The sequence below is a fragment of the Streptomyces sp. CA-210063 genome (assembly GCF_024612015.1).
Classification (GTDB): Bacteria; Actinomycetota; Actinomycetes; order Streptomycetales; family Streptomycetaceae; genus Streptomyces.
In genome coordinates this window covers 1,033,262-1,090,932 of the sequence record NZ_CP102512.1, presented here as the reverse complement: position 1 = coordinate 1,090,932, position 57,671 = coordinate 1,033,262, and the positions used below count along the sequence as shown (strand labels likewise).

Annotated in this window: 53 protein-coding genes, 1 pseudogene and 1 riboswitch (2 of these 55 running past the window's edge); of the genes and pseudogenes, 42 read left to right on the top strand and 12 right to left on the bottom strand. The window is 70.5% G+C overall.

The window, feature by feature from the left end:
* The 3 genes from JIX56_RS04770 to JIX56_RS04760 all read left to right on the top strand — a co-directional run.
* Nucleotides 1-389, top strand: partial view of a Xaa-Pro dipeptidyl-peptidase gene (locus tag JIX56_RS04770; RefSeq protein ID WP_257537503.1) — the final stretch only. The gene continues 1,576 nt to the left of window position 1, outside the view; the window shows 389 of its 1,965 coding nt (coding positions 1,577-1,965); its start codon lies off the left edge, out of view; it ends in the stop codon at nt 387-389.
* 41 nt (nt 390-430) lie between these two features.
* Nucleotides 431-1,702, top strand: coding sequence for a M14 family metallopeptidase (locus tag JIX56_RS04765; protein WP_257537502.1), 1,272 nt, complete (start codon nt 431-433; stop codon nt 1,700-1,702).
* A gap of 84 nt (nt 1,703-1,786) precedes the next feature.
* Nucleotides 1,787-3,511 carry a BCCT family transporter gene (locus tag JIX56_RS04760; protein ID WP_257537501.1) on the top strand — a complete coding sequence of 575 codons (1,725 nt, stop codon included), beginning with the start codon at nt 1,787-1,789 and terminating at the stop codon, nt 3,509-3,511.
* A 132-nt stretch (nt 3,512-3,643) separates the two neighbouring features.
* Here JIX56_RS04760 and JIX56_RS04755 read toward each other — a convergent pair whose 3' ends face one another.
* A complete protein-coding gene (locus JIX56_RS04755) occupies nt 3,644-4,594 on the bottom strand; it encodes an FAD-dependent oxidoreductase (protein WP_257537500.1) in 951 nt (316 codons plus the stop codon).
* A gap of 66 nt (nt 4,595-4,660) precedes the next feature.
* Here JIX56_RS04755 and JIX56_RS04750 point away from each other — a divergent pair, with 66 nt between their 5' ends.
* A complete protein-coding gene (locus tag JIX56_RS04750) occupies nt 4,661-5,689 on the top strand; it encodes an oxidoreductase (RefSeq protein ID WP_257537499.1) in 1,029 nt (342 codons plus the stop codon).
* 51 nt (nt 5,690-5,740) lie between these two features.
* On the top strand, nt 5,741-7,381 hold the full coding sequence (locus JIX56_RS04745) for an ABC-F family ATP-binding cassette domain-containing protein (RefSeq protein ID WP_257537498.1): 1,641 nt from the start codon (nt 5,741-5,743) through the stop codon (nt 7,379-7,381).
* Nucleotides 7,382-7,566: 185 nt separating this feature from the next.
* On the opposite strand, the gene JIX56_RS04740 is transcribed toward JIX56_RS04745, so the two are convergent.
* The 3 genes from JIX56_RS04740 to JIX56_RS04730 all read right to left on the bottom strand — a co-directional run bounded on the left by JIX56_RS04740 (nt 7,567) and on the right by JIX56_RS04730 (nt 11,221).
* Complete coding sequence (locus tag JIX56_RS04740; protein ID WP_257537497.1) at nt 7,567-9,966, bottom strand: Tex family protein; 2,400 nt, start codon at nt 9,964-9,966, stop codon at nt 7,567-7,569.
* A 159-nt stretch (nt 9,967-10,125) separates the two neighbouring features.
* Complete coding sequence (locus JIX56_RS04735; protein WP_257537496.1) at nt 10,126-10,269, bottom strand: LPFR motif small protein; 144 nt, start codon at nt 10,267-10,269, stop codon at nt 10,126-10,128.
* A gap of 85 nt (nt 10,270-10,354) precedes the next feature.
* Nucleotides 10,355-11,221, bottom strand: coding sequence for an SCO6745 family protein (locus JIX56_RS04730; protein WP_257537495.1), 867 nt, complete (start codon nt 11,219-11,221; stop codon nt 10,355-10,357).
* 159 nt (nt 11,222-11,380) lie between these two features.
* Between JIX56_RS04730 and JIX56_RS04725 the strand changes: the two genes are divergently transcribed.
* Nucleotides 11,381-12,340: a GlxA family transcriptional regulator gene (locus tag JIX56_RS04725; RefSeq protein ID WP_257537494.1), complete on the top strand. Its 960-nt coding sequence runs from the start codon at nt 11,381-11,383 to the stop codon at nt 12,338-12,340.
* Nucleotides 12,341-12,351: 11 nt separating this feature from the next.
* Complete coding sequence (locus JIX56_RS04720; protein WP_257537493.1) at nt 12,352-12,987, top strand: DJ-1/PfpI family protein; 636 nt, start codon at nt 12,352-12,354, stop codon at nt 12,985-12,987.
* Between the two features lie 18 nt (nt 12,988-13,005).
* Here the strand turns inward: JIX56_RS04720 and JIX56_RS04715 are convergent, their stop codons facing one another.
* A complete protein-coding gene (locus tag JIX56_RS04715) occupies nt 13,006-13,749 on the bottom strand; it encodes an enoyl-CoA hydratase/isomerase family protein (protein ID WP_257537492.1) in 744 nt (247 codons plus the stop codon).
* A 257-nt stretch (nt 13,750-14,006) separates the two neighbouring features.
* Here JIX56_RS04715 and JIX56_RS04710 point away from each other — a divergent pair, with 257 nt between their 5' ends.
* Nucleotides 14,007-14,522, top strand: coding sequence for an ATP-binding protein (locus JIX56_RS04710; RefSeq protein ID WP_257550735.1), 516 nt, complete (start codon nt 14,007-14,009; stop codon nt 14,520-14,522).
* A gap of 10 nt (nt 14,523-14,532) precedes the next feature.
* On the opposite strand, the gene idi is transcribed toward JIX56_RS04710, so the two are convergent.
* The 4 genes from idi to galE form a co-directional block, all read right to left on the bottom strand.
* A complete protein-coding gene (idi, locus tag JIX56_RS04705; protein ID WP_257537491.1) occupies nt 14,533-15,126 on the bottom strand; it encodes an isopentenyl-diphosphate Delta-isomerase in 594 nt (197 codons plus the stop codon).
* Between the two features lie 124 nt (nt 15,127-15,250).
* Nucleotides 15,251-15,763, bottom strand: a complete 513-nt coding sequence (locus JIX56_RS04700; RefSeq protein ID WP_443031773.1) for a GNAT family N-acetyltransferase — start codon at nt 15,761-15,763, stop codon at nt 15,251-15,253.
* Nucleotides 15,760-16,698: a cation diffusion facilitator family transporter gene (locus tag JIX56_RS04695; RefSeq protein WP_257537490.1), complete on the bottom strand. Its 939-nt coding sequence runs from the start codon at nt 16,696-16,698 to the stop codon at nt 15,760-15,762. Before JIX56_RS04695 ends, JIX56_RS04700 begins: the two co-directional genes overlap by 4 nt.
* Before the next feature lie 158 nt (nt 16,699-16,856).
* Complete coding sequence (galE, locus tag JIX56_RS04690; protein WP_257537489.1) at nt 16,857-17,828, bottom strand: UDP-glucose 4-epimerase GalE; 972 nt, start codon at nt 17,826-17,828, stop codon at nt 16,857-16,859.
* 403 nt (nt 17,829-18,231) lie between these two features.
* On the opposite strand from galE, the gene JIX56_RS04685 reads away from it, so the two are divergent.
* The 20 genes from JIX56_RS04685 to JIX56_RS04595 all read left to right on the top strand — a co-directional run bounded on the left by JIX56_RS04685 (nt 18,232) and on the right by JIX56_RS04595 (nt 39,451).
* Nucleotides 18,232-20,037, top strand: a complete 1,806-nt coding sequence (locus JIX56_RS04685) for a CDP-alcohol phosphatidyltransferase family protein (RefSeq protein WP_257550733.1) — start codon at nt 18,232-18,234, stop codon at nt 20,035-20,037.
* On the top strand, nt 20,034-20,786 hold the full coding sequence (locus tag JIX56_RS04680) for a phosphocholine cytidylyltransferase family protein (RefSeq protein WP_257537488.1): 753 nt from the start codon (nt 20,034-20,036) through the stop codon (nt 20,784-20,786). Before JIX56_RS04685 ends, JIX56_RS04680 begins: the two co-directional genes overlap by 4 nt.
* Nucleotides 20,774-21,838: an iron-containing alcohol dehydrogenase family protein gene (locus tag JIX56_RS04675; protein ID WP_257537487.1), complete on the top strand. Its 1,065-nt coding sequence runs from the start codon at nt 20,774-20,776 to the stop codon at nt 21,836-21,838. Before JIX56_RS04680 ends, JIX56_RS04675 begins: the two co-directional genes overlap by 13 nt.
* A 28-nt stretch (nt 21,839-21,866) precedes the next feature.
* On the top strand, nt 21,867-22,595 hold the full coding sequence (locus JIX56_RS04670; RefSeq protein WP_443031772.1) for a CDP-alcohol phosphatidyltransferase family protein: 729 nt from the start codon (nt 21,867-21,869) through the stop codon (nt 22,593-22,595).
* Nucleotides 22,596-22,603: 8 nt separating this feature from the next.
* Nucleotides 22,604-23,476: a glycosyltransferase family 2 protein gene (locus JIX56_RS04665; protein ID WP_443031770.1), complete on the top strand. Its 873-nt coding sequence runs from the start codon at nt 22,604-22,606 to the stop codon at nt 23,474-23,476.
* Between the two features lie 95 nt (nt 23,477-23,571).
* The gene (locus JIX56_RS04660; RefSeq protein ID WP_257537484.1) at nt 23,572-24,501 is read left to right on the top strand and encodes an ABC transporter permease; all 930 of its coding nucleotides are present in this window, start codon (nt 23,572-23,574) and stop codon (nt 24,499-24,501) included.
* Nucleotides 24,494-25,270 (top strand): ABC transporter ATP-binding protein, encoded by a 777-nt coding sequence (locus JIX56_RS04655; protein WP_257537483.1) that lies wholly within the window; start codon nt 24,494-24,496, stop codon nt 25,268-25,270. The genes JIX56_RS04660 and JIX56_RS04655 overlap by 8 nt, the downstream gene beginning before the upstream one ends.
* Nucleotides 25,271-25,701: 431 nt before the next feature.
* The gene (hpnC, locus tag JIX56_RS04650; protein ID WP_257537482.1) at nt 25,702-26,604 is read left to right on the top strand and encodes a squalene synthase HpnC; all 903 of its coding nucleotides are present in this window, start codon (nt 25,702-25,704) and stop codon (nt 26,602-26,604) included.
* Nucleotides 26,601-27,551, top strand: a complete 951-nt coding sequence (gene hpnD, locus JIX56_RS04645) for a presqualene diphosphate synthase HpnD (protein WP_257537481.1) — start codon at nt 26,601-26,603, stop codon at nt 27,549-27,551. Before hpnC ends, hpnD begins: the two co-directional genes overlap by 4 nt.
* Nucleotides 27,551-27,691 (top strand): DUF6380 family protein, encoded by a 141-nt coding sequence (locus tag JIX56_RS47920; RefSeq protein ID WP_443031768.1) that lies wholly within the window; start codon nt 27,551-27,553, stop codon nt 27,689-27,691. The genes hpnD and JIX56_RS47920 overlap by 1 nt, the downstream gene beginning before the upstream one ends.
* Nucleotides 27,688-29,115, top strand: coding sequence for a hydroxysqualene dehydroxylase HpnE (gene hpnE / locus JIX56_RS04640; protein ID WP_257537480.1), 1,428 nt, complete (start codon nt 27,688-27,690; stop codon nt 29,113-29,115). Before JIX56_RS47920 ends, hpnE begins: the two co-directional genes overlap by 4 nt.
* A 68-nt stretch (nt 29,116-29,183) precedes the next feature.
* Nucleotides 29,184-30,257, top strand: a complete 1,074-nt coding sequence (locus JIX56_RS04635) for a polyprenyl synthetase family protein (protein ID WP_443031767.1) — start codon at nt 29,184-29,186, stop codon at nt 30,255-30,257.
* 138 nt (nt 30,258-30,395) lie between these two features.
* Entirely contained in the window at nt 30,396-32,390 is a 1,995-nt protein-coding gene (shc, locus tag JIX56_RS04630; protein WP_257537479.1) for a squalene--hopene cyclase, read from the top strand.
* On the top strand, nt 32,390-33,034 hold the full coding sequence (locus tag JIX56_RS04625) for a phosphorylase family protein (protein WP_257537478.1): 645 nt from the start codon (nt 32,390-32,392) through the stop codon (nt 33,032-33,034). The genes shc and JIX56_RS04625 overlap by 1 nt, the downstream gene beginning before the upstream one ends.
* A gap of 5 nt (nt 33,035-33,039) precedes the next feature.
* Nucleotides 33,040-34,062 carry an adenosyl-hopene transferase HpnH gene (gene hpnH, locus JIX56_RS04620; protein ID WP_257537477.1) on the top strand — a complete coding sequence of 341 codons (1,023 nt, stop codon included), beginning with the start codon at nt 33,040-33,042 and terminating at the stop codon, nt 34,060-34,062.
* A 4-nt stretch (nt 34,063-34,066) separates the two neighbouring features.
* A complete protein-coding gene (gene ispG, locus JIX56_RS04615; protein WP_257537476.1) occupies nt 34,067-35,224 on the top strand; it encodes a flavodoxin-dependent (E)-4-hydroxy-3-methylbut-2-enyl-diphosphate synthase in 1,158 nt (385 codons plus the stop codon).
* Between the two features lie 42 nt (nt 35,225-35,266).
* Entirely contained in the window at nt 35,267-37,201 is a 1,935-nt protein-coding gene (dxs, locus tag JIX56_RS04610; RefSeq protein WP_257537475.1) for a 1-deoxy-D-xylulose-5-phosphate synthase, read from the top strand.
* On the top strand, nt 37,198-38,607 hold the full coding sequence (locus tag JIX56_RS04605; protein WP_257537474.1) for an aspartate aminotransferase family protein: 1,410 nt from the start codon (nt 37,198-37,200) through the stop codon (nt 38,605-38,607). The genes dxs and JIX56_RS04605 overlap by 4 nt, the downstream gene beginning before the upstream one ends.
* Before the next feature lie 92 nt (nt 38,608-38,699).
* Entirely contained in the window at nt 38,700-39,332 is a 633-nt protein-coding gene (locus tag JIX56_RS04600; RefSeq protein WP_257537473.1) for a helix-turn-helix domain-containing protein, read from the top strand.
* Complete coding sequence (locus JIX56_RS04595) at nt 39,329-39,451, top strand: DUF6126 family protein (protein ID WP_257537472.1); 123 nt, start codon at nt 39,329-39,331, stop codon at nt 39,449-39,451. The genes JIX56_RS04600 and JIX56_RS04595 overlap by 4 nt, the downstream gene beginning before the upstream one ends.
* A gap of 26 nt (nt 39,452-39,477) precedes the next feature.
* On the opposite strand, the gene JIX56_RS04590 is transcribed toward JIX56_RS04595, so the two are convergent.
* Entirely contained in the window at nt 39,478-40,275 is a 798-nt protein-coding gene (locus tag JIX56_RS04590) for a tyrosine-protein phosphatase (protein ID WP_257537471.1), read from the bottom strand.
* Nucleotides 40,276-40,531: 256 nt separating this feature from the next.
* Here JIX56_RS04590 and JIX56_RS04585 point away from each other — a divergent pair, with 256 nt between their 5' ends.
* The 5 genes and pseudogenes from JIX56_RS04585 (at nt 40,532) to JIX56_RS04565 (ending at nt 46,175) form a co-directional block, all read left to right on the top strand.
* On the top strand, nt 40,532-42,604 hold the full coding sequence (locus tag JIX56_RS04585) for an alpha-galactosidase (protein WP_257537470.1): 2,073 nt from the start codon (nt 40,532-40,534) through the stop codon (nt 42,602-42,604).
* A gap of 302 nt (nt 42,605-42,906) precedes the next feature.
* Nucleotides 42,907-43,065, top strand: a riboswitch (cyclic di-AMP (ydaO/yuaA leader).
* Between the two features lie 5 nt (nt 43,066-43,070).
* Nucleotides 43,071-44,078: a M23 family metallopeptidase gene (locus tag JIX56_RS04580; protein ID WP_257537469.1), complete on the top strand. Its 1,008-nt coding sequence runs from the start codon at nt 43,071-43,073 to the stop codon at nt 44,076-44,078.
* 90 nt (nt 44,079-44,168) lie between these two features.
* A pseudogene (locus tag JIX56_RS04575) lies at nt 44,169-44,372 on the top strand (dihydrofolate reductase family protein); the annotation flags it as partial.
* A 102-nt stretch (nt 44,373-44,474) separates the two neighbouring features.
* A complete protein-coding gene (locus JIX56_RS04570; protein WP_257537468.1) occupies nt 44,475-45,209 on the top strand; it encodes a DUF1080 domain-containing protein in 735 nt (244 codons plus the stop codon).
* A 180-nt stretch (nt 45,210-45,389) separates the two neighbouring features.
* Nucleotides 45,390-46,175: an SGNH/GDSL hydrolase family protein gene (locus JIX56_RS04565; RefSeq protein WP_257537467.1), complete on the top strand. Its 786-nt coding sequence runs from the start codon at nt 45,390-45,392 to the stop codon at nt 46,173-46,175.
* A gap of 226 nt (nt 46,176-46,401) precedes the next feature.
* Here JIX56_RS04565 and JIX56_RS04560 read toward each other — a convergent pair whose 3' ends face one another.
* Together JIX56_RS04560 and JIX56_RS04555 are read right to left on the bottom strand one after the other, a co-directional pair.
* Nucleotides 46,402-47,022 carry a TetR/AcrR family transcriptional regulator gene (locus tag JIX56_RS04560; protein WP_257537466.1) on the bottom strand — a complete coding sequence of 207 codons (621 nt, stop codon included), beginning with the start codon at nt 47,020-47,022 and terminating at the stop codon, nt 46,402-46,404.
* Between the two features lie 71 nt (nt 47,023-47,093).
* A complete protein-coding gene (locus JIX56_RS04555; protein ID WP_257537465.1) occupies nt 47,094-48,272 on the bottom strand; it encodes a Glu/Leu/Phe/Val dehydrogenase dimerization domain-containing protein in 1,179 nt (392 codons plus the stop codon).
* Between the two features lie 192 nt (nt 48,273-48,464).
* On the opposite strand from JIX56_RS04555, the gene JIX56_RS04550 reads away from it, so the two are divergent.
* The 9 genes from JIX56_RS04550 to JIX56_RS04510 all read left to right on the top strand — a co-directional run.
* The gene (locus tag JIX56_RS04550) at nt 48,465-49,643 is read left to right on the top strand and encodes an MBL fold metallo-hydrolase (protein ID WP_257537464.1); all 1,179 of its coding nucleotides are present in this window, start codon (nt 48,465-48,467) and stop codon (nt 49,641-49,643) included.
* A 459-nt stretch (nt 49,644-50,102) separates the two neighbouring features.
* The gene (locus tag JIX56_RS04545; protein WP_257537463.1) at nt 50,103-52,256 is read left to right on the top strand and encodes an ATP-binding protein; all 2,154 of its coding nucleotides are present in this window, start codon (nt 50,103-50,105) and stop codon (nt 52,254-52,256) included.
* Between the two features lie 80 nt (nt 52,257-52,336).
* Nucleotides 52,337-52,768, top strand: a complete 432-nt coding sequence (locus JIX56_RS04540; protein WP_257537462.1) for a roadblock/LC7 domain-containing protein — start codon at nt 52,337-52,339, stop codon at nt 52,766-52,768.
* A 2-nt stretch (nt 52,769-52,770) separates the two neighbouring features.
* Nucleotides 52,771-53,142 (top strand): DUF742 domain-containing protein, encoded by a 372-nt coding sequence (locus JIX56_RS04535; RefSeq protein ID WP_257537461.1) that lies wholly within the window; start codon nt 52,771-52,773, stop codon nt 53,140-53,142.
* Entirely contained in the window at nt 53,120-53,719 is a 600-nt protein-coding gene (locus JIX56_RS04530) for a GTP-binding protein (RefSeq protein ID WP_257537460.1), read from the top strand. Before JIX56_RS04535 ends, JIX56_RS04530 begins: the two co-directional genes overlap by 23 nt.
* Complete coding sequence (locus tag JIX56_RS04525; protein WP_257537459.1) at nt 53,716-54,273, top strand: GAF domain-containing protein; 558 nt, start codon at nt 53,716-53,718, stop codon at nt 54,271-54,273. Before JIX56_RS04530 ends, JIX56_RS04525 begins: the two co-directional genes overlap by 4 nt.
* A gap of 198 nt (nt 54,274-54,471) precedes the next feature.
* Complete coding sequence (tdh, locus tag JIX56_RS04520) at nt 54,472-55,500, top strand: L-threonine 3-dehydrogenase (protein WP_257537458.1); 1,029 nt, start codon at nt 54,472-54,474, stop codon at nt 55,498-55,500.
* 27 nt (nt 55,501-55,527) lie between these two features.
* Nucleotides 55,528-56,727, top strand: coding sequence for a glycine C-acetyltransferase (locus tag JIX56_RS04515; RefSeq protein WP_257537457.1), 1,200 nt, complete (start codon nt 55,528-55,530; stop codon nt 56,725-56,727).
* A 47-nt stretch (nt 56,728-56,774) separates the two neighbouring features.
* Nucleotides 56,775-57,671, top strand: the 5' portion of a protein-coding gene (locus JIX56_RS04510; RefSeq protein WP_257537456.1) for a LysR family transcriptional regulator. Its footprint extends 12 nt past the window's final position; only the first 897 of its 909 coding nucleotides appear in the window; its start codon is at nt 56,775-56,777; the stop codon falls past the right edge of the window.

The window sequence follows — 57,671 nt, the reverse complement described above, 5'->3', positions numbered from 1 at the left end:
CGGCCAAGACGGCCGACGTCGACTACACGATCTTCAGCCGCGGCTGGGCCGACCTCGGCAACCACTCCTCCGACACGGGAGCCCCGCTCACGCCCGGCACCCCGTACACGATCACCCTCGATCTGCACGCGAGCGACCACGTCGTCCCGGCGGGGCACCGGCTCGCACTGATCATCGCGGGCACCGACGAGGACCTCATCGACCCGCCGTCGGCCACGCCCACCCTGACCATCGACCTCAAGCGCACCTCCGCGAAGGTCCCGCTGGTCGGCGGTGTCGCCGCCTTCGAGAAGGCGACCTCGGGCGCCACCGGCACACCGGCGGCCTCCGTCCTCGACGGCGTACGCGACCCGAGCCGGGCCGCCCGCATTCCAGGGGGTGCCGCATGAGGGGCTCGTACCGCGACCGCCCGCATCCCGGGCGGCGGCGCATGAGGGCGCGTATCGCGACGCTGATCGCCGGCACGCTCGCCGCACCCCTGCTGTCGGCACCCGCGTACGCGGCGGACATCACCCCGCCGCGCACCGGATTCGAGCTGTCGGGCGGCGCCCGCTGGACCAGCCAGACCGAGGAGCGGGACTTCCTCGCCGCCGTCGACCGGGCGAGCGACCGTGTGTCGATCACCCGGATCGGCACTACCAAGCAGAACCGCCCGCTTCAACTCGTCCGCATCGGCACCCGCCCCACCACGCGCACGGTCCTCCTCATCTGCAGCCAGCACGGCGACGAGCCCTCCGGCCGCGATGCCTGCCTCACCACCATCCGCGACCTCGCCCACGCCAAGGACGAGCGGACCGAGCGGTTGCTGAAATCCACCACCCTGCTCGTCGTGCCCACCGCCAACCCCGACGGCCGGGCCGCCGACACCCGGGGCAACAGCGACGGCATCGACATCAACCGCGACCACCTCGCCCTGCGGACGGCCGAGGCCCGGGCGCTCGCCGCCGTCGTACGCGACCGCGAGCCCGACGTCGTCTACGACCTGCACGAGTACGGCGCCACACCCCAGTACTACGACAAGGACCTGTTCGACCTCTGGCCGCGCAACCTCAACACCGACGCGGCCGTCCACACCGAGGCGCGGAACCTGTCCCTGGACCACGTACGCCCGGCCGCGGGGGCCGCCGGCTTCTCGACCGGCACATACGGCATCTGGACCGACCCGGTCACCGGCGATCCCATCCGCCAGGTCGCGGGCGACGGGCAGGAACGCATCCTGCGGAACATGTCCGGAATCAAGCACTCCGTCGGGCTGCTGATCGAGAGCCGGGTGGAACCGCTGACGGCCGGCACCGAGGAGCCCGTCAACAACCTGCGCCGGGTGAACTCCCAGCTCGCCGCCCTGAAAGGCCTGTTCGCCTTCGCGGGCGAACGCGGCCGACAGGTCGACCGGGCGACCGGCGCGGCCCGTCTCTCCGGCCTTCGCGACACCGGCCCGGTCTACGTCGGCGGCGCCGACAACGACCCCGCCGAACCCGCCGAGGTGATCCAGGACCCGCCCTGCGGCTACCGGCTCACCGCACAGCAGTACGAGGAGTTCGCGGATGAACTGGCCCTGCACGGCGTCCGCGTACGGCCCGGGAGTGACGGCGAGGGCGTACTGGTACCGCTGCGCCAGCAATTGCGCGCCCTCGTCCCGTTGCTGCTCGACGAGCGTGCGCCGTACCGCCTGACGGTGGGGGAGCCGGATATCACCTGTTGAACAAGAAATGATCGGCGTCACATGTAGAGGGGCTTCCTGGGCAGGAGTAGCTCAGTTCCAGCCACTCGCGGAAAGGTTCCACCTGTGACGCACGATCATCGAACCACCCACCACGGGGGAGGCGCGCTTCCAGGCTCGGAGGCGGGTCTCTCCGGCGGCGGGCGGCCCCGGACGGACCGCGTCGTGTTCGGAGTGACGGCGGCGCTCACCCTGGCCTTCGTGCTCTGGGGTGCCCTCTGGACCGACTCGCTCGAAACCGCGTCCGGCAAGATGCTGAGCGCCCTGCTCCACAACGGTGGCTGGGCCTTCATGCTGGCCGCCTCCTGCTTCGTCGTCTTCGCCCTGTGGCTCGCGGTCAGCCGCTACGGCCGTATCCACCTCGGAGTGGAGGGCGAGAAGCCCGAGTTCCGCACGGTGTCCTGGGTCGCCATGATGTTCAGCGCCGGCATGGGCATCGGCCTGATGTTCTACGGTGTCAGCGAGCCGCTCGCCCACTACACCGCGCCCCCGCCGGGCACGAACCCCGAGGGGTCCGGCGAGCGCATGGAAACGGCGATGGCGACCACCCTCTTCCACTGGACGCTGCACCCCTGGGCGATCTACGCGGTGGTCGGCCTCGCCATCGCCTACAGCACGTTCCGTAAACGCCGCCGGCAGACCATCAGCGCCGTCTTCACCCCGCTGATCGGCGAGAAACACGCGAACGGCACCGGCGGCCGGGTCATCGACATCCTCGCGCTCGTCGCCACGATATTCGGCTCGGCGGCCTCCCTCGGCCTCGGTGCCCTCCAGATCGGCTCCGGTCTGACGGAACTGGACTGGATGAACAAGGTGAGCACCGGTCTGCTCGTCGCCATCATCGCCGTCCTGACCCTGGCCTTCGTCGCCTCCGCCGTGTCCGGTGTGGAGAAGGGCATCCAGTGGCTGTCCAACACCAACATGGTGCTGGCCCTGGTGCTGGCCGCCTTCGTCTTCATCGCCGGCCCGACCATTCTCGTCCTCGACCTCCTGCCCACCTCGGTCTTCGCCTATCTCGGCGACCTGCCCCAGCTCGGGGGCCGGACCGAGGCGTCCGGCGGCGAGGGCGTGGCCGACTGGCTCGGCAGCTGGACCGTCTTCTACTGGGCGTGGTGGATCTCCTGGACGCCCTTCGTCGGCATGTTCATCGCCCGCATCAGCCGCGGCCGCACCATCCGCCAGTTCGTCGGCGGCGTCATCCTCGTCCCCAGCTCGGTGAGCCTTGTCTGGTTCGCGGTCTTCGGCGGTACGGCGATGAAGCTCCAGCAGCAGGGACGGCTCGGTGAGGAGGCGACGCCGGAGGGCCAACTCTTCGCCGTTCTCCACGATTTCCCCATCGCCACGGTCTCCAGCCTGCTTGTGATGATCCTGGTCGGCATCTTCTTCGTCTCCGGGGCCGATGCCGCGTCCATCGTCATGGGCACGCTCTCCCAACGCGGCGCCCTCGAACCCGGGCGCTTCGTCGTCGTCTTCTGGGGCGTCGTCACCGGAGCCGTCGCCGCGATCATGCTCATGGTCGGCAGCGGCCAGGGCGACGCCCTGGCCGGTCTGCAGAACCTCACGATCCTCGCCGCCGCGCCCTTCGTCCTGGTGATGGTCGGCATGTGCGTCTCACTGATGCGCGACCTGCGCCGGGACCACGTGATCGTCCGCGAGGAGATGGCCTCCGAGGCGGTCGAGCTCGCCGTCATCGAGGGCCACAAACGCTACGACGGCGAGTTCGAGATCCGGGTCGGCCCGGGGGCGGGCACGGAGACCGAGGGCGACCCGATCGGCCATCGCGCCGAGTAACGATTCGAGGGGGGTGGAGTGCCCCGCGCCCTTAGGGGCGCGGGGCCGTATCGATGTGCGGCTCCGCCGCGTGGGCGCGACCACCCCCACAACCCGCAGCCGACCGACTACCCGTCCTTTCCGGAGCCGCGCTCAAACGGTGGCCAGCCGCGCAGCGACCTCCGCACAACCCCAGGCCACCGTGACCCCCGCCCCACCGTGCCCATAGTTGTGCACCAACACCCGCCCGCCCGGCAGGAGCTCCCGCTCCAGACGCACCGCCGGCCGGGCGGGCCGCAACCCCACGCGATGGTCGAGCACACGCGCCCCGGCGATCTCCGGCCGCACCGCCGCACACCGCTTCACGATCTCCTCCGCGATCACCGGATCCGGCGTCAAGGACCACGCGTCCTCCTCCGCCGTACCGCCGAGGATCAATCCACCCGGCTGCGGTATGAAGTACGTACTCTTGGACCCGGCGTGATCCACCGACGTGAGCCAGGTGCTGATCCCGGGGTTCTCCACGACGACCAGCTGCCCCCGCACCGGCCGGACGGAGGGATCCGGCACCAACTCCCGAGCACCCAGTCCCGTGCAGTTGACGACGACGGGCGCGTCGACCGCCGCGAGGTCCGTGACCGTCCGCTCCTCCACCGCCCCGCCCGCCGCGACGAACCGCTCGCGCAGCCACCGCAGATGGGTCGGCATGTCGATCAGCGGCAGCCGCGCCCACAGGCCGACGCCCTGGTACTCCTCGGCCGTCGCCACCCGGAGCCCCGCCACCCGCGAGGCCCACTCACCGAGCCCGTCCAGCGCCGTCTCGCCATGTACGCCCTCGACCATGCGTACGCCCGTCTCGCCGGGCCGGCCCGCCAACTCCTCGTAGACGGCCAAGGACACGAGCGACCACTCGCCGACGAGTTCCTCCGGTTCGATCCGGTAGGGCCACCACAATCCGCCCGCGACGGCGGACGTCGTCCGCTCCCCGGGCTCCCGTGCCCACACCCGGACCTGTCTGCCGCTCTCCGCCAGAACGACGGCCGTCGTGAGACCGACGACTCCGCCACCGACCACTATCACATCGCTGTTCGATTCATTGGTCACCCAGGGACGTTAGCGGAATATGTCATGCAGTGCTCACAAGTCTGTCTTTGTGGGGATACTCACAACATGTCTGCCGAGTACGCGACCTTCGGCCTGGCACCGGCGATGCGAGCCGGTGGCGTCCTCGCCAACGGTGACTACCAAGCGCACCGGGACTTCGTGGACTTCATCGTCGACGGACGCCCGCTGCTGTTCCAGCTCTCCGACCTCGACGCCGTCTCCCCACTCGCCTCCGACGTCCCGCCCTCGATCTTCACCGCCCAGGTGCGCAGCCTGCTCCTGGAGGCCGAGGCACCCCTGACGCGCGGCCGGTACGTCATCTACGGCTGCCCCGAATGCGCCGACCTCGCCTGCGGAGCCGTCACCGCGGTCATAGAGCGGGCCGGCGACGACTATGTGTGGCGGGACTTCGCCTGGCAGACGGAGGAGGAGGCCGACCTCAAGCTCAACGGCTACACGGGCATCGGTCCTTTCCGGTTCCACGGCCCCGAGTACCGCAGCGCACTGCAGTCCCTGCTGCGGGAGAACGCCGCCGAGCCGTCCGCCCGGCGCCGGGTCCTTCTCATCGGTGCCCGCGTCGCCGTGCTCGCCAAACTCGCCGCCGCGCTGCGCGCCATCGGGATCGGCGCCGACATAGCGCAGGACGCCACCGGTGTGCCCGCCGAGGAACTGCGCTCCTACGGGGCGGTGGCCTTCGGACAGGCCGTCGGCGAGGCGGACCGTGCCGCCGTACGGCTGGCCTTCGACCGCGCCGGAGTCCAGGTCGCGTACGTCGACGGGCTCGCCCCGATCATCCCCCTCCTCGTCGCCCAGATCGAACACGCCCTCGACCGCAGCCCGGCGGAACAGCGCCGCCTCACCCGCCTCGTCGCCGCCGGCGGACAGGCCGGCATCGAGATCACCTCCACCTGCCGGGTGGAGCTCACCGCCTACCGCCTCGACCGGCTGTACCGCACCCACACGTACAGGTTCTTCGACGGAATCCTCCCGGCGGGCCGACACCGCATCGGACTGGACCCGAAGGCCGTGAAGGGAGAATCGTTCATCGTGGCCCGGACCTCGGGGACGGTGCTGGTGGAGCCGATGGCGCGGTGAGATCCGAGGCCGCTGGGAGGAGCCGCCCCCCTGTCGTTAGGATCGCCCCCTGTGACCGCCACCCTCGTCGTCAAGAACCTCGCCGCCGGCCACGGCGACCGCTCGCTCTTCTCCGGGCTCGACCTCGTCGTCGCCCCCGGGGATGTCATCGGGCTCGTCGGCGCCAATGGCGCGGGCAAGTCCACGCTGCTCCGGCTGCTCGCCGGTCTGCTCCCGCCGGAGCAGGGCGAGCTGCGGCTCTCCCCGCCCACGGCGACCGTCGGCCACCTCCCGCAGGAGCCGGAGCGCAGGGAGGGCGAGACCGTACGGGAGTTCCTCGCCCGGCGCACGGGTGTGGCGGAAGCCCAGCGCCTGATGGACGAGGCCACCCAGGCGCTCGTCGACGGCGCGCCGGGAGCGGACGACGCGTACTCCACCAGCCTGGAGCGCTGGCTCGACCTGGGCGGCGCCGACCTCGACGAGCGGGCGGAGGAGGTCGCCGACTCCCTCGGCCTCGGCGTCGACCTCGACCAGCTCATGACCGGCCTCTCCGGCGGCCAGGCCGCCCGCGCCGGACTCGCCTCCCTCCTCCTCTCCCGCTACGACGTCTTCCTCCTCGACGAGCCCACCAACGACCTCGACCTGGACGGCCTGGAACGGCTCGAACGCTTCGTCTCCGGCCTGCGCGCGGGCACGGTCGTCGTCAGCCACGACCGCGAGTTCCTCACCCGCACGGTCACCAAGGTCCTCGAACTCGACCTCGCCCAGAACGAGATCCACCTCTACGGCGGTGGATACGAGGCCTACCTGGAGGAACGCGAGACGGCCCGTCGGCACGCCCGCGACGACTACGAGGAGTACGCCGACAAGAAGTCCGCCCTCCAGGACCGCGCCCAGATGCAGCGCTCATGGATGGACAAGGGCGTCAAGAACGCGCGGCGCAAGGCGAGCAACGACAACGACAAGATCGGCCGTAAGTTCCGCAGCGAGGCGAGCGAGAAGCAGGCCGCGAAGGCCCGGCAGACCCAGCGCATGATCGAACGGCTCGACGTCGTCGAGGAGCCCCGCAAGGAGTGGGAGCTGCGCATGGAGATCGCGGCCGCACCGCGCTCCGGTGCCGTCGTCGCCACCCTGCGCGACGCGGAGGTGCGGCGGGGCGACTTCGCCTTCGGCCCGGTGTCCCTGCAGATCGACTGGGCGGACCGTATCGCCATCACCGGCGCGAACGGAGCGGGCAAGTCGACCCTCCTGGGTGCCCTGCTCGGCCGGATCCCCCTGGACACGGGACACGCCGCCCTCGGCTCCGGCGTCCTCGTCGGCGAGGTCGACCAGGCCCGAGGGCTCTTCCTCGGCCCCGAGCCCCTCCTCGACGCCTTCTGCGCGGCCGTCCCCGACACCGAGCCTGCCGAGGTCCGCACCCTCCTGGCCAAGTTCGGCCTGAAGGCCCACCACGTCCTACGCCCGGCGGTCACCCTCTCCCCGGGCGAACGCACCCGCGCGGCCCTGGCCCTCCTCCAGGGCCGAGGCGTCAACCTCCTGGTCCTCGACGAGCCGACCAACCACCTCGACCTCCCCGCCATCGAACAACTCGAATCCGCCCTCGACTCCTACGAGGGCACGCTGCTCCTGGTCACCCACGACCGCCGCATGCTGGACGCGGTACGAGTGACACGCCGCGTCACTGTGGAGGCCGGCAAGGTGACGGAGAGCTGAGGGCGTCGTTTTGGCGGCGGGTGGGTGGCGGCTGGTCGCGCAGTTCCCCGCGCCCCTGCTTTTCAGGGGCGCGGGGAACTGCGCGAGCAACCACGACGGACCCGCTCCGGGGGGTCGAAGGGGCGCAGCCCCTTGGGATGGGAACGGGTAGGGGCGGCGGGGGCGAGAAACCCCCGCCGAACCACTCAGCGCCGCTTCGGATCCACCAACCCCGCCCGCCGCAACGCGTCAGCCATCGCACTGTTCGCCGGAGCCGCCGCAGCACCCCCCTGCCGGGAACCGCCACCACCCCCACGCCCCTGCTGCCGAGGCGGCTGCGACCCACGAGCCCCCCGCTGAGGCCGCCCAGCCACACCCGGCTGCCCCTGCCCCTGTCCTTGTCCCTGCCCCTTGGGCGCGGCCTCGTCATCCAGCCGCAACGTCAAGGAGATCCGCTTCCGCGGAATGTCGACGTCGAGCACCTTCACCTTGACGATGTCACCGGGCTTCACCACATCCCGCGGGTCCTTGACGAACGTCTTGGACAGCGCGGAGACATGCGCCAGCCCGTCCTGGTGGACACCGACGTCGATGAACGCCCCGAAGGCCGCCACGTTCGTCACGACACCTTCCAGGACCATCCCGGACACCAGGTCGGAGATCTTCTCGACGCCCTCCTTGAAGGTCGCCGTCTTGAAGGCCGGCCGAGGGTCACGCCCGGGCTTCTCCAGCTCCTTCAGAATGTCCGTCACGGTCGGCAGACCGAACGTCTCGTCGACGAAGGCGTCGGCCCGCAGCGACCGCAGGACCCCCGTGTTGCCGATGAGCGCCGCCACCTCCTGACCGGAGGTCTTCACCATCCGCCGCACGACGGGGTACGCCTCCGGGTGCACGCTGGACGCGTCCAGCGGATCGTCGCCGCCCCGGATCCGCAGGAAGCCCGCGCACTGCTCGTACGCCTTCGGGCCGAGCCGTGCCACGCCCTTCAGCTGGGAACGCGACTTGAACGGACCGTTGGCGTCCCGGTGCGCGACGATGTTCTCGGCGAGCCCGGAGGAGATGCCGGAGACCCGCGCGAGCAGCGGCGCGGACGCCGTGTTCACGTCGACGCCGACGCCGTTCACACAGTCCTCGACCACCGCGTCCAGCGACCGCGACAGCTTCACCTCGGACAGGTCGTGCTGGTACTGCCCGACACCGATCGACTTCGGGTCGATCTTCACCAGCTCGGCGAGGGGGTCCTGGAGACGGCGCGCGATCGACACGGCGCCGCGCAGCGAGACGTCCATGCCCGGCAGCTCCTGCGAGGCGAAGGCGGAGGCCGAGTACACGGACGCGCCGGCCTCGGACACCATCACCTTGGTGAGCTTCAACTCCGGGTGCTTGGTGATCAGTTCACCGGCGAGCTTGTCCGTCTCACGGGACGCCGTGCCGTTGCCGATCGCGATCAGCTCGACCGCGTGCTCCTTGGCGAGACGCGCCAGCTTGGCGAGGGCCTCGTCCCACTTGTTGGCCGGGACATGCGGATAGATGACATCGGTGGCGACGACCTTGCCGGTCGCGTCGACCACGGCGACCTTGACGCCCGTACGGAAGCCGGGGTCCAGCCCCAGCGTCGCGCGCGTGCCGGCGGGGGCGGCGAGGAGCAGGTCGCGCAGGTTCGCCGCGAACACGTTCACCGCCTCGTCCTCGGCGGCCGTCCGCAGCCGCAGCCGCATGTCGATGCCGAGGTGGACCAGGATGCGCGTCCGCCAGGCCCAACGGACCGTGTCCGTCAGCCACTTGTCGGCGGGCCGCCCACGGTCGGCGATCTGGAAACGATGGGCGACGATCCCCTCGTACGACGAGGGACCGGGCTGCTCGGAGGGCTCCTCCGGCTCCAGGACGAGGTCGAGGACGTCCTCCTTCTCGCCGCGCAGCATCGCCAGGATGCGGTGGGACGGCAGCTCGGTGAACGGCTCGGCGAAGTCGAAGTAGTCGGCGAACTTGGCGCCCGCCTCCTCCTTGCCGTCCTTCACCTTGGCGGCCAGCCGGCCCCGCACCCACATGCGCTCACGCAGCTCGCCGATCAGGTCGGCGTCCTCCGCGAACCGCTCGGTGAGGATCGCCCGGGCGCCGTCCAGCGCGGCCTGCGGGTCGGCGACGCCCTTGTCGGCGTCGACGAAGGCCGCGGCGGCCGCGAGGGGGTCGACGGTCGGGTCGCCGAGCAGCCCCTCGGCCAGTGGCTCGAGACCGGCCTCGCGGGCGATCTGCGCCTTCGTCCGCCGCTTGGGCTTGAAGGGCAGATAGATGTCCTCCAGCCGCGCCTTGGTCTCGGCACCGCGGATCTGCGCCTCGACCTCGGGCGTCAGCTTGCCCTGCTCGCGCACGGAGTCGAGGATCGCGGTGCGCCGCTCCTCCAGCTCCCGCAGATAGCGCAGCCGCTCCTCGAGCGTGCGCAGCTGCGCGTCGTCGAGCATCTCGGTCGCTTCCTTGCGGTAGCGGGCGATGAAGGGCACGGTCGAACCGCCGTCGAGCAGCTCCACCGCGGCCTTCACCTGCCGCTCCCGTACGCCGAGTTCCTCGGCGATCCTGCCTTCGATGGACCCTACGAGGGGTGTCGTCACGATCCCGTACCGCCTTCTCCACTGGGGTTGCGCGGCAATTGTGGCAGGTGGCACCGACAGCGGGGGACAGGGCGTGATACTCGTACGGTCGTCCCCGGACAGACGGGGAGCCGGACGCGTGGTCGCGTCCGGCTCCGGAGGTCTACGTCCCGGCCGTACTCAGGCCCGACGGGCTCGCCCGGTGCGGCGCGTCGAGCTGGACGCGCCGCCGAAGAGCCGGGCCAGGGCCCGGAACGGCAGCGTCACCACCGTCGCGATGGCCCCACCGATCTGGCGCAACACATCTGCGATCGCACGGAACACGTATTTCCCCTTTCCTTTCCCGGCTGGCTGGGCCAGGAAAGGACGAGTACCGCGCCCCGCACCGTTCATGCCCGAACCGATCCGCTCAGCTTTTGCCCGTCATCCCCGCCGGGAACGCCCCCGCGGAGAGCAGAACCGTCACCAGTCCGCTCATCAGCTCGGTGAGCCGCTGCACCCCGGCCGCGCCCAGATGCTCGTACGGCGCCAGGTCGAGGCGGTCCGTCGCGGCCTCGATCTGCTGACGGAAGGCGACGCCCGTCTCCGTCAGCTCGCCCTCGGCGTCGAGCAGTCCGCGCTTCCTGAGCCGCGCGCTCGCCGTGTCCCAATCGTCCCGGGTCCAACCGCGCGTGCCGAGGACCCACTTCGGGGACATGCCCTTGCCGGTCGCGGTATGGCTGACCAGGGCCTCGACCGGATCGAGGCCGGCGTCCATGAGCGCCGCGAGATGCCCGTCGCCCCGGTGCTCGCGCAGCAGCGTGCTCGCGTGCCAGAGGGCGAGGTGAGGGCGCTCGGGTACGGGGAGATCGGCGTGCGCGGCGTACAGGGGGCGCGCGGTCCTCGCGCACGCCTCGGTGGCGCGCAGCGCCAGCTCCGCCGCCTCGGCGACCTCCTTGGAGGCGATCAGCTCCTCGCCGAGCAGCCGTCGCAGGGTGGCGTCGACGGCACGTGCACGGGCGGCCAGTACCACCGGCGGCGACGCCGTCTCCCACACGGCGGGCACGTGCTTCGCCACCAGCTCGTACCGGAAGTTGAAGAACGTTGCCGTCACCACACCCGCGCCGACCCCGCCCATCGGCGCGGCCCGCACCGCGAAGTACGCCGCCCTCGCGTCCTCGACGCCCACGGCGGCCAGCTCCCGCCCGAGATCCGGCGAGAAGTAGTGCGCGGAGTGGAACGGATTGAGGAGGCTGTGGCAGCGCCGCCCGGCGCGCTCCGGCAGAGAAGAGGTCATGCCCGGAGGTTACCGACTGGTTGGTAGGTATGGCAGGGGTGGATCTGTGCCGACCAGAAGTCCCGGCCGCCTCAGGCGGCATTCCCGCGGCCACCCGTGGCAGGAAAGGTGGGTTACTCGTCATTGCGGTCATGGCCCCTCCGCCCAAGAATCGAGGACATGCGAACTGTCCTGGTCGTCCTCTTCGACGGCGTGCAGAGCCTCGACGTCACGGGCCCGGTGGAGGTCTTCGCCGGCGCCGAACAGCACACGCCGGGGACGTACGGCATCAGCACGGCCTCCCTGGACGGCACGCCCGTCCGCACCTCCAGCGGCCTCACCCTCGTCCCGGACCACGCCCTCGCCGACGCCCCCGCCCCGCACACCCTGCTCGTCCCGGGCGGCCAGGGCACCCGGCACCCCGCCCCGGAGATCGTCGCCTGGCTGCGCCGGCACGGCCCGCGCGCCGAGCGCCTGATCTCGGTGTGCACCGGCGCGATCCTGCTCGCCGAGGCGGGCCTCCTGGACGGCCGCCGCGCGACCACCCACTGGGCGTACTGCGCGAAGCTGGCCCGCGACCACCCGGCGATCGAGGTCGACCCGGATCCCATCTACATCCGCGACGGACAGACAGCCACCTCCGCCGGCGTCACCTCCGGCATCGATCTCGCCCTCGCGCTCGTCGAGGAGGACATCGGCCGCGACGCCGCCCTCGCCATCGCCCGCCACCTGGTCGTCTTCCTGCGCCGACCGGGGAACCAGGCCCAGTTCAGCGCCCAGCTCGCCGCCCAGACCGCCCGGCGGGAACCGCTCCGCGAGGTTCAGCAGTGGGTCACCGAGCATCCCGGCGACGACCTGAGCGTCGAGAGCCTGGCCGCCCGCGCCCGGCTCTCACCCCGCCACTTCGCCCGCGCCTTCCAGGCCGAGACGGGCATGACCCCGGGCCGGTACGTCGACCGCGTCCGCCTCGAACACGCCCGCCGCCTCCTGGAGGACACCTCCGACGGAGTCGAGGAGATCTCCCGGACCTGCGGCTACGGCACCTCCGAAGCCATGCGCCGCGCCTTCGTGAAGGCCCTCGGCACGGCCCCGGCGGAGTACCGCCGCCGCTTCCGCCCGGCTTCCGCTCCCACCCACTGAAGGGAACCCCCATGCAGATCGCCATCGTCCTCTTCGACCGCTTCACCGCACTCGACGCGGTGGGCCCCTACGAGACGCTCGGTCGTCTCCCCGACGCCGACCTCGTCTTCGTCGCCGAGGAGACCGGTCCCGTACGCACCGACACCGGCACTCTCGCGATCACGGCCGACAAGACGCTCGCCGAGGTCCCGAGCCCGGACATCGTCGTCGTCCCGGGCGGCCCCGGCCAGTTCGAACAGATGGAGAACGAGCGTCTCTTCGACTGGCTCCGGAGCGCCGACCGCACGAGCACCTGGACGACCTCCGTGTGCACCGGCTCCCTGCTGCTCGCCGGCGCGGGGCTCCTCGAAGGCCGCCGCGCCACCTCCCACTGGCTGGCCCTGGACTTCCTGAAGCAGTACGGCGCCGAGCCGACGGGGGAGCGGGTCGTGACGGACGGAAAGTACGTCACCGCGGCCGGTGTGTCCTCAGGCATCGACATGGGCCTCACCCTCGTCGGCCGGATCGCGGGCGACGAACACGCGCAGGCCGTACAGCTGATGACCGAGTACGACCCGCAGCCGCCCTACGACGCGGGCGCTCCGCACAAGGCGCCCGCCCACCTCGTGGAGGAGTTCCGCACCAACAGTCGTTTCGCCTTGATGTGACCCACCGGACAGGAGGCCTCACACCGTCCACGTGAACCGGGGCTGTCTGCGCTCCAGGAAAGCGGCGACGCCCTCGGCGGTGTCGCCGCTGCCGCGCGCCTGCTCGGCCCAGTGGGCGTCGCGGTCGGTGCGGCCGTTCGCGAACTCCTTGGCCGCCGCCTGTGTCAGCTGGGAGCGGGAGACCAGCACCCGCGTGAACTCCGCCACCCGCTCGTCGAGTTCGCCCTCGCGCAGCACCTCGTCCACCAGCCCCGTACGCAGCGCCCGCTCCGCGTCGATCAACTCACCGGAGAACAGCAGATACTTGGCGGTGGCCGGCCCGACCAGTGTCACCAGCCGCCGGGTGGAGGAGGACGGGTAGACGAGCCCCAGTTTCGCGGGAGTGATCCCGAAGAGCGACCCTTCCTCCGCGAACCGCAGATCACAGGCCGCCGCCAGCTGTGCGCCACCGCCCACACAGTGCCCGCGGATCGCCGCGAGGGTCGGCTTCGGGAAGGCCGCGAGGGCCTCCTCGGCGAGCCCGGCCCACTCCTGCGCTTCGCCGGGGGACTCCCGCAGCGTGGAGATGTCGGCCCCCGCGCAGAACGTCCCGCCCTCCCCGGTGAGCACCAGTGCCCGTACGGCGGGGTCGGCGGCCAGCCGGTCCAGCAGCGGCGGTAGCGCCCGCCACATCCCGGCCGTCATGGCGTTGCGCTTCGCCGGATGGTGGACGACGACGGTCGCGACCCCGTCGGCGACGGTGTCCAGCAGTTGGGGCTCCATGCCCGCGATGCTAGCCCTCACGGAGAGTGACCGGCTGAGGGGGGTGCGGGCGGGTCCGGCGTCAAACCCGTACAACCCGAATAGTTCCGAAAGCGGCACGCCCCGAACGGAGGCAGTCGTACGGCGGCCCAGCTCGAACACCGGCGATCTGAAAGTCGCCGATACACGCTGACTTCTGTTCAGGTCTCCGTGAACGGCGCTGAGTTACCAACACTCGACATGTGGTGACAATCGAGCGCAAGGGTGGCGACCGGACAATGGACGACCAAGGGCGCGGGAGCGACCCACGCCCTGGAGGCGACGGGCACGTACCCGACGCCCCGAGGCCGCCGGAGCCACTGCCTTACGAAGGGGTCTGGCGGTTCACCGCTGCCGCCGTCGACGCCTCGGTGCCGCAGGCGCGGCGCGCCGTCCGGGACCTGCTCGCCCGACAGGGTGTGCCGATCTCGGACGACCTCGTCCAAGGCCTTCTGCTGATCGTCTCCGAGCTGGTGACGAACGCCGTGAAACACGCGGCGCTGCTGTCGCCCACGCTCGCCGTCGAGGTCGCCGTCGGAGCCGAGTGGGTGCGGGTCTCGGTGGAGGACAACCACCCCTACCGCCCGACCGCCCTGGAGGCCGACCACGGCCGGCTCGGCGGCCGTGGGCTGCTCCTGGTGCGCGAGATCACCCTGGAGGCGGGCGGGGTCTGCGACGTCGAGCACACCGCGAGCGGCGGCAAGGTGATCTGGGCCGCCCTGCCGCTCAAACCCGCATACCTGATCCAGGGGTGAGGCGACGCGGTCACCAGCCCGCGGCCGGGCCCGTCAGCTCCCTGACCGCCGGACGGGCCGCGTCCAGGACCGTCATGAACCAGGACGAGAAGGTGTCCTCGGCGTGCCGCTCGGCCAGCTCGGCCGGGGTCACGAACGCGGTGGCCCCGACCTCCTCCGGGTCCGGCCGGGGCGGGGCCTGCAGCAGCCCGACGAACAGATGGTTGAACTCCTGCTCCACCAGGCCGGAATCCGGGTCCGGGTGGTTGTAGCGGACCGTGCCCGCCTCGCCGAGCAGCGCCGGGGAGACGCCCAGCTCCTCGTGCGTCCGCCGCGCCGCCGCCGCGAAGGGGGACTCGCCCGGGTAGGGATGGCCGCAGCAGGTGTTCGACCAGACGCCGGGGGAGTGGTACTTGCCGAGGGCGCGCTGCTGGAGCAGCAGCCGGCCGCGCTCGTCGAAGAGGAAGACGGAGAACGCCCGGTGCAGTTGCCCGGGTGGTTGATGGGCGGCCAGTTTCTCCGCGGTGCCGATCGTGGTGCCGTCCTCGTCGACCAGTTCCAGCAGGATCGCTTCCGTGGTTCCGTTCTGCGAACTCTGCACCGCGGTGGCAGGTGTGATCGGCATGCCCATCCTTCGCCTCGTTCTTCGAGCCTCAAGTCTGCCGCACGAAACCGGCGCTCCCGGCACTTCGCGCCAACCCGCATGTCCTACCCGTGCACCTCCTCGTGGAACACCCGCCGGCCGCGTGTCAGACCCCGAAGGCGGCCGGATACCTGATGGCGCCGGATGCCACCGACGGGGAACCGTCCAGCACCAGGGCCATCATCGCCGCGTCCGGCACGTCGAAACCCGGCCGGATGCCGTACTCGGACGCACGTACGAAGCCGAAGCGCGGGTAGTACTCGGGATGCCCCAGGACGAGGACGAGCCGTTCCCCACGCGCGCGTGCCGCCTCCAGCGCCGCGCGTACGACGGCCGCACCAGCCCCCTGCCGCTGATGGTCCGGCAGCACCGCGACGGGGGCCAGCGCCAGCGCGGGCACCTCGTCCACATGACAGCGGGTGATCAGCGCGTACGCCGCGATCGTGCCGTCCGGCGCCTCGGCCACGTACGACAGCCCCGGCAGCCATGCGTCGGGGTCCTCACGCAGCGCGTCGACCAGCCTGGCCTCCGCGTCGGTCTCGAAGGCGGCGGCGTTGACGCCGTACACCCCCTCTCGGTCCGCGGAGGTCTCCGGTCGCGTCGTCCAGTCGGTCGTCACAGACACAGCTTCGCCTCGTGTTCCGCGTGGCCGCCCGGCTCCAGCTGGAAGGTGCAGTGCTCGACGTCGAAGTGATCGCCGATGCACCCCTGGAGGTCGTGCAGCATCTTCTCGTGGCCGATGGAGTCCAGCGTGTCGGAGCCGACCACCACATGGGCGGAGAGCACCGGCATCCCGGAGGTGATGGTCCAGGCATGCAGATCATGGACGTCCTCCACACCCGGCAGCGCCAGTATGTGGGCTCGTACCTCGGCCATGTCGACGTTCTTCGGCGCCGCCTCCAGCAGGACGTCGAGGGTCTCGCGCAGCAGCTTCACCGTGCGCGGGACGATCATCAGGCCGATGACGAGTGAGGCGATCGGGTCCGCGGCCTGCCAGCCGGTGAGCAGGATGACCGTCGCGGAGATGATCACCGCCAGCGAGCCGAGCGCGTCCGCGGCCACCTCCAGGAAGGCTCCCCGTACGTTCAGGCTCTCCTTCTGGCCCCGCATCAGCAACGTCAGCGAGATCATGTTCGCGACGAGACCGATCGCACCGAACACGACGGTCAGCCCGCCCTGGGTTCCGACGGGCGTGATGAAGCGCTGGATCGCCTCGTACAGCACATAGCCACCGACACCGAGCAGCAGCAGACAGTTGGCGAGCGCCGCGAGTATCTCGGCGCGCGCGAAACCGAAGGTGCGGTTGCCGGTCGCCGGGCGGTTGGCGAAGTGGATCGCGAGGAGCGCCATGCCAAGGCCCACCGCGTCCGTCGCCATGTGCGCCGCGTCCGCGATGAGCGCCAGCGAATCGGCGAGAACACCGCCGACGAGCTCGACCGCCATGACGGTGAGCGTGATCGACAGCGCGATCCGCAGCCGCCCGCGGTACGCCGCTGCCGCCGTACCACTGGTCGGCGCGTGATGCGCGTGCCCGTGATCGTGCCCAGCCCCCATGGAAACCGCCCTCTCAGTGCGCTCGTGTGTTCGGCTCGCGATCACAGTGAACTACGGGCGGGGGGTACCAGGCAACGCGGCACTGAACACCGTTGTCATGTGCCCTGACCTGCGGAAACGATATGCAGGTCAGAGCGGTGCCCATGATCGGTGGCCGTTCAGAGGCCGTGGTTCAGCCGCCAGCCCTCCCAGGCCGATTCGACCATCTCGCGTACCCCGCGCCGGGCCGTCCAGCCGAGCTCCCGCTCGGCCAGCGCGGCCGAGGCGACCGCGCGGGGCGCGTCGCCGGGGCGGCGCGGTTCGACGAGCGCGGGCCGGCGGTCGCCGGTCACCTCGCCGATGAGGGTGACGAGTTCGCGGACCGAAACGCCTTCGCCGCGGCCGATGTTCACGGTGAGATCGCCCGCGCCCCCTTCGGCGGTGAGATGGCGGGCCGCCGCGAGGTGTGCGTGGGCCAGGTCGGCGACATGGATGTAGTCGCGGACGCAGGTGCCGTCCGGGGTCGGGTAGTCGTCCCCGAAGATCCGCGGGGCCTCGTCGCGCGTGAGCCGGTCGAAGACCATCGGGACGACGTTGAAGACGCCGGTGTCCGCCAGCGCCGGTTCCGCGGCGCCCGCCACGTTGAAGTAGCGCAGACACGTGGTCGCGATGCCGTGCGCCTCGCCCGCCGCACGGACCAGCCACTCACCGGCGAGCTTGGTCTCGCCGTACGGGCTCATCGGGGCGCACGGGGTGTCCTCGGTGATGAGGTCCACGTCCGGGTTGCCGTAGACGGCGGCGGAGGAGGAGAAGAGGAAACGCCGCACGCCGGCTCCGGCGGACGCCTCCAGAAGGGTGGCGAGAGCGCCGACGTTCTCCTGGTAGTAGCGGGTGGGCTGGGCGACGGATTCGCCGACCTGCTTGCGGGCCGCGAGGTGGACCACGCCGGTCACGGCGTGCTCGGCGAGTACGCGCTTGAGGAGGTCGCCGTCGAGGGCGGAGCCGTGTATCAGGGGGATGCTCTTCGGGAGGCGGCCCGGGACCCCGGCGGACAGGTCGTCGAGTGTCACGACCTGCTCGCCGGCGCCGGTCATGACCTTCGCCACGTGTGCGCCGATGTAGCCCGCCCCGCCTGTGATCAGCCATGTCATGCGGTCAACCTTATGTGGGGTGCTTGTTGTGCCCATTCGCCGTAGGGGGTGTGCAGGGTTGGCGGGTGCGGCTTCGTTCGTGGCTGGTCGCGCAGTTCCCCGGGCCCCTTGAGGGGCGCGGCCGGCGGCCTCCTGTCGAGGGGTGGCCCCCTCCCTTTGCCCCCTATCAACCGATATCCCACACAGGAGTTTGTGGCACAACCCTCAAATCCCCGATGATGATCGCGGCGGAGGGCCGACGGCTTGAGCAGGTCGAACTGATCGGGCCGTGAACGGGCGGTGAACGTCTGCTTCTCTTCATCCGATAACCTCTGCCGACACGCCGCCGGGCCCCAGGGCCGGGGCGCCCCAAACCACGTACATGTCCGGCGCGGTCGCGTCGGCACCCAGGGAGTGAGTTCGTCTGTCGACCGCCATCCTCACCGGTCAGCCGGTGCCCGGATCGTCGCTGGAGGGCGATCTGCGGTCGCTCGGCTTCGACGTGCGGGTCGCCTCCGGCGCCGGTGACGCCGAGACGCTCCTGGCGACGGTTCCCGCAGGTCAGCGGGTCGCGATCGTCGACGCCCGGTTCGTGGGCCATGCGCACGCACTGCGCCTCGGGCTCACCGACCCACGCTTCGAGGCCGCGGCGGTGCCGGGCGCCGTGACCGTGCGGGCCACCGCCCGTCCGGCGCTGATCCGGGCGCTGGCCCGCGAGAGCTCCGCCGCGAGCGGCACCACCGCGGTCGCCGTGGACAACCTCGCCGACCGGGTCATCGCCGCCCTCGACGCCGACGGTGTCACCCTGCACCGGCCCGAGCTGGGCACCCTGGTCGCCGTCGTCCCCGCCGACCCGCAGGCCCGCAACGAGGCCCGCCAGGCGGTCGCCGACGTCGACGACGAGGCCGTACGGCTGCGTACGGCGGTGAAGTCCCGCGACGGCTTCTTCACCACGTACTGCGTCAGCCCGTACTCCCGCTACCTCGCCCGCTGGTGCGCACGCAGGGGCCTGACCCCGAACCAGGTCACCACGGCCTCGCTGATCACCGCCCTGATCGCGGCGGGCTGCGCGGCCACCGGCACCCGAGGCGGCTTCGTCGCCGCCGGTCTGCTGCTGATCTTCTCCTTCGTCCTCGACTGCACCGACGGCCAGCTGGCCCGCTACTCGCTGCAGTACTCGACGCTCGGCGCCTGGCTCGACGCCACCTTCGACCGCGCCAAGGAATACGCCTACTACGCGGGCCTCGCCCTAGGAGCCGCGCGCGGCGGTGACGATGTATGGGCGCTCGCCCTCGGCGCGATGGTCCTGCAGACTTGCCGCCACGTCGTCGACTTCTCCTTCAACGAGGCGAATCACGACGCCACCGCCAACACCAGCCCCACCGCGGCCCTCTCCGGCAAGCTCGACAGCGTCGGCTGGACGGTCTGGGTGCGGCGGATGATCGTCCTGCCGATCGGCGAGCGCTGGGCGATGATCGCCGTCCTCACGGCGGTCACCACTCCTCGTATCACCTTCTACGCGCTGCTCATCGGGTGCGCGTTCGCTGCGACTTACACCACAGCGGGCCGTGTGCTGCGGTCGCTGACGCGCAAGGCGCGGCGGACCGACCGGGCGGCGCGGGCGCTGGCGGACCTGGCGGACAGCGGGCCCTTGGCCGAGGCGCTCACGCGTATCGCGCCGAGCCGATACGCGGTTGTCGCGCGGCTCCTGGCCCTCGCCGGTGCCGTTGTCGTGGTGCTCACGGCCTGGTTCGACGGACCCGGTTGGACGGTCGTCTTCGCCGCCGCCGTCTACGTCGTGGTGTCCGCGGACGCCGTCGCGCGCCCCCTCAAGGGCGCCCTCGACTGGCTGATTCCCCCACTGTTCCGCGCCGCCGAATACGGCACCGTCCTGGTACTCGCAGCCAAAGCCGAAGTGAACGGAGCCCTTCCAGTTGCTTTCGGGCTGGTGGGCGCGGTCGCCTACCATCACTACGACACGGTGTACCGCATCCGCGGCGACGCCGGAGCGCCGCCTCGGTGGCTGGTGCGGGCGATCGGCGGACACGAAGGCAGGACCCTGCTGGTCACCGTCCTGGCCGCGCTGCTCGCGCCCACAGATTTCAAGGTCGCGCTCACGGCTCTCGCCGTGGCCGTGGCGCTGCTGGTGCTTCTCGAGAGCATCCGCTTCTGGGTGACCGCCCATAAAACCGGCGCACCCGCCGTACACGATGAAGGAGAACCCGCATGATCGGCCTCGTGCTGGCGGCCGGCGCCGGACGGCGTCTTCGCCCCTACACCGACACCCTGCCCAAGGCACTGGTGCCGGTCGGCCCCGAAGGCGACGAGGAGAGCCTCACCGTTCTCGACCTCACCCTCGGCAACTTCGCCGAGATCGGCCTGAGCGAGGTCGCGATCATCGTCGGCTACCGCAAGGAGGCCGTGTACGAGCGCCGCGAGGCGCTGGAGGCCAAGTACGGGGTCAAGATCACCCTCATCGACAACGACAAGGCCGAGGAGTGGAACAACGCCTACTCCCTGTGGTGCGGGCGTGACGCCATCAAGCACTCGGTGATCCTCGCCAACGGCGACACCGTGCACCCGGTCTCCGTCGAGAAGACCCTGCTCGCCGCCCGCGGCGACGGCAAGAAGATCATCCTCGCCCTCGACACGGTGAAGTCCCTCGCCGACGAGGAGATGAAGGTCGTCGTCGGCCCCGAGGGCGGCATGTCGAAGATCACCAAGCTGATGGACCCGGCCGAGGCGACCGGTGAGTACATCGGCGTCACCCTCATCGAGGGCGAGGCCGCCGACGAGCTGGCCGACGCCCTGAAGACGGTCTTCGAGACGGACCCGCAGCAGTTCTACGAGCACGGCTACCAGGAGCTCGTGAACCGCGGCTTCCGCATCGACGTGGCCCCCATCGGCGACGTCAACTGGGTCGAGATCGACAACCACGACGACCTCGCCAAGGGACGTGAGATCGCGTGCCAGTACTGACGAGGCTCATCCCCTCGCCGATCGTCGTGGACATCCGTCCCGGCGCGCTCGATGACCTGGCGACGATCCTGTCGGACCAGCGCATCGCGCCGTCGGGCCGGATGGCCTTCGCGATCAGCCCCGGCTCCGGCGCCGCTCTGCGCGACCGGTTCGCCCCGGCGCTGCCGGAGGCCGACTGGTTCTGCGACGCCGACGGCACCATCGACGGTGCGGTACGGCTCGCCGACTCGATCAAGAAGGGCGGTCACTACGACGCCGTGGTCGGGCTCGGCGGCGGCAAGGTCATCGACTGCGCCAAGTACGCGGCCGCCCGGGTCGGCCTGCCGCTGGTCGCCGTCGCCACCAACCTCGCCAACGACGGTCTGTGCTCGCCGGTCGCGACGCTCGACAACGACGCGGGCCGCGGCTCCTACGGTGTGCCGAACCCGATCGGGATCGTCATCGACCTCGACGTCATCCGTGAAGCCCCGGTGCGCTTCGTGCGGGCCGGCATCGGCGATGTGATCTGCAAGATCTCCGCCGTGGCCGACTGGGAGCTGTCCAGCCGGGAGACCGGCGAGAAGGTCGACGGACTGGCCGCCGCCATGGCCCGCCAGGCCGCCGAGGCCGTGCTGCGCCACCCCGGCGGCGTCGGCGACGACGACTTCCTGACGACCCTGTCCGAGTCCCTCGTCCTGTGCGGGATCTCCATGTCCGTGGCCGGCGACAGCCGTCCCGCCTCGGGCGCCTGCCACGAGATCAGCCACGCGTTCGACCTGAGCTTCCCCCGGCGCAACGCCCTGCACGGCGAACAGTGCGGCCTCGGCGGCGCGTTCGCCACGTTCCTGCGCGGCAACCACGACATGGCGGGTCTGATGGCCGAAGTCCTCCGCCACCACGGCCTGCCCGTCCTCCCGGACGAAATCGGCTTCACCGTGGACGAGTTCGTCCAGGTCGTGGAGTTCGCCCCGCAGACCAGGCCGGGCCGCTACACCATCCTCGAGCACCTCGAACTGAGTACCGAACAGATCAAGGACGCATACGCCGACTATGCCAAAGCCATCAGTAGCTGAACTCCGCCCGGTCGTTCACCCCCCGGGTGTGAAGGACCGGCGGAGCGGCGAGCACTGGGCCGGCCGGCTCTACATGCGCGAAATCTCGCTGCGCATCGACCGGCACCTGGTGAACACCCGGGTCACGCCCAACCAGCTGACCTACCTGATGACCGTCTTCGGCGTCCTCGCCGCGCCTGCCCTGTTGGTGCCGGGCATCACGGGCGCCGTCCTCGGTGTGCTGATGGTCCAGCTGTATCTGCTGTTCGACTGCGTCGACGGCGAGATCGCCCGCTGGCGCAAGCAGTTCTCGATGGCCGGCGTCTACGTGGACCGGGTCGGCGCCTACCTGTGCGACGCGGCCGTGCTCGTCGGCTTCGGGCTGCGCGCCGCCGACCTGTGGGGCACCGGGCGGATCGACTGGCTGTGGGCCTTCCTCGGCACGCTCGCCGCCCTCGGCGCGATCCTGATCAAGGCCGAGACCGACCTCGTCGGTGTCGCCCGGCACCAGACCGGGAAGCCGCCGGTGCAGGAGTCGGCCTCCGAGCCGCGCACCTCCGGTATGGCGCTGGCCCGCAAGGCCGCCGCCGCCCTGAAGTTCCACCGGCTGATCCTCGGCGTCGAGGCCTCCCTGCTGATCCTCGTGCTCGCGGTCGTGGACCAGGCCAGGGGCGACCTGTACTTCTCGCGGCTCGGCGTCGCCGTACTCGCGGGCATCGCGCTGCTCCAGACACTGCTGCACCTGGTGTCCATCCTCGCTTCCAGCAGGCTGAAGTGAGCGGCGGCATGAAGGTCGGCGCGGTGATCATCACCATGGGCAACCGCCCCGACGAACTCCGCGCCCTTCTCGACTCGGTCGCCAAGCAGGACGGCGACCGGGTCGAGGTGGTCGTCGTCGGCAACGGCTCGCCCGTCCCGGACGTCCCCGAGGGCGTCCGGACGGTCGAGCTGTCCGAGAACCTCGGCATCCCCGGCGGCCGCAACATAGGCATAGAGGCGTTCGGCCCCAGCGGCCGGGACGTCGACGTCCTCCTCTTCCTCGACGACGACGGCCTGCTCGCGCACCACGACACCGCCGAACTGTGCCGCAAGGCGTTCGAGGACGACCCGAAGCTCGGCATCGTCAGCTTCCGCATCGCCGACCCCGACACCGGCGAGACCCAGCGGCGCCATGTGCCCCGGCTGCGGGCCTCCGACCCGATGCGCTCCTCCCGGGTCACCACCTTCCTCGGCGGCGCCAACGCCGTACGCACCCAGGTCCTCGCCGAAGTCGGCGGCCTCCCGGACGAATTCTTCTACGCGCACGAGGAAACCGACCTGGCATGGCGGGCCCTCGACGCGGGCTGGATGATCGACTACCGGTCCGACATGGTGCTGTACCACCCCACGACCGCGCCCTCCCGGCACGCGGTCTACCACCGCATGGTCGCGCGCAACCGCGTCTGGCTCGCGCGCCGTAACCTCCCGGCCGCCCTCGTCCCGGTCTACCTGGGCGCCTGGCTGCTCCTGACCCTGCTCCGCAAGCCCTCCGGCCCGGCCCTGAGAGCCTGGTTCGGCGGCTTCAAGGAGGGCTGGACGAGCCCCTGCGGCGCCCGCCGCCCCATGAAGTGGCGTACGGTGTGGCGGCTGACCCGACTGGGCCGACCTCCCGTCATCTGACAAGCTCGAAATCTGAGAGCATTCGGCCGTACCCGGTCCAGGTTTCTACCTCGGCCCGACCAGGCTGCGCACTTTGAGGACGAAAGTTTCCATTTGTGAGTGAGACAACGCATGACGGCAGGGTTGTGGTGAGCGACCGTCCGTCGCCCGACGACGGGCTCTCCGCCACGGAACTGGCCGCCAAGTACGGGCTCGCCGTGAGCGGCGCCCGGCCCGGACTCGCCGAGTACGTCCGCCAGATGTGGGGGCGACGGCACTTCATCCTCGCCTTCTCCCAGGCGAAGCTCACCGCGCAGTACAGCCAGGCCAAGCTCGGCCAGCTGTGGCAGGTGGCCACTCCGCTGCTCAACGCGCTCGTGTACTTCCTGATCTTCGGCCTGATCCTCAACGCCGACCGGGGCATGTCGCGCGAGGTCTACATCCCGTTCCTGGTCACGGGTGTGTTCGTCTTCACCTTCACACAGAGCTCGGTGATGGCGGGCGTCCGTGCGATCTCCGGCAACCTCGGCCTGGTGCGCGCCCTGCACTTCCCGCGTGCCTCGCTGCCCATCTCCTTCGCGCTCCAGCAGCTCCAGCAGTTGCTGTTCTCGATGATCGTGCTGTTCTGTGTCGCGGTCGGCTTCGGCAGCTATCCGCGGCTGTCCTGGCTGCTGATCGTCCCCGTGCTGGTGCTGCAGTTCCTGTTCAACACCGGCCTCGCGCTGATCATGGCCCGCATGGGTTCCAAGACCCCGGACCTCGCGCAGCTGATGCCGTTCGTGATGCGGACCTGGATGTACGCCTCCGGCGTCATGTTCTCCATCCCGGTGATGCTCGCCGATCACCCCAAGTGGATCGCCGACATCCTCCAGTGGAACCCGGCCGCGATCTACATGGACCTGATGCGTTTCGCGCTGATCGACGGCTACGGCTCGGAGAACCTGCCCCCGCACGTGTGGGCGGTCGCCGGCGGCTGGGCCGTACTGATCGCGCTCGGCGGCTTCGTGTACTTCTGGAAGGCGGAGGAGAGGTACGGCCGTGGCTGAGGCACTCATCCCCACCGTCATCGCGGACGAACTGCACATCGTCTACCGCGTCAACGGCGCCAAGACCGGCAAGGGCAGCGCCACCGCCGCCCTCAGCCGCATCATCAAGCGAGGCTCCGACGACGCGGCGCGGGGTGTGCGCAAGGTGCACGCCGTCAGGGGTGTCTCCTTCGTCGCCTACCGCGGTGAGGCCATCGGCCTGATCGGCTCCAACGGCTCCGGCAAGTCCACCCTGCTGCGTGCCATCGCCGGCCTGCTCCCCGCGGAGAAGGGCAAGGTCTACACCGACGGCCAGCCCTCCCTGCTCGGCGTCAACGCCGCCCTGATGAACGACCTCACGGGCGAGCGGAACGTCATCCTGGGCGGCCTCGCGATGGGCATGTCCCGCGAGCAGATCAGGGAGCGCTACCAGGACATCGTCGACTTCTCCGGCATCAACGAGAAGGGCGACTTCATCACCCTGCCGATGCGCACCTACTCCTCCGGCATGGCGGCCCGTCTGCGGTTCTCCATCGCCGCGGCCAAGGACCACGACGTCCTGATGATCGACGAGGCCCTCGCCACCGGTGACCGCAACTTCCAGAAGCGCTCCGAGGCCCGCATCCGCGAGCTGCGCAAGGAGGCCGGCACGGTCTTCCTGGTCAGTCACAACAACAAGTCGATCCGCGACACCTGCGACCGTGTCCTGTGGCTGGAACGCGGCGAGCTGCGCATGGACGGCCCGACCGACGAGGTTCTGAAGGAGTACGAGAAGTTCACGGGCAAGTAGTCCGAGACGACCCGGGCCCCGCTGGAACTGCTCCGGCGGGGCCCGGCGTCTGCAAGGGATACCGGGACGCGGCGTCCTTGAGGGAGGCCGGAGCCCGGCATCCGCAAAGGAATCGCCAACTCCGGCAAGGAAGCGTCAACTCCGGCCACCCATAGGAATCTTGGGGGCAATCGGTGCGTTCTTGTGATGTGCAGGACACCCCGACGGAGCATGGGGCGTTGTACAACGTAAGCTGTACCGGTGCCGAATCGCGGCAAGTGGGTCCATAATGCGCGACACCCGGCATCAGCCGCAGACGCCGCCCACTGGGCGGCGTGTCCGAAATAGTGCGTATTGGGTAGGCAGTGTAGAACGGGAGATGTGACGGCCATGGCTACGGAGACTCCCCAGCTCAACCACGCTTCTGCCGTTCCCGCGCCGGGTGACGGGCGGTGACCGAAACCGGGACGGCGCGCACCGGGGACCCGGAGCGCGACACCCTCGACAAGGCCGGCGCCGAGAACTTCCCCGTCGCCCCCTTCTTTCTGCCCAGGGCCTGGCGCGAGGACCTGATGGCCGTCTACGGCTTCGCCCGCCTCGTCGACGACATCGGCGACGGCGACCTCGCCCCCGGCGGCGCCGACGCCCGCCTCCTGGGCGTCCCCCCGCAGGACGCCGACGACCGGCTGCTCCTCCTCGACGCCTTCGAGGCCGACCTCCACAGGGTCTTCGACGCCACCCCGAACCACCCACTGCTGCGCAGACTCCAGCACACCGTCCGCCGCCACTGCCTCACCCCGGAGCCGTTCCTCGCCCTGATCGCCGCCAACCGCCAGGACCAGCTGGTCAAGCGGTACGAGAGCTATGACGACCTGCTCGCCTACTGCCGGCTGTCCGCCAACCCGGTCGGCCACCTGGTCCTCGCCGTCACCGGCACCAGCACCCCCGAGCGGGTCCGGCACTCCGACGCGATCTGCACCGCCCTGCAGATCGTCGAACACCTCCAGGACGTGACCGAGGACCTGGGCCGCGACCGTGTCTATCTGCCCGCCGCGGACATGAAGCGCTTTCACGTCCAGGAGGCGGACCTCGCCGCTCCCACAGCAGGCGCATCGGTGCGCGCGCTGGTCGCGTACGAGGCGGAACGCGCCCGTGATCTCCTGAATGAGGGCACCCCCCTCGTGGGTAGCGTCCACGGCAGGCTGAGGCTGCTCCTCGCGGGGTTCGTGGCGGGAGGAAGGGCGGCCGTCCACGCGATCACCGCCGCCGAATTCGACGTACTTCCCGGCCCGCCCAAGCCCGGCAAGCTCCGGCTGCTGCGCGAGGTGGGCGCGACCCTGCGAGGAGAGGGGTGATCCGGACTGTGGAGTCGGAACCACACGCGTCCCCACCGGTACTCGCCGCCTACAGCTACTGCGAGGCCGTCACCGGGCGGCAGGCCCGCAACTTCGCCTACGGCATCAGACTGCTGCCGACACCCAAGCGCCGCGCGATGTCCGCGCTGTACGCGTTCTCCCGGCGCGTCGACGACATCGGTGACGGAGCGCTCGCCGTCGAGGTCAAGGCGGCCCGGCTGGAGGAGACCAGAGCGCTGCTCACCCGGGTCCGGGACGGCTCCGTCGACCAGGACGACACGGACCCTGTCGCGGTGGCCCTCGCCCACGCCGGGCGGACCTTCCCGATCCCGCTCGACGCCCTCGACGAACTCATCGGCGGTGTCCTCATGGACGTACGCGGCGAGACCTATGAGACCTGGGACGACCTGAAGGTCTACTGCCGCTGTGTCGCCGGTGCCATCGGGCGGCTCTCGCTCGGCGTCTTCGGCACGGAACCAGGGGCGCGCGGCGCGGAACGCGCGCCGGAGTACGCGGACACCCTCGGGCTCGCACTCCAACTCACCAACATCCTCAGGGACGTTCGGGAGGACGCGTTGGGCGGCCGTACCTATCTGCCTGCCGACGACCTCGCGAAATTCGGCTGCTCGGCCGGGTTCGCCGGGCCGCTCCCGCCGGCCGACTCCGACTTCGCGGGTCTGGTGCACTTCGAGGTGCGCCGGGCCCGCGCCCTCTTCGCCGAGGGCTACCGCCTGCTGCCGATGCTCGACCGGCGCAGCGGTGCCTGTGTCGCCGCCATGGCCGGCATCTACCGACGGCTGCTCGACCGCATCGAGCGCGAGCCGGAGGCCGTGCTGCGCGGCCGGGTCTCGCTGCCCGGCCGCGAGAAGGCCTACGTCGCCGTACGCGGCCTGTCCGGTCTGGACGCCCGCCATGTGTCGCGCCGTACCGTCAGGAGGCGTGTCTGATGGACAATCCGGTCCAAGGCGAACCCATCGGGGAAAAGTGGTACGCAACCCTCCGCGACATGGAGGCGTCCCTGACTGCGACGGTCTGCCGCAGGCCGATCCGACACCCCGGCGGACCGGCAGGGGAGGGTGCACGATGACCGACGGCGCACAGTCCGAGGGACTGCTGGACGTGGACGGTACGGGCCGCTCCCGGAGCACGGCCGTGGTGGTCGGCGGGGGGCTGGCGGGCATCACCGCCGCGCTCTCGCTCGCCGACGCCGGCGTGCGGGTCACTCTCCTGGAAGGGCGGCCGCGCCTCGGCGGGCTCGCCTTCTCCTTCCAGCGCGGCGATCTGACCGTCGACAACGGACAGCATGTGTATCTGCGGTGCTGCACCGCCTACCGCTGGTTCCTCGACCGCGTGGACGGCGCCGCGCTCGCACCGCTGCAGGATCGTCTCGACGTGCCGGTTCTCGACGCCGGGGCAAGGCCCGGGCGGCGGCTCGGCAGACTGCGGCGCGACGCGCTGCCCGTACCCCTGCATCTGGGGCGCAGCCTGGCCACGTACACCCATCTCTCGCTCACCGAGCGCGCCGGAGTGGGGCGTGCCGCACTGGCGCTCAAGGCGCTCGACCTCGCGGATCCCGCGCTGGACGAACGGGACTTCGGCAGCTGGCTGGCCGCGCACGGCCAGTCGGCGCGTGCCGTCGAGGCACTGTGGGACCTCGTGGGGGTCGCCACCCTCAACGCGGTGGCCCAGGACGCCTCCCTGGGGCTCGCCGCGATGGTGTTCAAGACGGGTCTGCTGTCCGACCCGGGTGCGGCCGACATCGGCTGGGCCCATGTCCCGCTGGGAGAACTGCACGACCGGCTGGCCCGCAAGGCGCTCGACTCGGCGGGCGTCCGTACCGAACTCCGTACTCGCGTCACCTCCATCTCCCCCCAGGTGAACGGGAATTGGCGGGTCGAGGTGCCCGGTGAGAGCCTCGACGTCGACGCGGTCGTCCTCGCCGTGCCGCAGCGCGAGACGTACGACCTGCTGCCCGAGGGCGCGCTCGACGAGCCCGGGCGGCTGCTGGAGATCGGCACCGCGCCGATCCTCAACGTCCATGTGGTGTACGACCGGAAGGTGCTGAGCAAGCCGTTCTTCGCGGCGCTCGGCTCCCCGGTGCAGTGGGTCTTCGACCGGACCGAGGCGTCCGGGCTGAGCGGGGGCCAGTACCTGGCGCTGTCGCAGTCGGCCGCGCAGGACGAGATCGACGCGCCCGTGTCGGCACTGCGCGAGCGGTATCTGCCCGAGCTGGAGCGGCTGTTGCCCTCCACGCGCGGCGCGGAGGTGAAGGACTTCTTCGTGACCCGGGAGCGTACCGCGACGTTCGCCCCCACCCCCGGCGTCGGACGGCTCAGGCCCGGCGCCCGCACCAAGGCCCCCGGCCTGTACCTGGCCGGAGCGTGGACCGCCACCGGGTGGCCCGCGACCATGGAGAGCGCGGTCCGCAGCGGTATCGGTGCGGCGGCCGCCGCACTGTCCGCTCTGGGCCGGCCCCGAGATCTCCTCTTCGACTACGAGGAGGCAGCGTGACGCTCGAAGCGCACCGGACCGGTTCCCGCGCTCTCGGTACCGCGAACACATCGACATCTGGAGAGACTGTGCCCACTGTGCCCCCGGCCGTGACGGCCGCTGCGAGGACCGCGGTGGACGTGACCGCGCTCCTGGAGCGCGGGCGGACCCTGGCCACCCCCGTGCTGCGGGCGGCCGTCGATCGGCTGGCGCCCCCCATGGACACCGTCGCCGCCTACCACTTCGGCTGGATCGACGCCCACGGCAACCCGGCGGACGGCGACGGCGGCAAGGCCGTACGTCCCGCGCTCGCCGTCATGTCCGCCGAGGTCACCGGCGCCGCACCCGAGGTCGGCATCCCCGGCGCGGTCGCGGTGGAGCTGGTGCACAACTTCTCGCTGCTGCACGACGACCTGATGGACGGCGACGAACAGCGCCGCCACCGCGACACCGTCTGGAAGGTGCACGGCCCCGCCCAGGCCATCCTCGTCGGCGACGCCCTGATGGTCCTCGCCAACGAGATCCTCCTCGAACTCGGCACCGCCGAGGCGGCCCGCGCCACCCGCCGCGTCACCACGGCGACCCGCGCGCTCATCGACGGGCAGGCCCAGGACATCTCCTACGAGCACCGCGAGCGGGTCACCGTCGAGGAGTGCCTGGAGATGGAGGGCAACAAGACCGGCGCCCTGCTCGCCTGCGCCTGCTCCATCGGCGCGGTCCTCGGCGGCGCGGACGACCGCACCGCCGACACACTGGAGAAGTACGGCTACCACCTCGGCCTCGCCTTCCAGGCCGTCGACGACCTGCTGGGAATCTGGGGCGACCCGGTCTCCACGGGCAAGCAGACCTGGAGCGATCTGCGCCAGCGCAAGAAGTCCCTGCCGGTCGTGGCCGCCCTCGCGGCCGGCGGCCCCGCCTCGGAGCAGCTCGGCGAGCTTCTCGCCGCCGACGCCAAGAGCAGCGACTTCGAGAACTTCTCCGAGGAGGAGTTCGCCGCGCGCGCCGCCCTCATCGAGGAGGCGGGCGGCCGGGAGTGGACCGCCGAGGAAGCCCGCCGCCAGCACGGAAACGCCATCGAGGCACTGGACTCGATCCGGATGCCCGACCGGGTGCGGGACCAGTTCGCGGCACTCGCCGACTTCGTCGTCGTACGGAAGAGATGATCGCCATCCCTCAGAAGCCGACCACTATCGGTCGAATAGCCCTCGCGTAGTCGCCGGCCGGTGCCATGTCACCGGACATGCACCGGCCGACGGCTGACCCACCGCAGAGAGATCCGTCCACTGCACGAAGGGGAAGCCATGACAGCGACGACCGACGGAAGCACCGGGGCACCGCTGCCCCGCGCTGCCGCGGCCAGCGACACCGACCACGACACCCCGGTGGCGGCAGGGGTCCAGGACGCCGCCGCGCACGCCATACGGCGCGCCACCGCCTACCTGCTCTCCCGACAGGACGCCCAGGGCTGGTGGAAGGGCGACCTGGAGACCAACGTCACCATGGACGCCGAGGATCTGCTGCTCCGTCAGTTCCTGGGCATCCGGGACGAGAAGACCACCCAGGCCGCCGCCCTCTTCATCAGAGGCGAGCAGCGGCAGGACGGAACCTGGGCCACCTTCTACGGGGGCCCGCCCGAACTCTCCGCCACCGTCGAGGCGTACGTCGCGCTGCGGCTGGCCGGGGACGACCCGGCCGAGCCGCACATGGCGAAGGCGTCCGCGTGGATCCGGGAGCGGGGCGGGATCGCCGCCGCCCGGGTCTTCACCCGCATCTGGCTCGCCCTGTTCGGATGGTGGAAGTGGGACGACCTGCCGGAGATGCCGCCGGAGATCGTCTACTTCCCCAAGTGGATGCCGCTGAACATCTACGACTTCGGATGCTGGGCCCGCCAGACGATCGTGCCGCTGACCGTCGTCTCGGCGAAGCGCCCGGTACGGCCCGCACCGTTCCCGCTCGACGAGCTGCACACCGACCCGGGGCGACCGAACCCGCCCAAGCCCCTGGAGCCGCTGGGGAGTTGGGAAGGCGCCTTCCAGAGACTCGACAAGCTGCTGCACGGCTATCACAAGGTGGCGCTGAAGCGGCTGCGCAAGGCGGCCATGAACAGCGCGGCCCGCTGGATCATCGAGCGGCAGGAGAACGACGGCTGCTGGGGCGGCATCCAGCCTCCCGCCGTCTACTCGGTCATCGCGCTGCACCTGCTCGGCTACGACCTCCAACACCCCGTGATGCGAGCCGGGTTGGAGTCCCTCGACCGGTTCGCCGTGTGGCGCGAGGACGGGGCCCGGATGATCGAGGCCTGCCAGTCGCCGGTGTGGGACACCTGTCTCGCCACCATCGCCCTCGCCGACGCGGGACTGCCCGCCGACCATCCCCAACTCGTCAAGGCCGCCGACTGGATGCTCGGTGAGGAGATCGTCCGGCCCGGCGACTGGGCGATCAAGCGTCCCCAACTGCCGCCCGGCGGCTGGGCGTTCGAGTTCCACAACGACAACTACCCCGACATCGACGACACCGCCGAGGTCGTACTGGCGCTCCGCCGGGTCGAACACCACGACCCGGAACGCGTCGAGAAGGCCATCCGGCGCGGGGTGCGCTGGAACCTCGGTATGCAGTCGAGGAACGGGGCCTGGGGCGCCTTCGACGTCGACAACACCAGCCCGTTCCCCAACCGGCTGCCGTTCTGCGACTTCGGCGAGGTGATCGACCCGCCGTCCGCCGACGTCACCGCGCATGTGGTGGAGATGCTGGCGGTCGAGGGGCTGTCCCACGATCCGCGCACCCGGCGCGCCATCGAGTGGCTGCTCGCCGAACAGGAGCCGAACGGCTCGTGGTTCGGCCGCTGGGGCGTCAACTACGTCTACGGCACCGGCTCGGTGGTCCCCGCGCTGGTGGCCGCCGGACTGCCCGCCGCGCACCCCGCGATCCGCCGGGCCGTGTCCTGGCTGGAGACCGTGCAGAACGACGACGGCGGCTGGGGCGAGGACCTGCGCTCCTACCCCGACCCCGCCGAATGGGGCGGCAAGGGCGCCTCCACCGCCTCCCAGACCGCGTGGGCGCTCCTCGCGCTGCTGGCGGCGGGGGAGCGGGACGCCAAGGCCACCGAGCGCGGCATCGAGTGGCTCGCCCAGACCCAGCGGGAGGACGGCGGCTGGGACGAGCCGTACTTCACCGGCACCGGCTTTCCCTGGGACTTCTCGATCAACTACCACCTCTACCGGCAGGTCTTCCCGCTCACCGCACTCGGCCGGTACGTCAACGGCGAGCCGGCCGTCCTGAAAACCAAGGAAAGCTGATGAACGCGCCCGCCGCCGGGGCCCCGCTGCTGATCGCCTGCGCGCTCGGCATCGAGCAGCTCGCCCTGCGCAGCGGTGACCGGGGCGGCGCCGGGGGCCCGGTCACCGTACTGCGCACCGGCATGGGGCCGAGGGCCGCCGAGCGGTCCGTCACCCGACTGCTCGCCGATCCGGGGCTGCGTGACGCGGCCGTGCTGGCCACCGGGTTCTGCGCCGGACTCGCCCCGGGCATGCACCCCGGTGACCTGGTGGTCGCCGACGAGACCCGGGGCCCCGACGGCGCCGTCACGCCCTGTGTGGGCACCGAACTGCTGGTCAAGGAGCTGGTGCGGGCCGTGCCCGGGCGCACGGTCCACACCGGCCCGCTCACCGGATCCGATCACGTCGTACGCGGTCGGGAACGGTCCGATCTGTTCGCGACCGGCGCACTCGCGGTCGACATGGAATCGGCGGTCACACTCCACTGCGCTGTGAGATCGGGCGTACGCCCGGTTGCGGCCGTCCGGGTGGTCATGGACGCTCCAGAACATGAGCTGGTCCGGATCAGCACGGTACGCGGTGGAATATCAGCCTTCCGCGTCCTCCGTGCCGTTCTTCCCGCCTACTACGAATGGCACCGTTCTTTGCTGCTCCCCAGGAGGTGAGCCAGATGGCCATGCCGCTCCGCCAGTCCATCAAGGTGGCGACGTATCTCGCTGAACAGAAGCTCCGCAAGCGGGACAAGTTCCCGTTGATCGTCGAGTTGGAACCGCTCTACGCCTGCAATCTGAAGTGCGAGGGCTGCGGCAAGATCCAGCACCCGGCGGGCGTGCTCAAGCAGCGCATGCCGGTGGCGCAGGCCGTGGGCGCCGTCCTGGAGTCGGGTGCGCCGATGGTGTCGATCGCGGGCGGCGAGCCCCTGATGCACCCTCAGATCGACGAGATCGTACGCCAGTTGGTGGCCAGGAAGAAGTATGTGTTCCTGTGCACCAACGCGATGCTGCTGCGCAAGAAGATGGACGATTTCAAGCCCTCGCCGTACTTCGCGTTCGCCGTGCACATCGACGGGCTGCGGGAGCGGCACGACGAGTCGGTGGCGAAGGAGGGCGTGTTCGACGAGGCCGTGGCCGCCATCAAGGAGGCCAAGAAGCGGGGCTTCCGGGTGACCACCAACTCGACCTTCTTCAACACCGACACGCCGCAGACCATCATCGAGGTGCTCAACTACCTCAACGACGACCTCAAGGTCGACGAGATGATGATCTCGCCCGCCTACGCCTACGAGAAGGCCCCCGACCAGGAGCACTTCCTCGGCGTCGAGCAGACCCGCGAACTGTTCAAGAAGGCCTTCTCGGGCGGCAACCGGCGGCGCTGGCGCCTCAACCACTCGCCCCTGTTCCTCGACTTCCTGGAGGGCAAGGTCGACTTCCCGTGCACGGCGTGGGCGATCCCGAACTACTCGCTCTTCGGCTGGCAGAGGCCCTGCTATCTGATGAGCGACGGGTACGTCACGACGTACCGGGAGCTGATCGAGGACACCGACTGGGACGCGTACGGCCGGGGCAAGGACCCGCGCTGCGCCAACTGCATGGCGCACTGCGGCTACGAGCCGACCGCCGTCCTCGCCACCATGGGCTCGCTGAAGGAGTCCCTGCGCGCCATGCGTGAGACCGTCTCCGGGAACCAGGGGTGATGTGATGACCGCCGTGTCGCTGGGCGTGCCCGAGATGCCTGCCCGACCGGTCGCGGAGCGCCGCCTGACGCGGCGGATCCAGGTCGGTCCGGTGGCCGTGGGGGGCGGGGCCCCGGTGTCGGTGCAGTCGATGACGACGACCCGTACGTCGGACATCGGCGCCACCCTGCAGCAGATCGCGGAGCTCACCGCGTCCGGCTGCCAGATCGTCCGGGTCGCGTGTCCCACGCAGGACGACGCCGACGCGCTTGTGGTGATCGCCCGCAAGTCGCAGATCCCGGTGATCGCGGACATCCACTTCCAGCCGAAGTACGTGTTCGCGGCGATCGAGGCCGGATGTGCGGCCGTGCGGGTGAACCCGGGCAACATCAAGCAGTTCGACGACAAGGTGAAGGAGATCGCCCGAGCGGCGAGGGAGCACGGGACGCCGATCCGGATCGGGGTCAACGCCGGCTCGCTCGACAAGCGGCTCCTGCTGAAGTACGGCAAGGCGACGCCCGAGGCACTGGTGGAGTCCGCGCTGTGGGAGGCGTCGCTGTTCGAGGAGCACGACTTCCGGGACATCAAGATCTCGGTCAAGCACAACGACCCGGTCGTGATGATCGAGGCGTACCGGCAGCTGGCCGCCCGGTGCGACTATCCGTTGCATCTGGGCGTCACGGAGGCCGGGCCCGCGTTCCAGGGCACGATCAAGTCCGCCGTCGCCTTCGGGGCGCTGCTGAGCGAGGGGATCGGCGACACGATCCGGGTGTCGCTCAGCGCTCCGCCCGTCGAGGAGGTCAAGGTCGGCATCCAGATCCTTGAGGCGCTGAACCTGCGGCAGCGGCGGCTGGAGATCGTGTCGTGTCCGTCGTGCGGGCGGGCCCAGGTAGATGTGTACCGGCTGGCGGACGAGGTGACCGCCGGTCTCGAGGGCATGGAGGTGCCGTTGCGGGTGGCCGTCATGGGCTGCGTCGTCAACGGACCCGGGGAGGCGCGGGAGGCGGACCTGGGGGTCGCCTCCGGCAACGGCAAGGGGCAGATCTTCGTGAAGGGCGAGGTCATCAAGACCGTCCCCGAGTCGAAGATCGTGGAGACCCTCATCGACGAGGCGATGAAGATCGCCGAGCAGATGGAGAAGGACGGCGTCGCGTCGGGGGAGCCGGCGGTCACCGTGAGCTGACAACACGGGCTTAAGAGAGCACGGATCGAGAGGGGGCCCGACGTGACGATTCTGGAGAGCATCCGGCAACCGCGCGACCTGAAGGCGCTGACCGAGGCGGAACTCGGTGAACTGGCCGAGGAAATACGGGAGTTCCTGGTGCACGCGGTCGCCAGGACCGGTGGTCACCTGGGGCCCAATCTGGGGGTGGTGGAACTCTCCGTCGCACTCCACCGGGTCTTCGAGTCACCCGTCGACCGCATCGTCTGGGACACCGGTCATCAGAGCTATGTGCACAAGCTTCTGACGGGGCGTCAGGACTTCTCCAAGCTACGCGGCAAGGGCGGTCTGTCCGGCTATCCGTCGCGCGAGGAGTCCGAGCACGACATCGTCGAGAACAGTCACGCCTCCACCGCCCTCGGCTGGGCGGACGGCCTCGCCAAGGCCCGGCAGGTGCGGCGGGAGAAGGGCCATGTGGTCGCGGTCATCGGCGACGGCGCGCTGACCGGCGGCATGGCCTGGGAGGCACTGAACAACATCGCGGCCGCCAAGGACCGGCCGCTGATCATCGTCGTCAACGACAACGAGCGCTCGTACTCCCCGACCATCGGCGGCCTCGCCAACCACCTCGCGACCCTGCGGACCACCGACGGCTACGAGCAGTTCCTCGCCTGGGGCAAGGACCTCCTGCTGCGCACTCCGGTCGTCGGCAAGGAGGTCTACGAGGCACTGCACGGGGCGAAGAAGGGCTTCAAGGACGCGTTCGCGCCGCAGGGCATGTTCGAGGATCTGGGCCTGAAGTACGTCGGCCCGATCGACGGGCACGACATCAAGGCGGTCGAGTCGGCGCTGCGGCGCGCCAAGCGCTTCCACGGGCCGGTTCTGGTCCACTGCCTGACGCAGAAGGGGCGCGGGTACGAGCCCGCGCTCGCCAACGAGGAGGACCACTTCCACACGGTCGGCGTCATGGACCCGCTGACCTGCGAACCGCTCACACCGGCCGACGGACCGTCCTGGACCTCGGTCTTCGGCGACGAGATCGTACGGATCGGGGACGAGCGCGAGGACGTCGTCGCGATCACGGCGGCCATGCTGCATCCGGTGGGGCTCGGCAGGTTCGCGGAGAAGTTCCCCGACCGGGTGTGGGACGTCGGGATCGCCGAGCAGCACGCGGCGGTGTCGGCGGCAGGCCTCGCCACCGGCGGGCTCCATCCGGTCGTGGCGGTCTACGCGACCTTCCTCAACCGGGCCTTCGACCAGCTGCTGATGGACGTGGCGCTGCACCGGTGCGGGGTCACCTTCGTCCTGGACCGGGCCGGGGTGACGGGTGTTGACGGTGCGTCACACAACGGTATGTGGGACATGTCGATCCTCCAGGTCGTGCCGGGGCTGCGGATCGCCGCGCCGCGTGACGCCGAACAGTTGCGGGCGCAGCTGCGGGAGGCGGTCGCCGTCGACGACGCTCCCACGCTGATCCGGTTCCCCAAGGAGTCGGTGGGGCCGGAGATCCCCTCCCTGGAGCGGGTGGGCGGCATGGACGTCCTGCACCGCTCCCCGTCCTCGGACCGTCCGGAGGTGCTGCTGGTCGCCGTCGGCGTGATGGCGTCGGTGTGTCTGCAGGCCGCCGAGCTGCTGGAGACGCGGGGCATCGGCTGCACCGTCGTGGATCCGCGCTGGGTCAAGCCGGTCGATCCGGCGCTGCCGTGGCTCGCCGACGAACACCGGCTGGTGGCCGTCGTGGAGGACAACAGCCGGGCCGCCGGGGTCGGTTCGGCGGTCGCTCTCGCTCTGGGGGACGCCGAAGTCGACGTACCCGTAAGGCGGTTCGGGATTCCGGAGCAGTTCCTGCCGCACGCCAAGCGCGGTGAGGTGCTGGCGGACATAGGTCTCACGCCGGTCGAGATCGCCGGGCGGATCAGCGCCTCGCTGGCCGCCAGGGACGCGTTCGCGAAGGGGGACCTGTCCGAGGCCGAGCTTTCCAAGGAGAAACCGCAATGACCACCGTGGAACCCGCCGCCGGAACCGAGGAGTTCGACCTCGGCAGACTCCTCGCCGAACGCGGTGCCGAGCGCTACGAACTCCACGCCCGGCACCTCAACCACCAACTCCCGCGCATGCTGCACACCATCGGCTTCGACAAGGTCTACGAGCGGGCCGAGGGCGCGTACTTCTGGGACGCGAACGGTGACGACTACCTGGACATGCTCGCAGGGTTCGGGGTGATGGGGCTCGGCCGCCACCACCCCGTGGTCCGCAAGGCGCTGCACGACGTGCTCGACGCGCGGCTCGCCGACCTGACCCGCTTCGACTGCCAGCCACTGCCCGGGCTGCTGGCCGAGAAGCTGCTCACCCACAGTCCGCACCTGGATCGGGTGTTCTTCGGCAACAGCGGCACCGAAGCCGTCGAGACCGCGCTGAAGTTCGCCCGGTACGCCACCGGCAGACCACGCGTCCTCTACTGCGACCACGCCTTCCACGGGCTCACCACCGGCTCGCTGTCCGTGAACGGCGAGGCCGGCTTCCGGGACGGCTTCGCACCGCTGCTGCCCGACACGGCCGTCCCGCTCGGTGATCTCGACGCCCTCGCACGGGAGTTGGAGAAAGGCGATGTCGCCGCGCTCGTCGTCGAGCCCATCCAGGGCAAGGGCGTGCACGAGGCGCCGCCCGGATATCTGCGCGCCGCCCAGGAGTTGCTGCACCGGCACAAGGCGCTGCTGATCGTCGACGAGGTGCAGACCGGGCTCGGGCGGACCGGGGACTTCTACGCCTACCAGCACGAGGACGGGGTCGAGCCCGACCTCGTGTGCGTGGCGAAGGCGCTCTCCGGCGGCTATGTCCCGGTCGGGGCGACCCTCGGCAAGGAGTGGATCTTCAAGAAGGTCTACTCGTCCATGGACCGTGTCCTCGTCCATTCGGCGAGCTTCGGGTCCAACGCCCAGGCCATGGCCGCCGGGCTCGCCGTCCTCTCGGTCATGGAGAACGAGCAGATCGTGGCGGGTGCCCGGGCCACCGGGGAGCTGCTGAAGAGCCGGCTCGCGGCACTGGTCGACAAGTACGAGCTGCTCAGCGAGGTACGCGGCCGGGGCCTGATGATCGGCATCGAGTTCGGCAGGCCCAGGTCGCTGAAGCTGCGCAGCCGTTGGACGATGCTTCAGGCGGCCCGCAAGGGGCTGTTCGCCCAGATGGTCGTCGTGCCGCTGCTGCAACGCCACCGCATCCTCACCCAGGTCTCCGGCGACCATCTGGAGGTGATCAAGCTGATCCCGCCGCTGGTCATCGGGGAGCGGGAGGTGGACCGCTTCGTCGAGGCCTTCACCGAGGTGATGGACGACGCGCACAGCGGGGGCGGACTGATGTGGGACTTCGGCAAGACGCTCGTCAAGCAGGCGGTGGCCAACCGGTAGTGCGCACGGGCCGCCGGTGGTGGGGCCTCGCTGGGCTTTGCCTCTGAGGCAAGAAATTTGCCCCTGGGGCAAGGCTCCGGCTGAATGGAGGCATGAGCCCTTCCGAGGGTACGCACCCTCCCGAGCCCCCGATGGACGGGGAACTGCCCGTCGTCGCTCCGCAGTTGCGCGCGCTGCGCCGCCGGGCCTCCCTCACCCTGGAGGCAGCGGCCCGCGCCGCCGGGCTGTCGCCCGCGCACCTCTCCCGGCTGGAGACCGGGCAGCGCCAGCCCTCGCTGCCGATGCTGCTCGCACTGGCCCGTATCTATGGAACGACCGTCTCGGCACTGCTCGGCGAGAGCGTCCCCGAACGGGACGCCGTACTCCGCGCGTCCGACAGGGAACCCACCAAGGCCGGCGGCTGGACGTACTGGCAGGCGGGCGCGCCCGGGCGCGGGATGCAGGCGCTGCGCGTCCATGTGCCGTACGGCTCACAGGGCGACATCGTGCGCGTGCATCCCGGTGAGGAGTGGCTGTACGTCCTGAAGGGGCGGCTGCGGCTGCGCCTCGGGGACACCACGCATCTCCTCGCGCCCGGGGACAGCGCGCACTTCGACTCGCTGACACCGCACCGCATCGCCGCCGCCGACCGCGACGGCGCCGACCTCCTGTTCGTCCACACCCTGCTGCAGAGCCCGACCGCCGCGCTGTGCCTCGGGCCGACCACTCCTGGAGAGACCCCATGACCGACCTGGAAGAGAAGTTCCCCCGCGCCCTGTGGGTGCGGCTCATCATCTACATCGCGGTCGGCCATCTCTTCGCGGCCTTCGTCTACCTGCTGTTCGAGGTGGGTGCCAAGCAGTAAGTGCGTGGTCCGCGTGGGCCGGTCGCCTAGTCGAGCAGTCGCTCGCGCAGCCGCTCCCGGGTCTGCGGGGTCATCTTCAGGCCCTGCTCCAGATAGGTGTCCACATCACCCCAGGTCTCCTCGACCGTGTCGAAGGCCGTCTGGAGGTACTCGGCGCGGGCGTCGAACAGCGGGCTCAGGAGCTCCATGACCTCCGGGGAGTAGGCGCTCGCGGAGGTGCTGCTGCGGTGCACCTTGTAACGGCGGTGCTTGGCGTTCGACTCCAGGTAGTCGGCGACGATGGCCTCGCGCTCGACGCCCAGGGTGAGGAGGGTGATGGCGATGGAGAGGCCCGCTCGGTCCTTGCCCGCCGCGCAGTGCATCAGCGCGGGCACGCTGTCCTCGGCCAGCGCGTGCAGCACACGGGAGTGCTCGGCCGTGCGGTCCTTGATGATCGTCCGGTAGGAGGCGATCATCCGGCCGGCCGCCTTGCCGTCGTCGAGCAGCGCACGCAGCTGGTCCAGATCGCCGTCGCGGACCATCTTCCAGAACTCGGCGCCGTCCGCGGGGTCGCTGAGCGGCAGATTCACATTGAGCACGCCGGGCAACTCGACATCCGGGCCCTCCAGCTTCTGATCGGCCGCGTTGCGGAAGTCGAAGACCGTGTGCAGGCCGAGGGAGGCCAGGAACGCGGTGTCCTCGTCGGTGGCGTGCGCGAGGTGACCACTGCGGAACAGCACCCCGTGGCGCACCCGACGGCCGTCCACGGTCGGCAGACCGCCCACATCGCGGAAGTTGCGCACTCCGGTCAGCTCGGGCTCGGTCGACGGGACCTGCTGCGTCACTGGGGCTCCTCCCATCCGGCCGCCGGCGCCGATCGTCGACGGGCACGCACTCGGCACCGAGGCGCGCCCTCGACGATACGACATGGGTGCGTACGCCAATGAGTTGTCCACAGGGGCCGCGGCACGGCCCGCGGCAGTTGTCCACAGGTGTCGCGAAGGCCCCGTCGGCAGTTGTCCACAGGTGCCGTGAGCGCCTGCGGCGACCTGCGATGATGTTGAAGCCCGATCGCACCTGTTCGAATCTGTGGGGAACCTGATGTTGGAAATCGGCGCCGAAGGCCGTACCTGGCTTCTTACGGGGCCCAGGAGCAGCTATGCCCTGCGGCTCACGGAGAATGACGAGCTGCTGCATCTGCACTGGGGTCCCCGGATCGCACTCGCCGACGCCGAGGAACTGGCCGGCCGGCAGCAGCTGCCGTACTGGCCGTTCGAGGCCCCGGTCGACGGGCACGAGGAGTACCCCGTCGAGGGCGGCCCCCGCTTCACCCGCCCCGCCCTCTCCGTGCGCACGGACGAGCGGCGCGGCACCGAGTGGACCTTCCAGGAGTACGAGGCCGACGGCGACGAGCTGCGGCTGCGGTTCACCGACGACGGCCTCGGCATCACCCTGCACTACCGGATGCGCGACGACGTGATCGAGCGCTGGGTGACCCTCGCCAATGAAGGACCGGCGGTGGAGCTGCTGCGGGCCGACTCGGCGACCTGGACGCTGCCGCGGCGCGAGGAGGCCTGGCGGCTGTCCCAGCTGCACGGGCGATGGGCGGCCGAGTCCCGGCTCGTGCGCGGGGACCTCACCTACGGCGAGAAGGTCATCGGCAGTCGGCGCGGCCACACCGGGCACCAGCATCTGCCCTGGGTCGCCCTCGACACCGACGCCACCGAGGAGCGCGGCGAGGTCTACGGCTGCGCCCTCGGCTGGTCGGGGTCCTGGCGGATCGCGGTCGCCCAACTCCCGGACGCGCGCGTGCAGATCACCGGGGGCGCCGGATACGACGAGTCCGGTCTGCTGCGGCTGGAGACGGGCGAGACGTTCACCACGCCGCTCTTCGCCGGCCTGTGGAGCGACGGCGGCTTCGGCGGGGCGAGCCGCGCCTGGCACACGTACCAGCGGACGTACGTCATCCCGGACGCGGATCAGGACCGGCCGGTGCTCTTCAACTCCTGGGAAGCCACCGAGTTCGACATCTCGGAGGAGCAGCAGGGGACGCTCGCGCGGCGGGCGGCGGCCATGGGGGTCGAGCTGTTCGTGGTGGACGACGGCTGGTTCGGGACGCGCACCAGTGACCGGGCCGGGCTCGGTGACTGGACCCCCAACCCCGACCGCTTCCCGAAGGGGCTGACGCCGCTCGCCGACTATGTGCACGCCCTCGGTATGCAGTTCGGTATCTGGGTCGAGCCCGAGATGGTCAATCCGGACAGCGAGTTGTACCGGTCGCACCCCGAATGGGCCCAGTTCCAACCGGGACGAAAGCGGACGGAGCTGCGCAATCAGCTCGTACTCAATCTCGCGCGCGAGGATGTTCAGGAATATCTCTGGGAGCAGTTGAACGGGCTCCTCTCCAGCGCGCCGATCGACTATGTGAAGTGGGACTTCAACCGCTGCTTCACGGATGCCGGCTGGCCCGGTGAGCCGTACCCGCAGAAGCTGTGGGTCGAGCACGTGCACGCTTTCTACGCCTTGCTGGACCGGCTGCGGGCCGCGCACCCGGGGGTGGCGTTCGAGTCCTGCTCGGGCGGCGGCGGTCGTATCGACCTCGGGGTGATGGCGCGGACGGACCAGGTGTGGACCTCGGACAACACCGACCCGCTCGACCGGCTCGCCATCCAGCACGGCTTCAGTCAGGTCCACCCGGCCCGGATCATGGCCGCCTGGGTCACCGACAGCCCGAACAATCAGCTCAACGGCCGGGTCAGCTCGCTGCGCTTCCGCTTCGTCAGTGCCATGGCGGGGGTGCTCGGCGTCGGCGGCGACCTCACCGAGTGGACCGAGGAGGAGCTGGCCGAGGCGCGGGACTGGGTGGAGCTGTACAAGGAGATCCGGCCGGTCGTGCAGCGCGGCGACCTCTATCGGCTGAGGCCGCCGACGGGAGGGCTGAGCGCCGTGCAGTACGTCCATGGCGACGAGGTCGTCGTCCTGGCCTGGCTCCAGGCCCAGCATTACGGCGAGCCGCTCGCGCCGCTCCGGCTGCGAGGCCTCGACCCGGCAGAAACGTATGAGTGCCGCGAAACGGGCGAAATGCACCGAGGTGCGGTGCTGTTGCATCACGGGCTGCGGACGGGGCTGCGCGGTGACTTCGATGCGACAGTTATCCGCCTGCGTCGCACTTGAGTGAACTGTCCGAAATAGAGCTGTAATTCCAACAAGCCCCGGAATAAAGCCTACTGGGCCGTAGGTGGGTGAGCAGCGTCATATTCGTGACGTTCCGTTGCCGTCATGTTCACGTAATTCGTATGTGTTTCCAGGGCGGTTGCAAAATGCCGAAGGACGGTCTTTTACGGAGCGTAATCATGAATTGATGTAAGGATCAGGGAGGAAGACGCACAGGAAGTCCCAATGGTTGTCTCTGTGGGCACAAGTCGCTTACGTTCGGCGTCAATCCGGACGGACGCCCAATCCTGCCGCCGACCGGAGCCGCGTACCGACCTGATCCACGGCAGGAGCGGGGGACCCACAGGAATTACCGCCTGTTCCGGTCTCCGGAACGGCTAGGGGTTAAGCCGTGCGCAAGCACGGCCGGGCATCTCCAGTCCGCACCCGACAGCTCACCTCGCAGGCGCCGGAGAGGAATTCGCCCATGCCCGCGAAGGGTAAGCACCGCCGTCCGAAGTCCCAGCGTTTCACCCGCTCCATCGCCGCCGCAGGGACCGGGGGCGCGGCGCTCGCACTGCCGCTGATCGGAGCCGCAGGCGCTCATGCCGCGACCCCGACGGCCGCCGTTTCCGGTGTTTCGGAGAAGACGGCCACGATCGCCGCCGAGAAGGCCACGGCCGAGGCGAGCGCGCGGATGGAGCAGGCCGAGAAGGCCGCGCAGGCGGAGAGGACCGCCACCAAGAAGGCGGCGGCCAAGACCTACTCGGTGAAGGTCGGCGACTACCTCGCGAAGATCGCGGACGAGCAGGACGTCGAGGGCGGCTGGAAGCGGCTCTACTCGGACAACCGTGCGGCGATCGGCTCCGACCCGTCGCTCATCCACCCGGGCCTCAAGCTCAGCATCGGCGCCCGGGCCGCGTCGAGCGGTACACCGGAGTCGTCGACGAAGACCCAGTCGTCGCAGTCCTCGAAGCCCTCCCAGTCGTCGAAGTCCTCCGACTCCTCGGCGAAGGAGACGACGGAGGCGAAGGACACCCAGGCGTCGACCTCCACGTCGAGCGGCCAGTCCTCGTCGTCCAACAGCTCAGGCTTCAGCGTGCCCATCCAGGGCGCCACCGTCGGCACCGCGTACAAGACCGCCGGCAGCATGTGGTCCAGCGGCTACCACACCGGCGTCGACTTCGTGGCCCCGACCGGGACCAGCCTCAAGGCCGTGGGCGCGGGCACCGTCGTCTCCGCCGACTGGGGCGGCGCGTACGGCAACCAGGTCGTCATCAAGCTCGCCGACGGCTACTACGCCCAGTACGCCCATCTGTCCTCGATCTCCGTCTCCGCGGGCCAGTCCGTGAGCGGCGGCCAGCAGATCGGCCTCTCCGGCGCGACCGGCAACGTCACCGGGCCGCACCTGCACTTCGAGATCCGCACCACCCCCAATTACGGTGCGGACATCGACCCGCTGGCGTACCTGCGGTCGAAGGGCGTCAGCGTCTGACGCACCGCCGTTCCACGTAGGCCGGACCCCATGATCCCCGGGGTCCGGCCTTCGTCGTCGGCCGACGACCACTGCGCGGGTCGCCGATGCCGAATGCGCCTGTCCCGAGTCAAGGGGGGCGGCACCACCTTCACCTTCGTCACCGACGGCATCCACAGCGCCCTCGCCCAGGCGAAGGCCGCCGCCGGGGACAGGAGCGCCGACATCGCGGGCGGGGCGAGCACGGTACGGCCGTACCTCGAGGAGGGGCTCATCGACGAGCTGCAGTTGCATGTGGTGCCCGCGCTCCTCGGACACCCCTCGCCTCCCATCTCAAGTACCGCTTCGTGGATCGAAGTCTCGACAGTCGTGCGACGGTGAGGACACAGTGATCCGCAAGCGAACAGAAGGAGCGTCATGACCACTCGCAGAGCCTTCGGAGTCCTCGCGGCCGGTGCCGCTCTCGCGGCATTCGCCCCGGCCACGGTCGCGAACGCGAGGTCGAGCACGAGTGCGTCCCCGCGTCCCCGCCGCGGTCGGCTGATCGCGGCGGACGACTTCCGGCACGGACTCGGGCAGTGGGCCGTGGAGTTGGAGAAGGGCGGTGCGGTCACGGCCTCGCGTGGGGTGCTGGAGGTGGATGTGCCGGCCGGGGCGACGGTGTGGTTCAAGCGGAGGCTGGAAGGGCCGTACGTCATCGAGTACACGGCCACCCCGGTCTCCGAGGGTGGCGTCAATGATCGGGTCTCCGATCTCAACAACTTCTGGAACGCCGTCGACGTGCGGTCGCCCGACGATCTCTTCGCCACTCCGCGCGGCGGTGCGCTTGCCGAGTACGACTATCTGAAGACGTACTACTCCGGCTACGGGGCCAACTACAACACCACGACGCGGCTGCGCCGGTACGTCGGTGAGGCGGGCGTTCGGCCGCTGATCTACGACTACACCGAGCCGCTGCTCGTCGCGAACGAGCCGAATCGTGTGCGGATCGTCTCGGACGGGTCCACCGTGCGGTGGTGGAACAACGGGCGGCTCGTGTTCGACTACGCCGATCCCGACCCGTACACGGGTGGGCATTTCGCCTTCCGGACCACGTGGAGTCACTTCCGGATCGAGGGCTTCCGGGTGTGGAGATCGGTCGGTGGCCGCTGAGTGGTCGAAGGGGTCGGGGTGGCGGTGGGTCCCCATCCCGACCTGCTGTATTCCGGGTTGACCAATACTTGACACGTGGTCTATCTCACCGTCCGTCAACCCCTTATTACGGTCGCGTAGGTCACATCGGAAGGTGAATCATGGGCCGATGTGGCAGACGATTCGAATGACAGCAGATCAATGATCGGGTCGTACGTGGCGGTGGGGGACAGCTTCACCGAGGGCGTCGGCGACCCCGGGCCCGATGGGCGGTTCGTCGGCTGGGCCGACCGGTTCGCGGTGCTTCTCGCGGACCGGGTGCCAGAGGGCGACTTCGACTACACCAACCTCGCCGTGCGCGGGAAACTCCTCGACCAGGTCGTCGAGGACCAGGTGCCGCGCGCGCTGGAGCTCGCGCCGGATCTCATTTCCTTCTGCGCGGGCGGCAACGACATCATCCGGCCCGGCACCGACCCCGACGAGGTCGCCGAGCGCTTCGAGCGGGCGGTCTCGACGCTCACCTCGGCCATCGGCACCGTCATGGTGACCACCGGGTTCGATACGCGCGATGTGCCTGTGCTCCGGCATCTGCGTGGCAAGATCGCCACGTACAACGGGCATGTGCGGGCCATCGCCGACCGGTACGGCTGCCCCGTACTGGACCTGTGGTCCCTCAAGACCATCCAGGACCGGCGGGCCTGGGACGGCGACCGGCTGCATCTCTCGCCCGAGGGGCACACCCGGGTCGCGCTGCGTGCCGGACAGGTGCTCGGCGTCGACATCCCGGCCGATCCCGACCAGCCGTGGCCTCCGCTGCCGCCGCGCGGCACGTTCGAGATGCGTCGCGACAACATCCAGTGGGCGCGGGAGTATCTGGTGCCGTGGATCGGGCGGCGGCTGCGCGGGGAGTCCTCCGGGGACCATGTGTCGGCGAAGGGGCATCTGTCGCCGGACGACATCAAGATGCGGATCGAGTCGGTGGCTTGAGCTGAGCCGCCGCGGACGGTGGGGCGCCTGCGGGGTCGTCTGGGGCCGGGGCCGTGCCGGTGCGTCAGCCCGTCGCCGGGTGCCCTGCGGCCCGGGATCCGACGGTGTGGAGTTCCCCGGGCCGCTGTGTGCGACGGGCTCGACGCACCGGCACGGCCAACTTCCGCCGTCTTGCGGGCGGTACGCAGTCGTGGCATGCATGCGGGCGGGTGGCTGTTTGTCCGGCTCAGCGAGTCGCTGCTGTCAGGGCTTCGCGGTCCAGGCCCAGTTCGCGGGCCAGGGCCTCGTCGGCCCACTCCTGGGCGCGGGCGCGGGAGACGGCTCCGTGGTAGGCCGTCATCTGTACGGCCAGGCCGTCCAGGAGGGCGGTGAGACGCAGGGCTGTCGCCGGTGGGTCCGGGCAGTGGAACTCGGCGGCCGCCACACCGGCTTCGATGACCTCGGTGAGTGCGGCCTTCCACTGTGTGTCCAGGTCGCGGGTGACCTCGCGGAGGGCGGGTTCGCGCAGGGACACCGCCCAGCCCTCGATCCAGAGCCGCCAGCCCTTCGCCTGGCCGGTGGGGGCGTACCAGCGGACGGCTGTTCTGAGCCGGCGCAGTGCGGTCGTGCGGCGGCCCAGCAGCTTGCCCAGGTGGGCGAGGTCGTCCTCGGCCGCGTACCGGAACGCCTCGGCGACCAGTCGTTCCTTGGTCGAGAAGTGGTAGAGCACCAGGGCGTTGCTCACCCCGAGGACGGCGGCCACGTCGGCGATCCGCACCGCCGCGACGCCCCGCTCCTCGATCTGCTCGATGGCGGCGCGGAGCAGCTCTTCACGCCGCTCGGCCACACTCAACCGCACCCTGCCCACGCGGCAACCCTACCTACGCCCGCCGGTGACCACTGTGGTCCTCGAGCCACCCCGGACCGGGCCGGAAGCCGTCAGCGGTACCAGCCGAACCGTTCCGCGATCACCGGCAGCCGGTCGGCGACGACGGCGTGGGCGGCCGCCCGGGGGGTCGTGCCGTCGGTCTCGGCGCGGGAGAGCATCAGGTCGACCAGGGCGCGCATGGAGCGGCGGGTGTGGGTGAACGCCGCGTCGGCGGTGGGGCCGATGTCGCCGAACAGGGTCCACCACCACCAGGCGTTCGTGGCGGAGTTGACCACGACGTCCGGCAGAACGGTGACCCGGCGCGCGGCGAGCAGTTCCTCGGCTTCCGGCAGAACGGGCATGTTGGCCGCCTCCACGATCAGCCGGGCGGTGATGTGCTGTTGGTTGGCGGTGTCGATCGTGTACGAGACGGCCGCGGGGACGAGGACGTCCACGTCGGTGGCGAGCCAGATGTCGCCGGGAGCCTCGTGGTCGTCCGGACGGAGGACTGAGCGGTCGACCGTGCCGTATGTGTCGCGGGCGGCGAGCAGTGCCTCGACGTCCAGGCCGGCGGGGTTGGTGATGGTGCCCTTGATGTCGGCGACGGCGACGATCGTGAGCCCGGCGCGCGCGAGGAAGCGGGCGGTGGCTCCGCCCATGGTGCCCAGGCCCTGCACGGCGACCCGTGTCCCGGCGTACGGCAACCCGGCCCGGTCCAGGGCCGTGAGGACCGACTCGGCGACTCCGCAGCCGCCGACCAGCTCGTCCAGGCCGATGCCGTCCACCTGGACCTGGAAGGCGTCCGTGAGCCGTTGGCGGGCCGTCCGCTCGTCGTCCAGGAGGGGGTAGACGGCCTGGATCGTCGATACGAGGCCCGCCTCGGTGGCCGCCCGGTCCACCAGGTCCTGGGTGAGTCCGAGGTCCTCGCCGGTCGTCCAGAACGTCTCGATGTACGGGCGCATCGCGCGGAGGTAGCGCACCAGGACGCCGTACGCCTGCGGGTCCCGGGGGTCGCAGTCGATGCCGCCCTTGGCGCCGCCGAGCGGGATGTAGCGGCCCTCGGGGTCGTAGTGCAGCGCTTCCTTCATGGTCATGCCACGGGCGAGTCCGGCCACCTCGTCGAGCGTGCAGCCCGGCCTCATCCGCAGTCCGCCGCTGGAGACACCGCGCACCAGCCGGTCCACGACGAGGAAGCCCCGCTGACCCGTGACGTGGTCGATCCAGGTCAGCGACATGAAGGGGGCGGTCATGGGACTCCTCGGGGTGGCCTGAGGCAGCGGATTGGGGAGGAAGTGTGGAGAGGGGGAGAGGGCGAAGGTGGGGGAACAAATGGATCAACTGAATAGTTGGTCAGTATTGCATCGCGCAGTGACGGGTTGGACCGGCGCTGTCAGAGGGGCGGACCATAATGGGATGCCTGAGCGAATCCACCAGGAGGTGCCGTGTCCGGTTCCGGATCCCGTTCTCTGAGCTCGGGGCTGCGCGCAGCGCGGCCCGCCGCCTTCGGCGCGGACCCGAGCGGTGCCCGGCTGGAGCGGATCCGTAGATCCCCGCACTTCGCGAACGGGGTCTTCGTGAACCCCGTGGGCGCCCAGGTCCGCCCCTCCGGCAGCGCCGCGGCGGCGATGGCGAAGAGCTACTTCCGCAAGGACGAGCGCGTCAGACGTGCCCCGGCCGGGCTGATTCCCGTTCACTCCACGACCCTCGCCGACCTGGCCAGGCCCCCGGCGAGCGGTCTGCGGATCACTTGGATGGGGCACTCCAGTGTGCTCGCCGAGATCGACGGGCACCGGGTGCTCTTCGACCCCGTCTGGGGCGAGCGCTGCTCCCCGTTCGCCTTCGCCGGGCCCAAGCGGCTGCACCCCGTCCCGGTGCCGCTGGCCGCGCTCGGCCCGCTCGACGTCGTCGTCATCTCGCACGACCACTACGACCACCTGGACATGCCCACGATCAAGGAGCTGGCCGGCACGGACACGGTCTTCGCCGTCCCCCTCGGTGTGGGCGCCCATCTGGAGCACTGGGGCGTCTCCGCGGACCGCATCCGTGAGCTGGACTGGCAGGAGGCGACGAAGATCGGCGGACTCACCCTGACCGCCACCCCCGCCCGGCACTTCTGCGGGCGTGGCCTGCGCAACACCCAGCACACGCTGTGGGCCTCCTGGGTCGTCGCCGGCGACGAGCACCGGATCTACCACAGCGGCGACACCGGGTATTTCGAGGGCTTCCAGGACATCGGCGCCGAGCACGGCCCGTTCGACATCACCATGATCCAGGTCGGTGCCTATTCGGAGTTCTGGCCCGACATCCATATGACTCCCGAGGAGGGGCTGCAGACCCACCTCGACCTCCAGGGCGGCGGGCTCGGCGGCGTGATGATGCCGATCCACTGGGCGACGTTCAACCTGGCGATGCACGCCTGGGCCGAGCCGGGCGAGCGCATGATGTGGGCCACGCACGGCGCGGGGGTGACGATGGCCGCGCCGCAGCCGGGGGAGCCGTTCGAGCCGAAGAACACACCGCCGGTGAACCCCTGGTGGCGTGCCGTCTCCCAGCAGCCGGTCGGCGGCTGGGCCGCGTGGCCGCCGGTGGGCGAGCAACTGGACCTGGTGGCGGAGAGCTGACGGACCTGTTGGCGGAGAGCTGACGGACCTGTTGGCGGTGAGTTGACGCCCTCGGTGGTGACCGACACCGTAAACAGGTCGAGAATTCTCCCGACAGGGTGATTTCTGGATTGACGGCCGGGGCCGGAGAGCACATTGCTCTCCGGCCCCGGCCGTTTGTTATCGACCCGTTCTGAGCAGCTCTGATCAAAATTCGGCCGTAAAAAGAATCCGACAGGAACATGCGTCCGAAGAATTATCGGCCTGTCGTACGAACCCTCATACCAGAGCGGGACGCATTCCGGAGGTCTTTGTCAACTGCGCACCGCACGTGACGCGTTGGCGACTACTGTGAGTTGCCGTCGGACGACGCTGGGCCGAATTCTTCGACTCTCACGACCGACACGCGATGGCGCATGCCCAAGTCGCCCAGCCGCGGCACCCCCCCCACACCCCAGACGGACCAGTACGAGGACGCTGATGTCTCACCTTCGCGCACCGGCCGCACGCGCAGACCGCCGTGAGGGCGGGCGGCACGGGCGATCGGCCACCCGCGCCGTCCCCTCGCTGCCCGAGATCCACATACGGCCACAGCTGCTGCGCCTCGCGGTCCTGCCCCCCACCGCCGTGGCCCTCAGCGCCTGCGCCGCCGTGCTCTTCACCGTCCGGGCCGGCGGAGCCCGCTTCAGCCTCACCCTGTGGGCGGTACTCGGTGGAACCGCTCTGGTGGCCCTCGCCGGCATCGTGATCGCCGCCGTGGCCGCCGGCCGCACCGCCAAGTCCGTACGCGAACGCCTGGCCGCCCTCCGCCAGGTCAGCACCAAGAGCGAGGACGACCTGCGCGCGCTCGTCGACGCGCTCCGGCGCGGCGACCAGCCGCCCGCGCGAGGACCGCGCGCCAAGCCCGCCGCGGACGCCGACGACTTCGAACTGCTCACCGCCGACCTGGCCCGCGCCCACGACAGGGCCGTCACCGCCGTCGTCCAGGCCTCCCAGCTCTCCAGCCACGCGGGCAGCGAACAGAAGCTCGAAGTCTTCGTGAACCTGGCGCGGCGGCTCCAGTCCCTGGTGCAGCGCGAGATCTCGATCCTGGACGACCTGGAGAACGAGATCGAGGACCCGGACCTCCTCAAGGGCCTCTTCCACGTCGACCACCTCGCCACCCGCATCCGCCGCCACGCCGAGAACCTCGCCGTCCTCGGCGGCGCCGTCTCCCGCCGCCAGTGGAGCAACCCCGTCTCCATGACCGAGGTGCTGCGCTCCGCGATCGCCGAGGTCGAGCAGTACTCCCGGGTCAAGCTGGTCCCCCCGGTCGACGGCACCCTGCGCGGCCACGCCGTCGCCGACGTCATCCACCTCCTCGCCGAACTCGTCGAGAACGCCACGGTGTTCTCCGCCCCGCACACCCAGGTGCTGCTCCGCGCCAACCTCGTGACCTCCGGGCTCGCCGTCGAGGTCGAGGACCGAGGCCTCGGCATGCCCGTCACCGAACAGAACAAGATGAACGCCCTGCTCGCCGACCCCGACCAGGTGAACGTCGCCAGCCTCCTCCAGGACGGCCGCATCGGCCTCTTCGTGGTCTCCCAACTGGCCCGCCGCCACGGCATCCAGGTCCGCCTCCAGACCAACATCTACGGCGGTGTCCAGGCCGCGTTCGTCGTCCCCCAGGGCCTGCTCGGCAGCGAACCGGGCATTCCCGGCGACGTACCGCAGTCCCAGCCGCACGCCCAGCAGACCAGCGGCGTACGACGTCCGACCGCCGGGCCCCGCCACGCCCAACCCGCCCCTGCCCAGCGGGCGTCCGCACCCGGGCCGGCCGACCGCTCGACGGCCGACCGGACCGCCCGGCCCGCGAGCGACCGCTCCGGACGGCCGGCACCCGCGCGCCACGAGCCCGGCCACCGGTCCGCCCCTAGCCCGGCACGTGCCTCCGTGCCCCGGCAGCAGGGGCCGGGCCGGTCCGGCGGCCAGCAGGGACCGGGCAGAGGCAGCGGCGGTCCGGCCCCGCTGCCCGTGCGCGGCGCCCGTGACGAGCGGCCCAACCCGGCCGAGGCCGTGCCCGGCATCCGCCCCGACGACCGGCGGACCGTCGCGGAGAACACCGCGACACCCCCGACCCCACGTGTCGGCGGCGCCGTACGCGGCACCATGGGCAAGCCCCAACTGCCGCGCCGCCGCGCCCAGCAGCACATCGTGCCCCAGCTCCGCGGCGGCCCCGTGCCCATGCCCCGCCAGGACCCCGATCACTACATCGGCCACGACCCCGGCCTGATGGCCGCCTTCCAACGCGGCATCGGACTCGCCGAGGCCCGCCAGATGGAGAGCTCCGACTGGGACACCTCCACACTCGACACGCCCTCCATGGACCTCACACCCCCCGCCCCCGACGCCGCGTCCCGCATCGACACCGGCCCGTTGGACACGGGCTACCCGGCCCCGACGTCACGTGGGGGCACGGGCCGTACGGACGCGCTCCACATGGAGCTGGCCCACATGGACGCGCCCCACAAGGACGCCACCCAGCCCCTGGGCGGACACCCCAGGGGCGTCGCCCCCATAGCCGTACCGCCGTCGGCCCTCGACGCGGCACACGACCTCACGCCCCGGCAGGACGGGAGCACACCGGCCGGATGACCACCCCCCTCACCCCCTTCACCACGGTCCCAACCCCCTCCGCTCCCGCAGACCTTCGTACCCCAAGGAGTCGATCCACCATGGCGAGCGATGCGCCGACCGGCCATGTATCCGATCTCGACTGGCTGATGAGCGGCCTCGTGCAGCGCGTACCGCACACCACGAGCGCGGTGCTGCTGTCCTGCGACGGGCTCGTGAAGTCGGTCCACGGCCTCGATCCGGACAGCGCCGACCACATGGCCGCCCTGGCCTCCGGCCTGTACTCCCTCGGACGCAGCGCGGGCGTCCGCTTCGGCGACGGCGGCGAGGTCCGCCAGGTCGTCGTCGAACTCGCCTCGACCCTGCTGTTCGTCTCCACCGCGGGCTCCGGCACCTGCCTCGCCGTGCTCGCCGGACGCGAGGCCGACGCCGCGGTCCTCGGCTACGAGATGGCGATGCTCGTCAAGAGCGTCCGCCCCTACCTGGTCACCCAGCCCCGTCAAGCCGCCGAACCCCCCGCGATGAGGCCTTGAGCGTGCCCGCGGCCGGCGACGGACCCCTGTACGACGACGCCGCCGGGCGTCTGGTACGCCCCTACACCGTCATCAACGGCCGGACCCGGCCGACCACCGCGTTCGATCTCCTCTCACAGGTGATGGCCACCGGGGCGACCCCCCTCGGCTATCTCGGCCCCGAGCACGCGACCGCGCTCGACCTGTGCCGGGCACCCATCTCGGTCGCCGAGGTCGCCGCCCACTTGAAGCTGCCGGCGGCGGTCACCAAGGTGCTGCTGTCCGACCTCGTCGACTGCGGCGCACTCACCACCAAGCCCCCGGTTTTCCACCACAACCCGACAGACCGGTCTCTTCTGGAGGCAGTGCTCGATGGACTACGACGACAGCTCTGACCCCTTCCCCACCGCACTCAAAATCCTGGTGGCGGGAGGGTTCGGGGTCGGCAAGACGACCTTCGTCGGCGCGGTGAGCGAGATCGCGCCGCTGAGCACGGAGGAACTGCTCACCACAGTGAGCGCCGCCACCGACAACCTCGACGGCATCGAGAACAAGGTCGAGACGACCGTCGCGATGGACTTCGGCCGCATCACCCTCGACCCGCAGCATGTGCTCTATCTGTTCGGCACACCCGGGCAGCAGCGGTTCTGGTTCATGTGGGACGAACTCTCCGAAGGGGCCCTCGGCGCGGTCATCCTCGCCGACACCCGCCGCCTGGAGGACTGCTTCGCCGCGGTCGACTTCTTCGAGCAGCGCGGCCTCGGCTTCATCGTCGCCATCAACGAGTTCGACGGTTCCTTCCGCTACGACGCCGACGAGGTCCGCGCGGCCCTCGACCTCGACCCGGAGATCCCCGTCGTCTGCTGCGACGCCCGTATCTCCAGCTCGGGCGTACAGACCCTGCTCACCCTCGTACGGCACCTCCTCGCCCACACTCCGGCACAGCTGCCGAGCCACGGAGCCCACACGTGACGTACGACCCGCCGCGTCCCGTCGGCCGGCTGCTGCTCACCCCCGAGGACCGGGACGCCCCCGAGCGCGTCGGACGGCTGCGGCTGCTGGGGCTAGGCGAGTACGCCGAACCGGCCTTCGACGCCTTCGCGGACCGGCTCGCCGAGATCGCCTCGGTGCCGTACGCGATGGTCAACTTCATCGACGAGAACCGGCAGTTCTTCGCGGGCCTGCATGTGTCGGCGGAGCCGACGCCCGACATGGCGGTGCTCGGCGCGGATCGTCGCCTGGCCCGTGACCACGGCTTCTGCCCCTATGTGGTGGTCCGCCGCAAGGCCCTCGTCCTCGAAGACGTGCGCGAATACCCGAAGTTCGCGGGAAACCCCGTCGTCGACGACCACGGTATCCGCTCCTACCTCGGCGCCCCGCTGATCGACCGCACGGGCATCGCCCTCGGCACGATCTGCGTCCTCGACGTACAGCCGCGCCCCTGGGGCAGAGCGGGCCTGGAGACCATCAAGGCGATGGCCGCGGAACTGGCCGCGCGGATCGAGGGCCGGGAGGCGTTCCCGTGACGCCGGACGCGGGTGGCACATCATGGCGGATCCCGCGACTCGGCGAGGTGTGAAGGAAAGCTGCGGCGGAGGTTAAGAAAACCTCGATGGACCCGGGGTACCGCCGTACGGCAGATTGATCGGCGATCCCACCCCTCTCCCCGGTACGGGTCCGTTCGCCATGCCTCGCGCCGGGACCTCACCCCACAGGAGCCGTCCGTGAAGGCGCTGGTCAAGGAGAAGGCGGAGCCCGGGCTGTGGCTCGTCGACGTCCCGGAGCCCGGGATCGGCCCCGGCGACGTACTGATCAAGGTCCTCAGGACCGGCATCTGCGGCACCGACCTGCACATCCGGTCCTGGGACGGCTGGGCCCGACAGGCCATCCGTACACCGCTGGTGGTCGGCCACGAGTTCGTCGGCGAGGTCGTCGGGACCGGCCGTGACGTCGCCGACATCCACGTCGGCGACCGGGTCAGCGGCGAGGGCCACCTGGTGTGCGGCAAGTGCCGCAACTGTCTCGCCGGGCGCCGCCATCTGTGCCGGTCCACCGTCGGCCTGGGCGTGGGACGCCAGGGCGCCTTCGCGGAGTACGTGGCGCTGCCCGCGTCCAACGTCTGGGTGCACCGCGTTCCCGTCGACCTGGACGTCGCGGCCATCTTCGACCCGTTCGGCAACGCCGTGCACACCGCGCTGTCGTTCCCGCTGGTCGGGGAGGACGTTCTGATCACGGGCGCCGGGCCGATCGGTCTGATGGCGGCGGCGGTGGCCCGCCACGCGGGTGCCCGCAATGTCGTGATCACCGATGTCAGCGATGAGCGGCTGGAACTCGCCCGCAAGATCGGTGTCAGCCTCGCGCTGAATGTGACGGAGTCCCGGATCACCGACGCACAGCGGGAGTTGGGCCTGCGCGAGGGCTTCGACATCGGCCTGGAAATGTCCGGTCGCCCGGAGGCCATGCGCGACATGATCGCCAACATGACGCACGGCGGCCGGATCGCGATGCTCGGACTGTCCGCCGAGGAGTTCCCGGTCGACTGGTCCCGGATCGTCACCTCCATGATCACCATCAAGGGGATCTACGGCCGCGAGATGTTCGAGACGTGGTACGCGATGACGGTGCTCCTGGAAGGCGGACTCGACCTCGCCCCCGTGATCACCGGCCGCTACGGCTACCACGATCACGAGGCGGCGTTCGCGGACGCGGCGAGCGGCAGCGGCGGCAAGGTCATCCTCGACTGGACCGCGTAAGTCATCTGGATTCCTAGGAGCTCTCTGATGTTCGACTCCGTGCGCGACGACCTGCGCACCACCCTCGACGAGATCCGCGCCGCCGGTCTGCACAAGCCGGAGCGGGTCATCGGTACCCCGCAGTCCAGGGCCGTCGCCGTCACCGCCGGCGGCCGCCCCGGCGAGGTCCTCAACTTCTGCGCCAACAACTACCTCGGCCTCGCCGACCACCCCGAAGTGATCGCCGCCGCCCACGACGCCCTCGACCGCTGGGGTTACGGCATGGCCTCCGTCCGCTTCATCTGCGGAACGCAGGAGGTGCACAAGGAGTTGGAGGCCCGGCTGTCGGCGTTCCTCGGCCAGGAGGACACGATCCTCTACTCCTCCTGCTTCGACGCCAACGGCGGCGTCTTCGAGACCCTGCTCGGCCCCGAGGACGCGGTGATCTCCGACGCCCTCAACCACGCCTCGATCATCGACGGCATCCGCCTGTCCAAGGCCCGCCGCTTCCGGTACGCCAACCGCGATCTCGCCGATCTGGAACGGCAGTTGAAGGAGGCCACCGAGGGCGGTGCCCGCCGGAAGCTGGTCGTCACCGACGGCGTCTTCTCCATGGACGGCTATGTGGCCCCGCTCCGCGAGATCTGCGACCTCGCCGACCGCCACGACGCCATGGTCATGGTCGACGACTCCCACGCCGTCGGCTTCACCGGCCCCGGCGGCCGGGGCACCCCCGAACTGCACGGCGTCATGGACCGCGTCGACATCATCACCGGCACCCTCGGCAAGGCCCTCGGCGGCGCCTCCGGCGGTTACGTCGCCGCCCGCGCCGAGATCGTCGCCCTGCTGCGCCAGCGCTCCCGCCCGTACCTCTTCTCGAACACGCTCGCGCCGGTGATCGCGGCGGCCTCCCTTAAGGTCCTCGACCTCCTTGAGTCCGCCGACGACCTGCGCGTCCGCCTCGCCGAGAACACCGCGCTGTTCCGCAGCCGGATGACCGAGGAGGGGTTCCACATCCTCCCCGGCGACCACCCCATCGCCCCCGTCATGATCGGCGACGCGGCGACGGCGGGCCGCCTCGCCGAACTGCTCCTGGAACGCGGCGTCTACGTGATCGGCTTCTCCTACCCGGTCGTCCCGCAGGGCCAGGCCCGCATCCGCGTCCAGCTCTCCGCCGCGCACTCGACGGCGGACGTCGACCGGGCGGTGGACGCGTTCGTGGCAGCCCGGGCCGAGCTGGAGGCCTGAGCAGGACCTCATCAGGGGAAAAGCGGGCATTTGAGAGAATCGATCCCATGATCGAAGCGCGGCGACTCCACATCCTCCGTGCGGTGGCCGACCACCGCACGGTGACGGCGGCTGCCGCCGCGCTGTACCTCACCCCGTCCGCCGTCTCCCAGCAGCTGACCGCCCTGGAACAGGAGACGGGCCACCGACTGGTCGAGCGCGGAGCGAAGGGCGTACGGCTCACCCCGGCCGGCGAGATCCTGCTCGGCCACACCAACGCGGTCCTCGCCCAGCTGGAGCGGGCGGCGGCGGAACTGGCCGCGTACAGCTCGGGCGCGGCCGGCACGGTCACGGTCGCCTCCTTCGCCACCGGTATCGCCCAGGTCGTGGCGCCCGCGCTGGCCCGCCTCGCCGACTCCGCGCCCGGCATCCGCATCCGCGTCCAGGACGCGGAGGGCGACGCGAGTCTCCCGATGGTCCTGGACCGCCAGGTCGACATCGCCGTCGCCGTCGAGTACCGGGGCGCCCCGGCCGCCGACGACCCCCGCCTCACTCATGTCCCGCTGTACGCCGAGCCCTTCGACGCGGTCGTCCCGCTCACCCACCGCCTGGCCGACGCCGACGAGGTCCCCCTCGCCGAACTGGCCAAGGATCCCTGGATCGGCCCCTACCCCGGCAACCCCTGCCATGACGTCGTGGTCCTGGCCTGCGAGAACGCCGGCTTCCAGCCTCGCCTCGAACACTCCTCCGACGACTTCCGCGCCGTCGTCGCCCTCGCTTCCGCCGATGCCGGTGTCGCCCTCGTACCCCGCTCCGCCCTGCGCGGCATGGACCTCACGGGAGTCGTCGTACGCCCCGTCGACGGAGTGGCCCCCACGCGCCGAGTCTTCGCCGCCGTACGCCGGGGCGCGGAGGGGCATCCGCTGATCCGGCCGGTGCTGGAGGTGCTGGAGGCGCTGGGGGAT

Excerpts from the sequence above, each read along its gene's own strand:
- JIX56_RS04515 (WP_257537457.1), top strand. The coding sequence starts at position 55,528 with ATGTTCGACTCCGTGCGCGACGACCTGCGCACCACCCTCGACGAGATC.
- JIX56_RS04605 (WP_257537474.1), top strand. The coding sequence starts at position 37,198 with ATGACCACCGTGGAACCCGCCGCCGGAACCGAGGAGTTCGACCTCGGC.
- JIX56_RS04580 (WP_257537469.1), top strand. The coding sequence starts at position 43,071 with ATGCCCGCGAAGGGTAAGCACCGCCGTCCGAAGTCCCAGCGTTTCACC.
- JIX56_RS04680 (WP_257537488.1), top strand. The coding sequence starts at position 20,034 with ATGATCGGCCTCGTGCTGGCGGCCGGCGCCGGACGGCGTCTTCGCCCC.
- JIX56_RS04585 (WP_257537470.1), top strand. The coding sequence starts at position 40,532 with ATGTTGGAAATCGGCGCCGAAGGCCGTACCTGGCTTCTTACGGGGCCC.
- JIX56_RS04710 (WP_257550735.1), top strand. The coding sequence starts at position 14,007 with ATGGACGACCAAGGGCGCGGGAGCGACCCACGCCCTGGAGGCGACGGG.
- JIX56_RS04730 (WP_257537495.1), bottom strand. The coding sequence starts at position 11,221 with ATGACCTCTTCTCTGCCGGAGCGCGCCGGGCGGCGCTGCCACAGCCTC.
- JIX56_RS04540 (WP_257537462.1), top strand. The coding sequence starts at position 52,337 with ATGGCGAGCGATGCGCCGACCGGCCATGTATCCGATCTCGACTGGCTG.
- JIX56_RS47920 (WP_443031768.1), top strand. The coding sequence starts at position 27,551 with ATGGACAATCCGGTCCAAGGCGAACCCATCGGGGAAAAGTGGTACGCA.
- JIX56_RS04625 (WP_257537478.1), top strand. The coding sequence starts at position 32,390 with ATGAACGCGCCCGCCGCCGGGGCCCCGCTGCTGATCGCCTGCGCGCTC.
- JIX56_RS04565 (WP_257537467.1), top strand. The coding sequence starts at position 45,390 with ATGATCGGGTCGTACGTGGCGGTGGGGGACAGCTTCACCGAGGGCGTC.
- JIX56_RS04555 (WP_257537465.1), bottom strand. The coding sequence starts at position 48,272 with ATGACCGCCCCCTTCATGTCGCTGACCTGGATCGACCACGTCACGGGT.
- JIX56_RS04750 (WP_257537499.1), top strand. The coding sequence starts at position 4,661 with ATGTCTGCCGAGTACGCGACCTTCGGCCTGGCACCGGCGATGCGAGCC.
- JIX56_RS04765 (WP_257537502.1), top strand. The coding sequence starts at position 431 with ATGAGGGCGCGTATCGCGACGCTGATCGCCGGCACGCTCGCCGCACCC.
- JIX56_RS04570 (WP_257537468.1), top strand. The coding sequence starts at position 44,475 with ATGACCACTCGCAGAGCCTTCGGAGTCCTCGCGGCCGGTGCCGCTCTC.
- shc (WP_257537479.1), top strand. The coding sequence starts at position 30,396 with ATGACAGCGACGACCGACGGAAGCACCGGGGCACCGCTGCCCCGCGCT.
- JIX56_RS04665 (WP_443031770.1), top strand. The coding sequence starts at position 22,604 with ATGAAGGTCGGCGCGGTGATCATCACCATGGGCAACCGCCCCGACGAA.
- JIX56_RS04720 (WP_257537493.1), top strand. The coding sequence starts at position 12,352 with ATGCAGATCGCCATCGTCCTCTTCGACCGCTTCACCGCACTCGACGCG.
- hpnH (WP_257537477.1), top strand. The coding sequence starts at position 33,040 with ATGGCCATGCCGCTCCGCCAGTCCATCAAGGTGGCGACGTATCTCGCT.
- JIX56_RS04725 (WP_257537494.1), top strand. The coding sequence starts at position 11,381 with ATGCGAACTGTCCTGGTCGTCCTCTTCGACGGCGTGCAGAGCCTCGAC.
- JIX56_RS04695 (WP_257537490.1), bottom strand. The coding sequence starts at position 16,698 with ATGGGGGCTGGGCACGATCACGGGCACGCGCATCACGCGCCGACCAGT.
- hpnE (WP_257537480.1), top strand. The coding sequence starts at position 27,688 with ATGACCGACGGCGCACAGTCCGAGGGACTGCTGGACGTGGACGGTACG.
- JIX56_RS04545 (WP_257537463.1), top strand. The coding sequence starts at position 50,103 with ATGTCTCACCTTCGCGCACCGGCCGCACGCGCAGACCGCCGTGAGGGC.
- galE (WP_257537489.1), bottom strand. The coding sequence starts at position 17,828 with ATGACATGGCTGATCACAGGCGGGGCGGGCTACATCGGCGCACACGTG.
- ispG (WP_257537476.1), top strand. The coding sequence starts at position 34,067 with ATGACCGCCGTGTCGCTGGGCGTGCCCGAGATGCCTGCCCGACCGGTC.
- idi (WP_257537491.1), bottom strand. The coding sequence starts at position 15,126 with ATGCCGATCACACCTGCCACCGCGGTGCAGAGTTCGCAGAACGGAACC.
- JIX56_RS04715 (WP_257537492.1), bottom strand. The coding sequence starts at position 13,749 with ATGGAGCCCCAACTGCTGGACACCGTCGCCGACGGGGTCGCGACCGTC.
- JIX56_RS04595 (WP_257537472.1), top strand. The coding sequence starts at position 39,329 with ATGACCGACCTGGAAGAGAAGTTCCCCCGCGCCCTGTGGGTGCGGCTC.
- JIX56_RS04600 (WP_257537473.1), top strand. The coding sequence starts at position 38,700 with ATGAGCCCTTCCGAGGGTACGCACCCTCCCGAGCCCCCGATGGACGGG.
- JIX56_RS04530 (WP_257537460.1), top strand. The coding sequence starts at position 53,120 with ATGGACTACGACGACAGCTCTGACCCCTTCCCCACCGCACTCAAAATC.